Here is a 57,671-nt window from a genome sequence, read left to right as displayed (position 1 = left end):
AATGAAGGGCAGCATCAGAAGCCCCGCTCCCACGAACCGGATCGCCAGCAGCACGAATGGGGAACCGAAGGACAGCGCAATTTTGCCGATCGGGAAATTTAGTCCCGCGACCAGCATCGTAAATATCGTCAGAAACAGCATACGCGGTTTGCTCATGCCAATGATTTCCCCTCTCCTTAACCAAGTGTATCCTCAGTTTATTCCGACCTTCGTATCATGTAAAATAATTAAATAAGATTCGAACCATCACTGTGAATGATGGATATAAGGAGGCTGCTAAGGTGGAGAGTGGGGATCTGAAGATATTCCAGGCCGTTGCCCGTGAAGGAAACATAACCAAGGCTGCCGCAAGCCTGGGTTACGTGCAATCGAACGTGACCGCTAGAATCCGGCAGCTTGAAGCCGAGCTGAACACGCCCCTTTTCTATCGGCTCAGTCGCGGCGTTGCCTTAACCTCGGCCGGCTGTAATCTGCTCAAGTATGCCGATCAGATTACGCGTTTGCTTGACGAGGCCGTGAAATCGACGCAATTTTCGGAAGAACCGTCGGGGCCGCTGCGGATTGGCTCATCGGAAACCACAGCGGCGGTACATCTTCCCGGTATCATGCTGGATTATCATAGACGGTACCCTAATGTGAAACTGTCATTGATTACAGGCCACAGGGCCGACTTGATCCGAGCCCTGAACGAATATGAACTGGACGGGGCGTTTATCAGCGGACCTCTGGATTACCCGGACTTTAACGAAATCCGGGCCTTTGACGAGGAGCTTGTCCTCATCTCGGAACCCACGGAGGCTGCGCTTCGCGATTTGCTCACCAAACCGCTGCTGTTCTTTGGCAAGGGCTGCTACCACCGTAAACGGTTGGAGCAATGGCTCCATGAGGAGAATGTGGGGCCCATGAACATTATGGAGTTTGGCACGCTGGAAGCCATCATGGGCGGTGTGGCCGCCGGGCTGGGTATCTCGCTGTTAACGCGTTCTTCCGTCCAGGACTGGGTGGATGCCGGGAAATTGCAGGCCTTCCAAATTCCCAAGCGTTACCGCAGCTCCAAAGTCCATTTTGTATTCCGGCGCGACCTGTTTCGCACCAGCGCCTTTAATCATTTTATTGAGCCGTTTGAGAAGACCGAATAAATACTTCGACCGGAACAGGAAACAAAGAAACCGTGGCCCTAAGGGTCACGGTTTCTTGATGAGCCAAGCACGCTTATCCCGGAATTCGATTTGCCGAAGGCAACAGAAAATCCGACACCTCGGGAGCCAGCACTTCCGGCGCCATCACGACGGCAGAATGGTCCTGACCAGGCAGCATTCGGTGCTCGCACTGAGGGAGCAAGTCGACCAATGCGCTCGCGGCCCCATGGAACATGGCTCCGCTGTTCTCGCCCGTCATCACCATGACCGGGACATCGACATCCCAGCGATCCGTCGGCAGCGGTTGACCGGATTGCGTGCTCCCCATAATCATGCCGTCATAGGCCAATGTATGCGCCATGCCCTCCATGACCTGCCAAGAAGGATCTGCCTTCATGAATTCTACATATTCCGCTGGGATCCCCAGCGCGGCTGTCATGAAATATTCTACGGCTTCGCTGCGCCGATTTCCGGCCATCAGCGCATTCAAACGCTGCACGTATTCCGCCGGTACGGGTGCACGGCTGTCGTCAATGATAAGCGGCGGCTCATATAGAAACAGTTTACTAACTTTACTGCCGCCAAGTCTGCTCGCCGCATCCAGGGCCAGAACAGCGCCCGAGGAACTTCCGAATACATACGCGCTGCCGCCCGCCTCCTGAATAAGGGCATCGATATCTTCGATCTCACGTTCAACGGCATACGGAGCCGCATCCGTACTGCTGCCCCGTCCTCGCCGATCATAATTGTAGACGGTGAAATGTTCAGACAGAAACTCTCCAAGACGCGTTGTGTCGTTGTGATCCGAAGCTGCGGCAGCTACAAGAATGACAGCCGGACCAGTCCCTTTCTTTTCATAAAAAATACGGGTACCGTCATTAGACATCACGTAATTCATGATCATCTCTCCTTTTATTGTCCTTTATGTACAAACTTATTTCGTTCTCAAACCGTTCCAGCGTATCCGCGTATCCTTCCACCATTCCCATGCCTTCAGCAGCCTCAAGCTGCTCTTCGCTCGCAAAATGGGTGATGATGCTTAATCGGGTCCCATCCTTGACTGCTTCGAATGTAACCGAGGTCAACATGTCGCTGCCTGCAACGGGGTTCCAGTCCTGATCGGTAAATGTATCCGTATAGACGAGCTTCGATAACTCCGCCACTTCGGAGTAAGTCGCCTTGCAGAAGGCTTCTTTCCCTTCTCCCGTCGCATCGGGAGCCAGTCTGTAGCGCCATACGCCGCCCGGTCTGACATCCATCTCATATACCGTGGCATTCCAGTTTTTTGGTCCCCACCAGCGTTCGATGTGTTCCGGCTGAGTCCATCCCCGCCAGGACAGCTTCAGAGGTATCGATACGACACGCTCCACGGTCAGCTTCCGCTGCTCCCGGTCTTTCGTGATGATGGTCTTCCTGCCCATGTGAATTCCTCCTATCTGTGAAATCGGCTCTGCGTGCAGAGCCGCATCTTCCTGTGGAGCTAGTAAAAGAATTGGCTTAACTCTCCTCTCCGTTAAAGTCGCTCATATAGTCCTCGAACTTGTCGAGTCGCTCCTCCCACAATCGGCTGAAGGAATCGAGCCAGACGTCCAGCTCCTGGAACGGCTGGGCTTCGAGACTATAAATGCGCTGCTGTGCGTTCTTGCGGACTTTCACGAGCCCGGCCTCGTTCAGTATCCGCAGATGGCGGGATACTTGAGGCTGGCCGATACCCAAAGCCTCTACGATGTCGCTGACCGATCTCGACCCTTGCTTTAAGAGTTCAACAATGTTGAAGCGGTTCGGCTCCGAGATCGTGAAGAGGGTTAATTGCATAGCTGAAGTATTCATGGCCATAATATACACTAATACGTATATACGTGTCAACGTATATAATATTTTTTCAACATGCTTTTGACATCAAAAAACAAGACAGCACATCAACTCCCTTCGCTCGCAAGCTGCATGATCTATCGGATGCCCGACGAGGATGATCATGAACCATTGGCTGGTTAACCCTATCTCCTGTCCCAACACCGAACAACATCAAAAAAGAGGCCCCCGGATAGGAGCCTCTTGCTGTAAATCCTCTTTATATCATGACGATTCAAAGCTATAAAGCTTTCAGGACATCCTTATGGCTGAATGGACACTTGGTGCAGCTGCATGATGCCGTTCGGATGCCGCCAGAAGCCTTCCACCTTGCTGCTGACTCCGTTTAAATACTCCTGATGATGGATATACAGCATCGGCGCTAACTCAACCAGCTTCTCCTGCGCCTGTTTATAGATGAGCTTGCGTTGCTCCGGATCGTTCTCTTTACGCCCGGCATCCAGCAGTTTATCCAGTTCCGGATCCTTCGTGAAGGTACGGTTGCCCGGCTCCCCTACATTCTTGGAATGGAATAACTCATACATGCCATAATCGGCATCGGCCGTTACCGTGGACCAGCCGAGAACAAACATGTCGTGCTTGCCTTCTGCGGTTTGGGCCAAATACGCACCCCACTCGACCACTTCGATTTTGACTTCGACGTTCAATTCCTTCAACTTGGATTGTACGTACTCGGCGATCTTAATTCGTTCCGGGTTGTCATTGGTCCAGATGGTCGTTGAGAAGCCACCCTCGTATCCGGCCTCTTTCAACAGTTCTTTCGCTTTGTCGATGTTATGTTCGATCGGCTTAACGGTAGCATCATAGCCGTTCACGTCCGGTGCCAGCGGACCGACGGCAGGAATGCCCGTGCCTTCGTAGATGCCCGAGATGATCTCATCCTTATTGATGGCCATCGACAAGGCTTGCCGCACCCGCACATCGTTAAACGGCTCCTTGTTGTTATTAAATCCGATATAAGACAAGCTGAGCGAAGCCTGGCGGTTCAAGGACATGCCGTCCGTGCTCTCGATACGGCTGATGCTGCTCGGCGACACCGGGTCGATAATATGCGCATAACCGGTTTCCAGCTCCGCGATCCGCGTTCCCTCTTCGCTCACCACTTTGAACGTGACCCGTTCAACCTTCGCTTTATCTCCCCAATAATCAGCGTTCGCTACCAGCTTCACTTCCTGTCCCGGGTTCCAGCTCTCTAGTTTGAATACGCCCGTGCCAACAGGGTTCTGCGCCAGATAAGCGCCTGCCTTCTCGCCTGCCTTCAGCTTCTCGTAATCCAGCTTGATGGCTTCCGCACTAACCATGCTGACCGCAGAGTGGGCCAGATGGGCAAGCAGCGGCGAGAAAGCATACTCGGTCACGAGCTGTACCGTATATTCGTCAACGACTTTAACCTCTTTAATCATGCCCACAAGCGAAGCGCGCGGAGATGCTACCTCCGGATCCTGCATACGGTCGATGTTGGCTTTGACCACCTCTGCATTGAATGGAGAGCCGTCCGTAAACTTCACGCCTTGTCTCAGCTTGAACTCCCAGGTCAATTCATCGATTGCCTTCCAGCTCTCGGCGAGCCCCGGTTGAATGTTCAGATCCTTATCATGAATCACCAACGTGTTATAAATATGCGTTGTCATTACACTCGTTTGCTGGTCCGTCGACATATGAGGGTCCATGGATGGCGGATCAGAAAGCCAGGCAATCACAAGCTCATTCGCACCGGTGTCGGTTGTTCCTTCGGGAGGATCTTTAGCCCCCGGTTCAGGTGCCGGCGTATTGGTGCCGCTTGGCGGCGTTTCCGGGTTACTGCTCTTGCTTGGACTGCCGCACGCCGACAGCAGTACGGTAAGCATGACCAGAATGCAGACAAGCCATTTGAATCTTCTATTACCTGTCATGTGAAACAAACTCCCCCTTCTCAATCAAAATAGGAAAATATTTTATACACAGTTAACATATATTTTACTATTTGATATTTATACCAGAAGAAGCCAGATTTACCTCACGTTTATACGACACCAATTCTGACATCCATACTTGGAGAAAGGATGATTTCACGTGCCTAACATGACCGCTGATGCCAGAACACCAGAATCGCTCCCTAGTGGAACCCGCCTTGTACAATGGAAATCTTTCTACCACCGTCTGAAGAAGAACAAAGCGGCCTTATTCGGGGGCTATTTTCTCCTGCTGATGATCCTTATCGCGATTTTCGGCCCCCTGCTCACCCAGTATGATCCGACCAAAGTGGATTATTCTACGAAACTGCTGAAGCCGTCCGCCGACCATTGGTTTGGTACGGACCACAACGGTCGAGATATTTTCACGCGGATTATTCATGGCATGCGTCTCACGCTCTCGGTCGGTTTTATCTCGGTGATCATCGGTGCAGCCTTTGGTGTCGTGCTCGGAATCATCTCGGGCTATTACGGAGGTAAATGGGATGCGCTCATTATGAGAGTGACCGATGTCATGCTGGCGTTTCCCGGCATTCTGCTGGCATTGGCGGTTGTCAGCGTCCTTGGAAAAAACCTGTTCAACGTGATCATTGCCGTCAGTATTTTTTCGATCCCTACCTTTGCCAGAGTCGTTCGGGGCTCCACGCTGGCCGTCCGTAAGCTCGAATATGTTGATGCCATGCGTTCGCTGGGCGCCAGCGACGGCCGAATCATCTTCGGGCATATTTTGCCGAATATCACATCCCCTATCATCGTGCAGGCGACGCTGCGGATTGCGGTAGCGATCCTGACCGCCAGCGGCCTGTCCTTCCTCGGTCTTGGCGCGCAGCCGCCCACGCCGGAGTGGGGAGCCATGCTGAATGATGGGCGCAACTATATCATGGACCACCCTCATGTGGCCCTGTTTCCCGGCTTGTCGATCGTGTTCGTTGTCATCGCATTTAATCTGCTGGGTGACGGCTTGCGGGATGTCCTTGACCCGAAAATGAAAAAATAATGAAGGGAGCTGCCGGGCCATGCTCATCTATTCCATTCGAAGGCTGATTCAAACGATACCTGTCGTCATTGGCGTGACCATCGTTGTCTTCCTGCTGATGCACCTCATTCCGGGAGATGCGGCGCAGGTCATTATCGGGGAAGGGGCGCCTAAGGAGCAGGTCGAGAAGATCCGCGAGAACCTCGGATTGAACGATCCGCTGCCGCTTCAGTATTGGAACTACGTCAGCGGCTTGCTTCAGGGGGATTTGGGAGATTCGATCCGCAGCAGCCGCCCCATCGCCGATGAAATTTTCAAAAGCCGGTTCTGGATCACCGTTGAGCTTGCCGTGTACTCAACGATCCTGGCCGTATTTCTCGGCATTCTGGCCGGCATCATCTCCGCCGTCAAAAAAAGCTCCCCCGCCGATATCGGCGTCATGTTCATCGCCCTGTTCGGGCTGTCGATGCCGAATTTCTGGCTGGGGCTCATGCTGATCCAATATTTTGCCGTGGATCTGGGTTGGTTCCGTCCCTCCGGCTGGGGCACGTGGTCGCAAACCGTCCTGCCCGTGATCACGCTCGGGACCGGGGGCGCCGCGATTATTGCCCGAATGACCCGGTCCAGCATGCTGGAGGTCATCGGCCAGGACTACATCCGTACCGCCCAGGCGAAGGGCGTCCGGGAGCGCGTCATCATCTACCGGCATGCCTTGAAAAATGCCATGATTCCCGTCATTACCGTCATCGGCCTGGAATTCGGAGGCCTGCTGGGCGGGGCGGTGCTGACCGAGTCCGTATTTGCCGTGAACGGCATGGGACGGTACGTCATCGACTCGATCCGGGCACGGGATTTCCCGGTCGTACAGGCAACCGTGCTTGTGCTCTCGATCATGTTTGTACTCGTGAATCTGCTCGTGGACATCTCCTACCGGTACTTCAACAAGCGCATTGATTTCGATTGATTGGCGATTTTTCGTCGATCGCGGGTTGAGTGTAGGCGGACACGGCGGGATTCACTGTCTGCCGAACATCGAGCTGTTTGGGGCCCATTGCGGACTTATATTATAAACCCCTGATTACTGTAATTGAGCCGTTTGGGGAGCCCGTCCGGACACACGATCCGCTATTTGCCGATAATCGACCTATTTTCGAGTCCATGCGGACACACGATCCGTTAATGCGCCCGAAGTCCCGGATTAATCATGAAATATCTCGCATTAGCGGATCTGGTGTCCTCAACCTGCTGCTAAAAGGCAGAAAATCAAGTAATAGCGGAACCAGAGTCCTCAACTACGCTAATGCGGCCAACTGAGCTCATTTTAAGTCCATGTACAACCGAGATTTACTGAAGTTGTTATGGGCCACTGCGGACATATAACCCACTAATTACTGTAATTGAGCCGTTGGGTAGCCCGTGCGCACTTACGATCTGCTAATCGAGCCATTTGGGGAGCCCGTCCGGACACACGATCCGCTATTTGCCGATAATCGACCTATTTTCGAGTCCATGCGGACACACGATCCGTTAATGCGCCCGAAGTCACCGACTAATCCTGAAATATCTCGCAATAACGGATCTGGTGTCCTCAGCCTGCTGCTAAAAGGCGGAATTTAATGAAATAGCGGAACCAGAGTCCTCAACTACGCTAATGTGGCCAACTGAGCTCATTTTAAGTCCATGCACACCCGAGATTACAGAAGCTACGGGCCACTGCGGAACATTCAACCCACTAATTACTGTAATTGAGCCGTTGGGTAGCCCATCCGGACACACGATCCGTTAATGCGCCCGAAATCACCGATTAATCCCGGAATATCTCGCAATAGCGGATCTGGTGTCCTCAACCTGCTGCTAAAAGGCGGAATTTAATAAAATAGCGGAACCAGAGTCCTCAACTAGCTAATGCGGCCAACTGAGCCGTTTTAAGTCCATGCACACCCGAGATTTACTGAAGTTGTTACGGGCCACTGCGGACATTCAACCCACTAAATTACTGTAATCGAGCCGTTTGGGGAGCCCATCCGGACACACGATCCGCTATTTGCTGATAACCGACCTATTTTTCGAATCCATGCGGACATTCAACCCACTAATTACTGTAATTGAGCCGTTGGGTAGCCCGTGCGCACTTACGATCTGCTAATCGAGCCGTTTGGGGAGCCCGTCCGGACACACGATCCGCTATTTGCCGATAATCGACCTATTTTCGAATCCACGCGGACACACGATCCGTTAATGTACCCGAAACCACGGATTCATCCCGGAATATCTCGCAATAGCGGATCTGGTGTCCTCAACCTGCTGCTAAAAGGCAGAAAATCAAGTAATAGCGGAACCAGAGTCCTCAACTACGCTAAAGCGGCCAACTGAGCCGTTTTCAGTCCATGCACACAAAAGCGGAAAATTAAAAATAGCGGAACCAGAGTCCTCATAATCGCAAATACAGTCAGACCAATTGAAAGCGAAGGGAGCTACGACAGATGGAAGAGCACGCATCAAATCTGCTGACGATCAAGAACCTGCGCACCTCTTTTTTTACCGAACTGGGCGAAGTGAAAGCCGTGGATGATATCAGCCTAACCGTACGCAAGGGGAGGACGCTCGGGATCGTGGGCGAATCCGGTTCTGGAAAAAGCATACTGTCCCTGTCCATCCTGCGGCTGATCTTTGATCCGGGGCGAATCGTCGGAGGCGAAATCCTGTATAACGGCGAGAATCTGCTCAAACAATCGGACCGGCAGATGCGGAAAATCCGGGGCAATCAAATCTCGATGATCTTCCAGGAGCCGATGACTTCGCTCAATCCGGTCTTCACCGTCGGCGACCAGATCGCGGAGGCCTATCAAATCCATGAAAATCTGAGTAAAAAACAAGCCATGGACAAAGCCGTCGAGATGTTGAGGCTGGTCGGCATCCCCTCCCCGGAAAAAAGAGTCCGGCAGTACCCTTTTCAGCTGTCCGGGGGTATGCGCCAACGTGTCATGATTGCCATGGCGCTGGCATGCAATCCGGATCTGCTCATTGCAGACGAGCCGACCACGGCGCTCGATGTGACCATTCAGGCTCAAATTTTGGAGCTGATGAAGGAGCTGCAGCGGAAGCTGCAGATGTCGATTATTTTTATCACCCATGACCTGGGCATCGTCGCGGAAACCTGCGATGACGTGGCGGTCATGTACTGCGGAAAGGTGGTGGAATATTCCGATGTGCGGACCCTGTTCAAGCATCCGAAGCACCCCTACACCATCGGCCTAATGAACTCGCTGCCGCGGCATGATATCGATAAAGAAACGCTCGAGCCGATTAAGGGCTCGGTTCCGAGCCCCTATGATCCGCAGGAAGGCTGCCGCTTCGCCCCACGCTGCCCCCATGCAGCCAAGCTGTGTTACGACAAACTGCCGGAGCTTCAGGTACTGGATGATAACCAACAAGTCAGGTGCTGGAAATACACCGATCAGTGGGAACCGGAAAGCGAGGTGAACGTTCTGTCATGAGCAAAGAGCTGTTAACCGTCAAAAACCTCAAGCAGTATTTTCCGATCAAAGGCGGCATCCTGGGCCGTACCGTCAACGTCGTCAAAGCCGTGGATGACATTTCGTTCTCTGTGCACGAGGGGGAAACCGTCAGTATCGTGGGCGAATCCGGCTGCGGTAAATCAACTACGGGCCGGGCTATTCTGAGACTGGACGAACCGACCTCCGGCGAGGTGCTGTTCGAGGGAACCGATCTGCTCACCCTGAACAAAGCGCAGATGACCCGAAGGCGTAAAGACCTGCAGATGATTTTTCAGGACCCCTACGCTTCGCTTAATCCTAGAAAAACAGCCCTCCAAGTACTCGAAGAAGCGATGGACATCCAAAATGTCGTGCCAAAGAAGGATCGTCGGTCCCGTGCCATTGAGCTTTTGGAAACGGTCGGCCTGGCCGCCTATCAAGCCAATCGGTACCCTCATGAATTCAGTGGCGGACAAAGGCAGCGAATCGGGATCGCCCGTGCCTTGTCCGTGAACCCCAAGCTGATCATCAGTGATGAAGCGGTCTCCGCGCTCGACGTGTCCATCCAGGCACAGGTACTCAATCTGATGAAATCGCTGCAAACCGAATTCAAGCTGACCTATCTGTTCATCTCTCATGATCTTGGGGTCGTCCGACATATTTCGGACCGAATTATCGTGATGTATCTGGGGACGATCGTGGAAATCGCGGATAAACACTCCCTCTTCCGGCGCCCGCAGCATCCCTACACCCGTGCTCTGTTATCGGCCATCCCCACAATGGATCCCGACCGCAAGAAGGAACGCATCATTCTCAAGGGGGATGTTCCGTCCCCGATCAACCCACCTTCCGGCTGCCGGTTTCATACCCGCTGCATGTATGCCACGGATCGCTGCCGATCCGAGGCGCCGTTACTTCGGGAAATCGATGAGCACAGAGGCCATCAGGCGGCCTGCCACTATATTGAAGAGATTTCGGCCGGTACGTTGGAGAAGGTGTAGCTTATACGCCACCGAACTGATTATGAAGCTCAATATATACGAAAAAAAGCGAGATCCCTGATCTCGCTTTTTTCATTTTGTAAAACCGTATCCTTCGTTTCCGAATCGAAAAATGATACTCAGCCCCACTTATTATCCGGCCCTCACCGCGCCTGTCACGTGCAGCGCAAAATCCTCAGCATGACGCCGCAGCTCTTCATCTGTCAGCTGCATGGCATTATGCACGGTAAATACCGGCAAGTAGACCGCCCCTACCAGACTGGCCGTCACTTCAAAAGGCCGGGTGAGCTCTTCCACCGTGTATCGGTTATATCCTGCGTTGCCATAGGCTTCCGCTGCTCCGCCGGTCGTCACGGCCACGCCCCACTCTTTCCCCCGGAGCTTGTCGCCGCCCGGGCCATAAGCCCATCCGAAGGTCAGCACCTCGTCGAACCAATGCTTCAGAAGAGGCGGCGAGCTGTACCACCAGAAAGGGAATTGAAACACGATGCGGTCATGCCGAAGCAGCAATTGCTGTTCGGCCGCGATGTCGATGATGCCATCCGGATACCGCTGATACAGGTCATGCACCGTCACCTCAGGATGATGTCCCACCGTTTCGGTTAGCTCGCGATTGATCCGTGATCCCTCATGCAGACCCGGATGTGCAACGATCACTAGTGTTTTCATGTATGATCCCCACCCTTTTCTCGCCTAGCGTTATGTATACAAAAAGTATCAAGCCTCGGCAACGCCCGAATATGAGAAATGTCACAGGTAGCCTTATCTGTCTGTGATACTGTAGCAAGGAACATAGCGGGCGGAAAAAGTACGCCAAGGGAGGAGAATGAGAACGTGGCCCTTGTTATTCAAAATGTCAGACTGGCCCATCGCATCTATCGACTTACCGTTCAAGGCAGCTATTCGGCACGAATGGGACAGTTCTTCATGCTTCGCTGCTGGGATGCCTATCCCGTGCTGTCACGGCCGATCAGCGTTCATAACCTGACGGAGGATTCCGTTTCCTTCTTATATCGCGTGCAGGGAACCGGTACGTGGCTGCTGTCGGCGCTTCAAGCGGGTGACAAAATACAGCTGGAAGGGCCTTTCGGGCAAGGGTTTCCTAAACCCCAAGGACGGACGGCATTGGTGGGAGGCGGTATCGGAGTGGCTCCGCTGCTGCTCGCAGCTAAGGAAATTCCCGAAGCCAGCGTGTATCTGGGATACGCCGGCGTTCCCTTCGGAGTCAACGGATTCCACGAAATCAGCCGGGATGTCACGGTGAAGTCCGGCGGCACCATCGTCGATGCAGTGGACCCGAGCCGCTATGACACGATATTTGCCTGCGGCCCGGTTGGGATGATGCACAGCTTGGCGCAAAAAGCCGAAGGTACAAACGCCAAGCTCCACGTTTCCATCGAGAAGCGAATGGGCTGCGGCATCGGGGCATGCAACAGCTGCACGTTAACTGCCGCGGGTTCGAACCGCAAGGCGTGCACCGACGGCCCCGTATTTCTGGCGAAGGAGGTGAACTGGAATGATCTCCATCGATTGTGAACTGGCGGGAGTGCCGCTGTCGAATCCGATATTAGCAGCCTCGGGCACGTTCGGTTTCGGCAAACCGTATGCGGATCTGTATCCGCTTCGCAAGCTCGGTGGCATTGTCTCCAAGGGATTGACCCTGACCCCGCGGCTTGGCAATACGGGTACGCGGATCTATGAAACGCCATCGGGCATCATGAACAGCATCGGCTTGGAGAATCCGGGAATCCGGGCTTTTCTGGAGCACGAATTATCCGACATGACTTCGCACGGGACAGCGGTCATCGTCAATCTCGGCGGCGGCACTGTACGCGAATATGCGGAGGGCGCCGAGCTGCTTACCGAAGCCAGCCGCAAGCTGCGCTCAGCCGGCAAACGGGCCGTCGACATGATCGAGCTTAACATCTCCTGTCCCAACATCAAGGAAGGCGGGCTTGCCTTCGGCATCGAGAATGAGCAGGCTCGAGAGGTGGTTCGCGCAGTCCGCAATGCCACCACGCTGCCTCTGCTCGTCAAGCTCTCTCCCGGGGCGAAGGATTTGAGGGAAATGGCACGGATGTGTGAAGCCGAAGGGGCCGACGGCCTCTCGCTAATCAATACGATTCAAGCGATGGCAATTGATATTCGGGAACGTCGCAGCGTTTTTGACAGAGCCTACGCCGGATTATCCGGGCCGGCGATTAAGCCGATTGCCCTGCGGATGGTCCATCAGGTGGCCCGGTCGGTGTCCATCCCGGTGGTGGGAATCGGCGGCATCTGCAGTGCCGAGGATATCCTCGAATTCATCATGGCAGGCGCCGCAGCCGTACAAATCGGTACGTACAACTTCATCAACCTCCGTGCGGGAGATACCCTGGCTGAAGAACTGATTCAACTGATGGAGAACGAGGGCATTCAATCCCTGGATGACATTCGAGGCATTATTTGATGGATGCTCAACTTCCTGAAATTCAGCATGCTCGCCTGAACATGAAGCACCGCGTCAGTTTGTGATTTTTTTCACCGATAACTATTCTTTTTCAGAATACAATGAACTCAAGAACAATATTTGTGAAGTAATTCACAAAATTATAGGAGGAAACCAGAATGAAAAGGACACTCTCTCTATCCCTCTCCGTCATGTTGATGTTCGCGCTGCTCGTAGGCTGCGGAGGCAACGGAGACAAAGAGCCTGTCACCACGGACAAACCGGCAGAGAGCCAAAACACGGATAATGCCGGAAACGCGGAGCAACCGGCCCAAGAAGGAACGGCCCTGCAGGACGGCTTATATTACGCCGAAGGCGAATTTGCCGAGGATTCCGGCTGGAAGGAACTCGTCGCGATTAAAGTCGAAGGCGGTAAAATCGTCAGCGCCAATTGGAACGGTCTTCATAAGGACGGCGGGTTGGACAAAAAGACATTTTCCGAAAAAGGCTTCTACGGCATGAAGGAAAAAGGCGGCGCTCAAGCGGAATGGCATGAGCAGGCAGCCAAGATGGAGGAATACCTGGTGGCTCAGCAGTCGGTTGAAGGCCTCGCCTTGAACGACGAGGGCCGTACGGATGCCGTATCCGGGGTATCGATCCATGTCAACGGATTTACGGAACTGGCAGCAAAAGCACTGGCCGCGGGACCTGTTGAAGCAGGACCATACAAAGACGGCAGCTACCACGCGGAAGCGGCTGACTTCGATGCCAAATCCGGCTGGAAGGAAACCGTCGACGTGACCGTAATTAACGGTAAAATCGCCGCAGTCAGCTGGAACGGCGTTCATAAAGACGGAGGCACCGACAAAGTCACCCGTTCCAAATCAGGCGAGTACGGCATGAAGAACGGCGGGGCTCAATCCGAATGGCACGAGCAGGCTTATCAAGCCGAGCAGTATTTGATCGAAAAGCAAGATCCGCAGGCCATCGTAACGGGTGAAGACGGCAAAACCGATGCCATCTCCGGTGTATCCATCCACGTCAACGGATTCGTAGAACTGGCAGCGAAGGCGCTCGAAGGCGCCAAATAAGCCACAAGTACGATAGAAAGAAGACAACTATTCCTTGAGGGGAGATTCGCATGAAACAGATTATCGTGCTGGGCGGCGGATACGGCGGTATACTTACCGCCAAGAAGCTGGCTAAACGACTGCGCAAACAGAAGGATTTGCGGATAACGCTCATCGACCGCAAGCCGTATCATACGCTGCTGACCGAGCTTCATGAAGTGGCCGCCAACCGGGTCGAGGAGGATTCCATCAAAATCGACCTGAAAAAAGTATTTTCCGGGTTCCGGAACGTGGACGTGGTGCTGGATGAAATCGGCGGCATCGACTTTGACGGCCAAACGCTCCAGGGAGAGAAACAGACCTACGACTACGACTATTTAGTCATCGGTACAGGCAGCAAGCCGACCTTCTTCGGCATACCGGGTGCGGATCAACACGCCTTTACCCTGTGGTCTTACGATGATGCGGTCCGCCTGAAAGAACATACCCTGAATATGTTCCGCAAAGCGGTTCTCGAGCGCAACCCGCAGGTCCGCAAGGAAATGCTGACCTTCGTCGTTGTCGGCGGCGGATTCACCGGCGTGGAAATGATCGGCGAGTTGGCCGAGTTCACGCAGCAGTTATGCAAGGAATTCTACGTGGATCCAAGCGAGGTTACGCTTCACGTTGCCGACATGGTCGACAAGATCCTTCCAATCCTGCCGGAGCCGTTAATACGCAAAGCCGAGAAGCGGCTGCGCAAAATGAACGTCAACATCATCACCGGCTCCAAGATTACGGAGGTTAAGCCGGACGGCGTTACCGTCGGCGGCAGCGATATCAAATCCCGCACCGTTATTTGGACCGCGGGGGTGGAAGGTTCCGATGTGGTCGGCAGCATGGATGTCGAGCAAAAAGGCCGCAAGCGGATTTTGACCAACGACAAGCTTCAAGTTCCTGCTCATCCGAACGTATACGTCGTCGGGGACAATATTTTCTACATTCCTGAGGGCGCGGCTGCACCCGTACCTCAAATGGTGGAAAACGCGGAACTCGCGGCCCCGGTCATTGCGCATAACATCGTCGCTGAAATATCGAACAAACCGATGAAATCCTACAAGCCGACGTTCCACGGTACGATGGTCTGTATCGGCAGCCGCTACGGGGTAGCCAACGTCGGCGTGCCGGGCCATATGTTCAGGCTCAGCGGCTTCCCGGCCATGCTGGTCAAACATCTGATCAACATGCTCTATCTGTTCCAGGTTTGCGGCTTCAACAAGGTATACCATTATATGCTGCATGAATTCTTCCATGTCCGGAACAACCGCAGCTTCGTGGGCGGGCATTTTGCCAAACGCTCGCCGAATTTCTGGCTCGTTCCGCTGCGGATTTTTGCCGGATGGATGTGGCTGTCCCAAGGGTGGGATAAGATTCATAAGATCATTGACGATCCGAATAAAATGTTCCTCATTCCTGCCAAAGCTGCCGACGGCGTAAGCGCAGCTTCCGCTGCAGGCGCCGATGCAGCCGGAGCCGGAGCGGCAGACGCGGTATCCGCCGCCTCCGCTTATACCGCAGAAGCGGTCACCGCCCTTCCGGTGCCGGATTTCTTGAAATCCATCGTCGACTGGTCGATGGACCTGATGTTCTATACCGGAGACGGCGGCTATACTTCGCTTGCCTATGTGTTTCAGACCTCGATGGTATTGGCTGAGCTGATCGTCGGCATCCTGCTGATCGTCGGATTGTTCACGGCACCTGCAGCCGTAGCCAGCGTCGCCATGGGCGCCATGGTTTGGGTATCGGGTATGGCGCCTAACGAGATGCTGTGGTACCTGGCAGCGGGAATCGCCTTGATCGGCGGATCGGGCAGCACGTTCGGACTTGACTACTATGTGTATCCTTGGCTGAAAAAGGTGTGGAAGCGAATACCGATCGTAAGGCGCTGGTACGTGTATACGGACTAATTCTTCTCTATTCAATAGAACGGCTGATCGTATCGCGCTTTGCCGAATCAAGCTCAAGCCCTAACCGTTCTGCCGGCATTCACACTCTGATCAACACGAGCCTTCCGGAAGGAGTCAATAACGATGGATATGAAGCTATTACAGGATACGATCGACCTGCTTCGGTCGCATATCGATTCCGGAACGGATATCGATTGGATGGAGATGGATAACAGACCGGTGAGGGACATCGCCGATATGCTCAACGCTTATGAACTCGCCTATTCACGCAAAATGACGGTGCTGGCTTGCTGCATCCTGATTCATACTGCGCTAAACAAGCATGGCAAGCTGCAAGCGAAGGATAACGAGAGACTGACGCGTTTGCTGCTGGACGGCGATTATTTGACCGGACTCATGTACCGGATTGCCGTCAAGCGAAAGGAATGGAAGCTGCTGTCCCGGCTTCTCCCCTTTCATAAGCGCATGCAGCTCAGCCTGCTCAAGAACGTTTCACCCGAAAGGATATTCAACGAGCTTAAGCGCGAAATCCGCAGCTATCTGGAGCAGCGGAGCGCGTAAGGAGCCATCCATGGAAAGGGGCGCGGATACAGATGAACCTTCATAACCGAATCGGAGTGGATCTCGCTTCCTTCGATAGCCTGCTCCGGGAGGTCGTCAGCTCAGACCGCGACCTCCCCCCTTCCTCCGTGGTGCTGAGCAGCGTCATGGATCTCATTAATGCCGGCGGCAAGCGGCTGCGCCCGCTTATGGTCGTGCTCGGCAGCCGTTTCGGGGAAAGCGGCCACGAGCCGGCCGTCATGAAAACCGCCGTACTGCTTGAATATCTGCACATGGCCTCGCTGGTGCACGATGACATTATCGATCAATCCGATATGCGGCGCGGCATGCCGACCCTGCACGAGACGACCGATGTCCAGACGGCGGTGCACATCGGCAACTACATGATTGCCCGTGCCATCGAATGGGCCGCCGGTCATCCGGGCGGCGACCCGGACGGGAACAGCGAAGACGTCTCCGAAGACGAGGCCTACCGATTAGCCGAGCTTGCGGCGCTGGTCACCGAGCTCTGCATGGGAGAATACGATCAGCTTCAACACCGCTTCGACTTCGGACTGACGATGGAGCAGTATTTGGAGAAAACGCGCTGCAAAACGGCCCTGTTGATGGCCCACTGCCTGAAAGCGGGCGCGGAAGCAGCCCATGCGGATGCCGGAACCGCTGAACGGCTCTTTCAATTCGGGGAGTCGCTCGGCATGGCCTTTCAAATCCGGGATGACCTGCTCGATTTCACGAAGCCCAGGGAGGCCATCGGCAAGCCGGCTGGCGCAGACCTGCGAAACGGCAACATTACGCTGCCGGTGCTTTACGCCCTAAACGATCCTGCCCTTGCACCTAGAATCAGGCAGCTCGGCCCTCATTCCGCCGCGGCAGACATGGATGACGTCATCCACCGCATCGCCGCAAGCAGCGCGATCGAGCAGAGCGAAGAGCTTGCCCGTTCCTATGCGGAACTTGCCCAGCGCATGATCGGCGACTTCGCGGATCACCCGGCTCAGCATGATCTGCAGGCATTGCTCCATTATTTCCTGCCCTAAAGACAGACATGAAGCCATATACTCCAAACGAACAGGGATACGTCCATCATGGATGCATCCCTGTTCGATATGAAAGGATGTTTAATAGACATGCATCGCACACGAATCTGGCGGTGGCGAATTGCGCTGACGGCCTTCCTGCTCCTGCTTGCTGCCGGGGGCTTCATGCTATTCAGGACATCTCCTCTTGCGGAACAGGAGACCGTTGACACGCAAGTGAGCTCCATCGCCATTTTTGCGCTCAAGGGCTGCGGCGGCTGTTCCAAGGCGCTGGGCGTCATGGAGCAGATGGAAGCAACCTCGCCGGACTACCGTTACCAGTATTTCAGCATTTCGGAGGATACGGAAGCCGTTAACCGGTACGGTATTACGGAGCACCCGACCATCCTGTTCCTGAACGCTCAGGAGGAAGAACTCGGAAGACTGACCGAAGATATATCAAGCGACGGGATCCTGCGGGAGCTGGAAGATATCGCTGCGAACGGTACACGTCCGCCCAAGGGAACGATTCTCTCGGCCATCCCCAGCACGATGCCCAGCGTAACCCTCCATGCCTATGACCCGCATACCGGTTTATTCACGCCGGTATCCCAGTACGTGCAGACGGATACCTCCGTCAACTATCCCAAAGTCAGTGCCATGACGATGCTGACCCAGCTTTCGGATCTGCTGCCGCCTGAACTTGAAAGTGCCATCCCGGCCGGCGTAAACTTCGTAGAAATCCGAACCGAACACGGGGTGACCGTGGTGGAGCTGTCCCCATCGTTTCGTGCCTTTACCGGCTCCGAGGAGGGAGAACGGGCGGTAGAAGCCATTGCGCTTACGCTGCAAACCTTTGAAGGCGTGAACGGCGTTCAAGTAGTAAGCGGCGCGTATCGCAGCGACATCCTCTATGCGGAAGCCCTTGCTGGCCGTTCCGACGGCAAAACCGACTACCTGCTGCATCCCGATACGCCTCTACCACATATGTCCAGCGTGAAGGAATACAATGCAGCCATCCTCCATGCCAGCCACTTGGCCTTCATGCCCTGCTTCTGCGGATGCGGCGATGCCGGCCATAGCAGCAACCTCAATTGCTACTATGCTCAAGAGGAAGACGGCAGGCTCACGCCAACCACGCACGCGAAATTCTGCCAAACCTGCTTGGACGTTACGAACATGTACCTGGACGGCAGGCAGCAGGGGCTGAGCCTGAAGGAAATCCGGTTGTCCGTGGACCGGGCCTACGAGGGGATCGAGCCGACGGATACACCGATGCCGATGAATGAATAGGTATGACAAAAACACCGTTCCGTAAAGGATCGGTGTTTTTTATCTATATTTTCTATGAGATGCATTGTAAAACTCACAAAAAAGATCGGTCAAATCCCAGTTCACTGATATAATTCCCATATTATAACTTTACGGCAGACATGCATCTCATCTATGATTTGACTGGGTAAATCATCCACCTTATGGGATACGCCAAAATTAAAAATCAGCAGATTAGAGGAGACGTATTACAACGTGATCAGAACATACCTACGCTTTTTTACACTGGCATTGCTGTTTCTTATGTTTACCCATGAAGAGACGGAAGCCTCCAGCCAACAAGTTAGTTTGACCCTCCCTAACGGGGCCACCTACTATGGTGAAGTGAAGAACAACAAACCTCACGGAAAAGGTACGATGCGATGGGGACCATCCAAAGTATACAGCGGCGAGTGGTACAATGGACAAAGATCCGGTACAGGCAAATACATATCGGACAAGCTTCCCGAGGATATGAAAATCGTCTACGAAGGGGAATGGCGAAACGATCGTCCTAACGGAACGGGAATGCGGAGCGAAAGCAACCCTGATTTTGATTTTCATGTAATCTCGAAGGGCATTTTCAAGGATCATGACTTGCTGTCAGGTTATACGGTGATGCAATCCCTGGACATCCTTGGGTTTGAATACCGGAATGGGAACACTCTCTTGGAGTTTTCCGTATCGGACCAGGAGCAGGCAAATGAATTGATGCAATCCAAATTGGCCCGCGGCCGCATTCAACTGCTGAATTATTATAAAAGGGATAAGTCCACGCCTGACTACAAAGGGTTCGCATATGCAAACGTTATGGAGGACTACGGGAGTTCCATCAGCGAAGGCGTATATCGAACGGGTGACTATGGGATGATGGAGCTCCATACTGGACTGAATCAACGCTTCGAGGACGAAGAGTACTTTAGAGTAGAGAATTACAAGAACGGGAGACTCGTCTCTGCAAGAGAAGTACCGGAGAACGGACGGTTTGCCGAGATCGTTCAAGGGAAAATCAATAACAAGAAGCATGTCCTGCAGCCTTATCTAGGCGAATTCACAAAGCTATTAAAAGACATTGAAAACGAATCAGAGCCAGAAGGCTGCAGCAACTCGTCCACCAGCGTTTGCGGGACCTTCCCTATCCAATTCGAGTAACAATAAACCACAAACCGCAGTCCTTAAGGACTGCGGTTTTCATGCTCTTCAGACCGCCGTTACAGCAGCGCGGCTGCGGCCACGGGCAGCAGAAATGCCGCCACGAATAACGTGTCCGCCCGCTTCCATACAAACGTCCTGAACCTGCTTCGCCGCGCACCCAGGCGATAGCCCCGGGCCTCCATGGAATCGGCCAGCCCGATCGCGCGCCGGAAAGCGCCTGTCGTTACCGGGACCAGCAGGGCAATGATCAGCCGCGCCTTCTCCCTCAGCGGGCGGGATGACAGGTCCAGTCCCCGGGACTGCTGGGCCTTCCACAGCCGCTCGGCTTCCTCGAAGATGGTCGGTATGAACCGGAGGGCAATGCCGAGCATCAGCACCAGCCGATCCGTCGGCACTCCGATGCAGGTCAGCGGCCGCAGGAGGCTGCCGAGCCCCTGGGCCAGCTGCTCCGGCTGGGTCGTGAAGGTCAGCACCGCCGCCAGCATGATGAAGAGTCCCATCCGCGAAGCGGACACGATCCCTTTTTCCAATCCGCCGGCATATACCTTGAACGCGCCCACATCCAGCAGTTTCCCGCCTCCCGCATCATAAAGGATGTGAAATACCAGGATGAACAACAGCAGGAACATCAGCGGTTTCATGGCTCTGATGTAATAGCGGTACGGGATGCGCGTGGTCCGGATCACCACCGCAGTGAACAGCAGCAGCGCGAGTACCCCCATATATCCGTCCACCAGGAACACCGCCACCATAAAGAGCGGCATGGCCGCCGTCTTGGCGCGGGGATCCAGACGGTGAACCCATGAATCGCCTTCCATATATCGGCCCAGGATGATTTTTCGTTTCATGTCGGCTCCCTCCTATCTCCTCTGCCTAGCCCTGCCGGCCCTGTCCTATGATCCCAGCAGTTCCGCATACCATTCCGCCAATGCTGCCGCATCCGGAAGCATTTCCGCGGGTTCGATTCCAAGCTGTGCGGCCAGCATACCCGCCATCCGCATGGAGGAAGGAGCCATCAGACCTCCCTGCTCCAGCACCTCCTGCCGTTGTACGAGCTCCCCGGCCGTTCCTTGAAACAGGACCTTGCCGTCTTTGATTACCACGAATTCGTCGGCAAAGGCCACGATTTCCTCCAATCGGTGAGTGACGACGAGGACGGTTTTGCCTTGCGACCTCGTTAACCCATGCAGCCGCTGCATCAGATCCTCCCGGCTGGCAGGATCGAGGGAGGCCGTTGGCTCATCCAAAGCCAAAATGTCGGGATCGGCCGCCAATACGGCCGCGACCGCCGCTTTCCGCATTTGGCCCGAGCTTAGCTTGAAGGGACTCTGCCCCAGCAGCTCCTCATCCAATCCGACGAAGGATGCCGCTCTGCGGACCGCCTCTGCGGCTTCAGCTGGACTCCGTCCGAAATTAAGGGGTCCGAACAAGAGATCCTTCTCCACCGTTTCTTCAAACAGCTGCTGCTCCGGATATTGAAACACCAGGCCGACCCGCTGCCGCAGCCCGGCGGGAATTTTCTTGCCGTCGCCCGATTCAAGGCGGAAATCCAAAATGCGAATCAGGCCGTCATCCGCCCGAATCAAACCGTTCATATGCTGGAGAAGCGTTGATTTCCCCGAGCCCGGCGCACCGAGGACGGCAATCATTCGGCCTTCCTCCAGCTCCAGATTCAGGCCGTCAAGCCCAAGAATAGGACTCATCCCCCGGTCCCGGTAGCGGTAAGAAACCTCTTCGAATGATATGACCATAATGCCTCCAGCACCTCCTTCTCCCTGACCAGCTCGCCGATATCGATTCCTCTCGCTTTCAGCTCCCTGCACAGCTGGAGGGCAAAAGGCGCCTTCAGCCTGCACTGCCGCAGCAAGTCGTCCTGCAGAAGCAGCTCCTTTGGACTGCCGTCCGCTGCCACCATGCCGCCGTCCAGCACGACCATCCGGTCGGCTTCGGCCATCTCCTCCACATCATGGGTGATGGAGATGAGCGTGTACCTGCCTTCGGCGTGCATGGCCCGCATCAGGCCCAGCAGCTCATGCTTGGCCTTCTCATCCAGCATGGAGGCCGCCTCGTCCATGACAACGATGGAAGGCTCCATCGCCAGCACGGCAGCGATGGCCGCCCGCTGCTTCTGTCCGCCGGACAGAGTGGCCGGATGCCGTTGGAGCAGATGGACGATATCCAGCCGCTCCGCATAGGTTCGAATCCGCTGCTGCATTTCTTCCCGGCTCAGGCACAGATTTTCCAGGCCAAACGCGATATCATCCTCTACGGTGAGGCCGACAAACTGATCGTCCGGGTTGGCAAACACCATGCCGATATGACGGCGAATGTCGCCCAGCGTGCGGCCGTTCAGCTCCAGCCCATCGATCAGAATGCGTCCCCGGCTCATGAGGAGCAGGCCGTTCAACAGCCGAATGAGCGTGGACTTGCCTGCCCCGTTTCTTCCGGCGATGCATACCCACTGTCCATGGGGGATCGCCAGCGAGACATCTTTGAGCACGTTCGTACAGCCCTGCCCGTAATATACATGCTTAAGATTTACCGCATGCTCTGACTTATCGGTTATGCCCGCCATGCCTAACGCCTCCCCCTTAGCTTTCTGTGTGAAACATGCCGAACAGATCAATACGCCGCAGGGATTCGATCAGATATTTTGCGGCCCATCCGACGAAGATCCCGGTCACCACGCCCGCCCCGAGCAGAAAGGGCAGGTAATAATAAATTTTTGCCGTTCCCAATACCAGCGAGGCTGCCGTCAATTGCCCGATATTATGAGCGATGCCGCCAGCGATGCTCACGCCGGTTAAGCTGAAATTGCTCCCCCCGAGCCTCAGCATGACATACATCACCAGATAACTCGCCAGAGCGCCGAACATGCTGAACAGAAAGGTCGAGAAGCTGCCGAGTATAAAGGCGGTCAACAATGTTTTTAAGACAATGAGCCACAGGGCATCCCTGCCCCCAAGGCAGACCAGACAGGTCAGAACCATAATATTGCCGAGCCCCAGCTTGGCGCCGGGTATCGTGACCGCGAACGGAATCAGGGCTTCCACAATGCCCAGCACCACCGATAATGATGCGCAGATGGCGATCACGACCAGCTTGCGGAGCGCATGCGGATCAGGAGACAACGGCATCCGGCTCACTTCCTTTAATTTGTTCTCCGGTCACTTCCACGAACACGCGATTAGGCAAACATACGATGGTGCCATGGATGTCGTGAACGTGGCCGAACCCGATGCAGAGCTGATCCGGACAATCCGACTCCACCATCTCGATCCCTTCGCGCGAGATCCTCAAGAGGTTGTATCCCCGCTCCGTCCGGATTTCTATGTCTCGGGGCTCTTCCGTCAGCGCCACCGTATCATAATGCTTTCCGTTCACCTCGATCATGGCATAGGTTCCCTTTGCCGTTCCGTCTTCCCCCATAAACTTGGATATTCCAAACCAGGCGACAGCCGCTATCAGCACAAGCGCTATTCCAATATCTCCGCGTTTCATCAGCATCTCTCCACTTCGCTTTGCTTATCTTCATTATCAGGGCTGCTCCAAGTGCCAGAAATGATTTTTCTCACATTCAGCGGGATAAGGGTCTGATACGCTGAGATCATCGGAACTCGATGCAAAAACAGCATCAGAATTCGAAGAGGAGGCACTATCATGTATAGGAAGTTTCTTTCCTGCGGCAGCCTGTTGATCATGCTCGCCCTGCTGATGACGGGAGCGATCGGCTGCACAACCAAAGCGGATCAGAAGACAGCCGCCAGCACCGAACCGGCAGCCGAACGTTACTTTATATTCGATACCATTGTAAGTCTCCGCGTTTACGATGAACGGATGACACCCCGGCATTTCGACGAGGTTAGGGCTCTGCTGGAACGGATCGACCAGCGTATGAACCGGCAGCTGGCCGGCAGCGAGATCGATCAGGTCAATCAAGCGGCGGGCAAATCCGAGGTCAGCGTTTCGGAAGAGACCTTCAAGGTGGTCCAGACCGCCATCGATTACGCAGCGGCTTCCGGCGGACATTTCGAACCGACCGTAGGCCCGCTGGTGGATCTCTGGGGCATCGGGGGCGAACACCCCGCAGTGCCGAAAGAAGATGAGCTCGCCGCCGCCATTCAGCGAATGAACTACAAGGATGTGATTTTAAATCCGGCATCGAATGCCATCCGGCTGGAGAAGGAGGGAATGTCGCTGGATCTAGGCGCCATCGCCAAAGGATATGCCGCAGATGTCATCGCAGACTATTTGCAGCAGCAGGATTTCCGCTCCGCCATCATTGACCTCGGGGGCAACATCCTGGCCATGGGTTCAAAGCCGGACGGCTCACCATGGAATATCGGCATCCAGGACCCTGAGAAGGATCGCGGGCAATCCCTGGGTACCCTTCAAGCCGTCAACAAGACCATCGTGACCTCCGGCGTGTATGAGCGCTTCTTCGAAGCAGAAGGAACCGTGTATCACCATATTCTGAGCCCCTTCACCGGTTATCCGGTCGATAACGACCTGCTCAGCGTGACGATCGTGACCGACACGTCCATGGACGCCGATGCCATGTCGACATCCGTCTTTTCGCTTGGGCTTACGGAAGGTCGGCAGTTCGTCGAGAGCCGGGATGACGCCGATGCCATTTTCGTCACCACCGACCATCAAATTTATCTCACCTCAGGTCTGACCGATACATTCAAACTAACGAATGACAATTATCAGCTTGCCGAATAAGTTACGAAAAGGAGAAGATCGTATGAAACAGAATCGAGCTGCAAGGTCCGATGCGAAGGATGGAGGGCTGTTTCCTGCGGGCACTTCCTTCGTCTTTTCGCCGCCGCATCTCGCTTTAATCCGGGAAATGGCCGAGCCAATCGGTTTGTTTGCCGGCGATTGTCTGTATCAGGAGAACGATCCTGCCGACCGGCTGTACTTCGTAAACCGGGGAAGCCTGAAGGTATCCAAGCTGCTGGAAGGCGGATTGTCGGCAACCTTGTCGCTCCACATCCCGGGCGATCTGTTCGGTGAGCCCGATCCGTTCGGACGAGCCGTGCATCATTTCGAAGCCAGGGCCATGGAGGATAGCGAGGTCGGCGTCGTGCCCCAGACCGAGCTGGATAAAATCATCCGCATCAACGGTGACTTTGCCATGGAATATATGGGCTGGATGGCGCTCATGCAGCGTACCACGCAGAGCAAACTGCGCGATCTGCTGCTGCATGGCAAATCCGGCGCCCTATGCTCTCTGCTGCTGCGGCTGTACAATATGTACGGCACCGGCGGGACCGCCAAGGATCACAGGGCTATCATCGGCAAGCGGATCACGAATCTGGAGATGGCGGAGATGATCGGCTCTACTCGCGAAAGCGTCAACCGTATCTTGAACGAGCTTAAGGATCTTGGCGTGATTTCTACCGAGCGGGGGCGCATCGTTCTGAATGACCCCGCCTATTTGCGGAATATTTGCCACTGCGAGGACTGCCCCAAAGAGATTTGCCGAATGTAACGGACATCAAACAAAAAAACCTCTGAATGGAACACGGAGTCAACAGCAGTACTCTAACCCGTATCTAAACAGAGGTTTCTTATTCTCATGGCCCCTTTCATGAATTTCATTTACACGCCAGCACCCAAGGATTTTCGTGATCACCACATGATTCCATTACCATTACCCGCTCTAGAAAGCGAATTCTCTCCTGAAATGATACTGCCGTCTGATTAACGACCTCCCTTCAAGCATGCAGAGGTTCGGCAAACATTCGAAATTTCCACATGAAAACTGCGCTAATTCTCGGTGTATCATGACTCCGCCTTGCGCGCTATGATGGAGTTGATTTAACGGTTTAAGGGAAACGCACACTTTTTGCATGTATATCTGAGAGCGTTTCCATTCCAACTCTGCTTAGAAATGAGGTTTTGCTCATGAAATATCCGTTCCAGGATCCGGATCTACCGCTGGAAGAGCGGGTTCACGATCTGATAACCCGATTGACCTTGGACGAAAAAATCGAATTAATGTGCCAATACCAGACGGAAATCCCCCGTCTCGGCGTGCAAAAATATAAGCATGGCACCGAAGGCGCCCACGGCGTGGCATGGCTTGGCGAAGCGACCGTCTTTCCGCAAAACACCGGACTTGCGTGCACGTGGAATCCCGAGCTGATGCATGAAATCGGCTCGGTCATCGCAGAGGAAGCCCGGGTCTATTACCAGCGCGACCGGGCCATCAACGGACTGACCATCTGGGCGCCGACAGTGGATCTGGAACGCGACCCCCGGTGGGGACGAACGGAAGAAGCCTACGGGGAAGACCCGCACCTGACCGGGGAGCTATCCACCGGGCTGGTGAAGGGCATGCAGGGAGACCATCCCTTCTACTACAAAACGGTAGCTACCCTGAAGCACTTCTACGGCAATAACAATGAAGCCGACCGCGGCAGCGCCTCGGTAAGCATCGATCCGAGGAACAAACGCGAATATTATCTGAAAGCTTTCGAGGCTCCGTTCCGGGAAGGGAAAGCCGGTTCCATGATGACCGCGTATAACGGCATCAACGGTACGCCGTGCAACCTGAACCATGAAGTGAACGATATCGTCAAGCAGGAATGGGGCATGGACGGATTCGTCGTAGGGGACGCGGGTGACGTGCTGGGTACCGTCATGGACCATCATTATGTCGCTTCCTACGCAGAGGCCGTTGCGGGTTCCGTCAAAGCCGGAATCGACAGCATCACCGACGATCAGGACATCTCCTTCCGCGCTCTCCGCGATGCTTTGGAGCAAGGATTGCTTGAGGAGCAGCATCTGGACCATGCCCTCCGCAATACCTTCCGCGTCCGCTTCCGCCTTGGCGAATTCGACCCGGAGGAGCGGAATCCCTACAGCCGCGTACCGGAGACGAAGCTCTGCGCGCCGGAGCATGCCGAATTATCTCTTCGAGCCGCCCGTGAGTCGATTGTGCTGCTGAAGAATGACGGTTTGCTGCCCCTTCCGCGTGATCCGTTCAAATCCGCGGCCGTGATCGGACTGCTCGCCAACGAAGCGTTCACGGATTGGTACAGCGGCACGCCTCCCTACCGGATTACGCCGCTTCAGGGCGTGCAGGCCAAAGCGGGAGACCGCAACGTTCAATTCCATACGGGATTGGATCAGGTGCGCCTTCGTTCTGCCGTCAGCGGCACGTATGTCGCCCTGTCTTCCGAGGAGCAGGGCATCCTGTTTGCAGGCACGTCAGCATCCGCCGATGCCGCCGTATTCGAGCGAAACGACTGGGGCTGGGGCTCTGTCACGCTCCGCCTGGTCGGCAGCGGCAAATTCGTAACCGAAACGGAGACGGGACTGCAAGCAGCGGCCGACGAAGCTCGCGGCTGGTTCGTGAAGGAGGCTTTCGGCTTCGAAGCGTTGCCGGATGGAAGCTTCCTGATGAAAAACTGGGAAGGCAAACCGATCCTGCTCGATGAGCATGGCCGGCTTGTTGTTGGCGGCATCGAGGAAACGGGAACGCCGTTTACCATCGAAACGGTAAAGGACGGCATCGCTGAAGCCGCTGCAGCGGCAGCATCGGCTGAAACCGCCATCGTCTTCGTGGGAAACAGCCCGTTCATTAACGGCAAGGAAACGATCGACCGACCCGACATCACCCTTCCGCCTGCACAGCAGGCCTTGATACAGGCGGTGTTCGAAGCTAATCCCCATACGGTGGTGGTCATCGTAGGCGGGTATCCGTTCGCGGTGAACTGGGAACAGGAGCATGTGCCGGCCATCCTCTTTACGTCTCACGCCGGGCAGGAGCTGGGCCACGCGGTGGCCGACGTTCTGTACGGAGATTATAATCCGGGCGGCCGCTTAAACATGACGTGGTATAAGTCAACCGAACAGCTTCCGGACATCATGGATTACGACATTATCAAAGGGAAGCGGACCTATCAATATTTCGAGGGGGATGTACTGTACCCGTTCGGTCACGGCCTCAGCTATTCCCGCTTCCAATACAGCGGTCTATCGCTTAGCCGTCCGCAGATCACGGCCGAAGGCAGCGTAACCGTCACCGTTGCGGTTAGGAACGAGAGCCAGCTGGCCGGGGATGAGGTGGTTCAGCTGTATGTGAAGGCTGACTCCTCCCGCGTCATCCGTCCTCTCAAAACGTTGAAGGGCTTCCGCCGCGTTCATCTGGCTCCAGGCGCTTCGGAAACGGTAACCTTTCAGCTCAAAGCCGAGGATCTGGCCTTCTGGGATGTCACCCGGGAGCGCTACTGCGTGGAAAGCGGGACCTATACGCTCATGGCTGGACCATCCTCCGGCCGGCTGCCGGTCACCGCAGTCCTTCAAGTCGAAGGAGAAACGATCCCGCCACGCACGCTGCGGGAGCCTGTTCGAGCAGTGAATTATGACGACTACCAGGGTGTCTTCCTCGATGAATGCCGCGAAGGCGGCGAAAGCATCCGTTTAATCGGCGACTCGGGATGGATCGCCTTCCATGACGCCGATCTCGGCGATTCTCCGGCCACGTTCGAGGCCAGGGTGAGCGGACATATCAAGGGCGGCGACATCGTCGTTACGACCGGCAGCCCGGATGGCCCCGCAGCCGGAAGCTGCAGGGTCCTGCCGACCGGAGGGCGCCAGGCCTGGACGACGGTTCAGGCCGATCTGACGGGGTTAGCAGGACGGTCCGACGTCTTCCTGATCATGAAAGGCGAGGTACAGATCAGCTGGTTCCGCATAGCTTAAGCCGCCAGCGATCTAGTGATAACCCTCTGTAATATGCTTAATCTACGGTTCTAACGAGCCTGTCAGCGGCACCCTATCTTACAAATATCCATAGAACATCTGCCCTACGTTTTATACGATGGGCAGATGTTCTTTTTTGTTAGAATGAAGTCAATCCGAAAATATAAGAAAATGTCTCCGCCTTCGTTATAAGGCCACCTCCGCAAAAAAATATGAACCCTTTCCAAGGGTCATTTGTTTATTAGACATAACGCAAAGAAAGGAGTGCCTTGGATTGACGGAACGCGAGTTATTCGATTCATACAACAAGGACGTGTACCGTACCTGCTACTACATGCTGCGGAACGCCCAAGATGCGGAAGATCTCTGCCACGACGTATTCGTCACCGTATTTCGCCAGGATTGGAGAAGCGTAGAGCATACACGCGCCTGGATCATGCGCATCACGATGAATCACTGCCTGAACCTGCTTAGAAGGAATCAGACCCAGCGGGAAAAGCAAAGCCAGGTCGCTTGGCTCCACGAGCAGACCGCGGCATCGGTTAAATCCGTGGACACCATCGTATTGGAAAAAGCAGCGGCGGCGGAATGGGAGAGCCTGCTGCGGCAGCTCCCGGACAAGCTGATGGCCGTGGTCACGCTCCGCTATATTGGCGAGCTGTCGATGGCGGAAATTGCCGAAACGTTGAAGATCCCTGTAGGAACGGTTAAATCAAGGCTTCACAAAGCATTGAAAATCATGCGCAAAAAGCTCGAGCATCATAACGGCTTTTGGCTGAAGGGGGAGAAACAATTTGGAACGTTTTGAGAATAATCTTAAAAATCAGATGAACACAGCGAATAACGTGTCTTATCCTGATTTTGACCGGATGTGGAGCAGCATACAGCAGGACGAATTGAAGGTGGCCGGAGGGGAATCGACTCCGCTTCGTCCGCGTAAGCGAAAGCGAATTGCGATCATTACCGGGATATCCGTCGCCCTGATGGCTACGCCGGTCTATGCAGCCTTGAATTATGACTGGTCCCATCTTCTGTCTTACAAGGCCGGGATCCAGACTGCGCTAGAACAAGGGCTTGGCCAGGCAATTGAGAAATCCGTTACGAAGGATGGCATCACGCTAACGGTGCACACGGCGTTTATCGATGAGAACCGCACGTTCCTGCTCTACAGCCTGGATCCTGGCTCGAAGCGGGCCGGCGAACAAATCGCTTTTGATCGAATCGGGCTTAAAGATAAGGAAGGCCATTCCGTCGAGGGTCATTATTCGCATCAGTGGAACGAGGAGTTAGGCGTATTCCAGGGGTATTTCGAGACCGATTGGGTTGCTGAGGGCCAGATCGCGGATATCGAGTTTGCGATGGAGAATATTCGTTTTACCGGCGATGGAAAACAGTCCATCCCTTACAACCCTCAAAACCCGAATACGCAGGTATTCCCCATTCAAAAGGATGGCATTGACAGCGTGACCCTGCAGTCCTTCGAGCAGGCTGAAGGCAATATCCTGCTTCAATCGGCCATTAGATTTACGGACCCTGAAATGAACAGCAGAAGCTGGGTGCGAATTCAAGTTGCCGATGACAAGAATGAGATGATTAAGGAGGTTAAACCTTCTACTTTCGGAACTCCGGCAGCCACCGGAGAATACCTGAGCCAGCAAATATTCAAGTCCGATTCCCTGCGTGCGGAAGGTACGACATTCCAGTTGGCTTATGATCGCACGCTGCAAAGCGTCGATGAAACCTGGAGCTTGAATATGGCTCTATCCAAGAAACAAATGGCCAACGGCACATGGAAGGACGTGCTGAATATCCCTGTGGATCAGGTGCCTGGCGAATCGAAGATCCATGAAATGATCGTAACGCCAACCCAAGTCCGGCTGATCCTGACCCATAAGGAAAAGCATACCCGTTTTCCATTCATGGACTATCAGCTGGACGTAGGCGGAACGCTGTTAAGCGGAAGCATGTGGCATGTGCCCGGCCAGTCCAAGAAAACGGAGCTGCGCTTTGAAATGACCGGACTGGATGCAGCCTCTCTGGCGAACCGCCCCGTGTCTCTGGTCGCCAAGCACCGCGTCGACGAATTCGCCGGAGATAAGAATCCGATCCGCTTGACCGATATTTCGGCTGAGCATCAGACCTTAACGTCCAGCATCGCCGGCTATCCGATCATGTGGACCTATTACATGAAGGACCACAACCTCTATGTGGAATCCTTGAGCTCCGACCCGGCGTTCGGCGGCGTCAACCAGACTTATTATCTGGACGGCGAAGATCGGAACTATGGCATGCCGGCCATGATCGGCCTGCTCGGCGATGACAGCAATAAACATATGGACGTGTATAAGAATTTCGACAAGACCGAGCTTGAGGTTTATATTTGGAACTATACCACCCATAAGCGGGACGACGTCCTGCGCATTCCGCTCAAAACCGGAAAATAAACCTATCTTAGCGTTATAAACGATAAAGAAACCCCATGCAGAGGACGAAAACGTTACCCGGGGCAGCATTTCTGCCAAGAAATGCTGCCCCTTTCGTATCTTTCGTACCCCATCAATGAAGGGTTTCTTCTTTTTTTTCGTTCACACGTCACAATTCTGCGCGGCAGACTGTCATATAGGTGAACATCAACCTTCAAACGAAAAGGGGAACTGAACATGGAACTGCGAATGAATTACCGGTCGGCCAATCCCGAAGCCTTCAAAACCCTGCTTGCCCTGGAGCAAGCGGCCCAAAAAAGCGGACTGGATCACAAGCTGTACGAGATCATTAAGCTCCGGGCGTCCCAGATCAACGGCTGCTCCTTCTGCGTGGATATGCATTCGAAGGATCTGCTCTCCATGGGCGAGAGCGTGGACCGCCTCCTTCTTCTGCCAATGTGGCGCGAAGTGCCGATCTATTCCGATGAGGAACGGGCCGTCATCGAATTGACGGAGTGCGTGACCAAGCTGTCCGAAGCCGGCGTTCCCGCCGAGGTATACGAACGCGTGCGCAAGCATTTTGACGAGAAGCAATTCGTCGATCTGGTCATGGCGATTACGACCATCAATGCCTGGAACCGGATCGGCGTTGCTACAGGGCTGTTCCCGGGCTGTTTTGATTAAACAGCTGCAATTTATCCGGATTGACCACAAGAAAGATCCGGCTGATGCGGGACAAGTCGGGTTCCCACTCTGCCGTAAGCACCATGGAGACCCTGCCTTCCCGCTTCAGCAATACACCGGGCTCCCCATTGATGGAGACTGGTTCAAACCCTTCCCGAAACGAGCCTTTGGCAGACAATCCCTCGAAGAAAGCCCGTACCCGCTCCACGCCCAGTATCGGATTGATGGCTGCTTTCGCTTTGCCGCCGCCATCCGACAGCAGCGTAACCTCTTCCTTCAGGAAAGAGAGCAGCGGTTTAAAATTACCCATATCGGACGCCCGCAGGAAGGCTTCAACGAAGCGTTCCTGCTTTTCCGTACGGGTCCCTTCTCCCACCGGCCTCTCCGTATGTCGGCCCATTTTTTGCTGGGCACGGCTGAAGGTCTTGCGGCAGCTGATCTCCGTCTTTCCAAGCATCTCCGAGATTTCATGATATTCGAGACCCAGCGTATCCTTGGCGATATAGATGGCACGCTCCAGCGGCGTCAGGCGTTGGAGCAGCACCAGATAGGCATAGCCGATATTCTCGCGGCGTTCCGCAGGATCGGACCGCTTTATCATGTCATAATCCGGCATCGGCTCCGGCAGCCAGGGACCGGTATACGTTTCGCGCTGGCGCCTGGACGATTTCAGCAGGTTGATGCAGCGGTTCGTTGTCATTTTGGCCAAATATGCCTTCTCGTTTATCACCTCTCCCCGATCCATCTGCACGAATTGGGAAAAAACATCCTGCACGATGTCCTCGGCATCCGCCGCACTCCCCAGCATCCGGTAGGCCAGACCGAACATCATCGGCTTGTATTCGATATAGATTTGATCCCATAACATCAGGCACACCTTCTTACTCTGTATATTGTCGGCAGTAAGCTACACCACATATAAGACAGATGAACACTACCGTCTGTGACATCAAGACGCCCTAATCCTACTCTATCCTATAGATCCCGATCTCTAAAAGGGGCAGTTTATCGGAGAGTTTGAGGGTCAACGAACGCTGCGTTCGCGATCCAATATGAACATTGTGGACAAGGTACGATAAATCTATCGACATTTGGGTAATTTTTAAATAACATATGGGATGACCTCACCACAAACGTAAAAGGTTTAAGAGCTTAGAAAGTAGGGAAACACATGAAAAAATCCACCCCTTTACGTCGCGTCGAATTCGGTTATTTTCTGCTGATTGCTCTTGCCATCGTCCAGCAGGCGTTATTATTTTGGCACATCCATGTAAACCAAAGTTTTACTTTCATGGAATTTATGTTTAGCGCCGGATCGCTGGCCGCTTTACTTATCGGGTTCTTTCTGCCGGTCGGCGTTTCGACGGTTGCCGTTTTTGTGTATTTGGTTACGTATTTCGTCTGGTTGTCCACGCTGGCTCCAATCCACGCGCTTACGCTGTCCTGGATTTTGCTGCTGCCCGCCAATACCGCCATTGCCGTCTTCATTAAGCTGGCCCTCGTGCGAAGCCGAAGATTTATCCGCCGTCTCGAGCAACTGAGGAAAACCAACCCGGACATCGACATCGATACCTCGCTCGGCAGCAAGGAGGCTTTTGAAAGCACGCTGGTGAAACAAGCAAATCTGGCAAACCGGTATTCCGATCAATACGGCTTCTGCATTATGATGTTCAAGCTCGATTTCCTCCCCCTGACCAGAGAAAACGTCGGCTCCCACCGCTTTGCCAGGCTGATTGTGGAATTGTCCAATACGATTCAGAAGCAGATCCGTTACGAGGACTATAAGTTCTCCATCGGCGAAGGGCGGTTTATCATTCTATGTCCGCTCACCAAGCCGGAATACCTCAAAAACCTCATGGACCGCATCAAAGTCGCCATGATGAACGTCCCCTTCCGGGATAAAAAAGGCATGTCCCTCAAGCTAGTGGTCCGAGCCGGCGGCCTCGTATTCCAGAAAGAGCAGTTCAGCCGATACGAACATATCGATGATGTCATCTCCGCTTTAGAACGTAATACCGAGACCGACCTCATCGGTGAATATATTTAACGAAGTTATCATCCTTGAAAAAGGAGGCTTGCAGCCGATGTCGTATACCCATTGGTTTATCCCTCTATGCATCGGGGTCAGCATCGTGTTCTCCATCGCCATCATGATCCTGACGATCGCAACCTTAAGCTTCCGTTCGAAAATCAAACGAAAGTACGATCGGGGGAAGTTCAGTGACTGACTTTTTCCTTGTTATCTCCATCATCAGCATATGGATTGCCGTACTGGAGTCGATTATTATCATGGCCGGCGCCATCGTGTTCATTCATAAACAAAGCCGGCAGAAGCTGGTGAATCCCGGCAATTTGGAGGATTATCCCACCGTGACGGTCATGGTGCCCGCGCACAATGAGGAAATGGTCATCCAGGCAACTGTCGAGCACATTTTGCAGATGAATTACCCTCACCACAAAATGCAGCTGATTGTCATCGCCGACAATTGCAAGGATCATACGGCCGAGCGGTTACAAGCGCTGAAAGCGAATGAGCGTTACCGGGACCGCGACTTTCTGATCCTGGAGAGAACGGGAACCGGCGGCAAATCGGGCGCTTTGAATGACGCGCTCAAGCAGGCAACCGGCGAATGGATCTGTGTCTACGACGCCGACGCCGCTCCCGAGAAAAATGCGCTGTTGTTCCTCACGCAGAAGGCGATGGAGCAGCCCGAACGCTACGGGGCCGTCTTCGGACGCAACAAGGCCCGAAACCGCGGGCAGAATTTCCTGTCCCGCTGCATCAATCTGGAGCTGGTGACCATTCAGCGCGTGCATCATACCGGGTTATGGCAGCTGTTTAAGCTGGGCACCATTCCCGGCACGAACTTTATCGTGAAAACCGCGCTCATTCAGGACATCGGCGGATGGGACGAGCATGCGATTACCGAAGATACCGCGATTTCGTTCGAGATCCTGACGAGAGGGCAGTTGATTGCCCTGGCCCCCCAAGCCGAAGCTTATCAGCAGGAGCCCGAGGATCTGAAGGTGTACATGAAGCAGCGCGAACGCTGGGCCAAAGGCAACTACAGCGTCGTCGCGGATAATATTCAGCATCTGTTCGACCGGAGCAGCTGGCGGATTAAGCTGCATGTGCTGTATTACGCGGCCAGTTACTTCTGGTTTATGATTGCCATCATCATCTCGGATATTATATTTGTCGCCAATATCGTGTATCAGATCATCGCGCTGTTTAATCCGGCCGTCGTCTCCCCTTTCCGGTTTGAAGGGGATGTCTACATGTATCTCGTCATTGCCTGGGCCTTAATGTATTACATCTACGTCCTGCAGATTAACCTGGCGCTCGCAACGGACATCGGCCAAAGCACCACGCGCAACTTCATTCTATCCTGCGTGTCGTACTTCACCTACGCTCAGCTGTTCCTCGTCATCTCCATCAAGGCGTTCTACTCCATGATCGTGGACAAGATTACGGGCAGGGAATCCAAGTGGTATAAGACGGAGCGGTTTGGATAGAGGGAGTCATTCGTATTTGGTGTTAGAAAAATAAAAGAAGAAGGATCGCCATGTCATGGCGATCCTTCTTCTTGTTCCACTATGTTCACCATGCTGTGTAAAAGCATTTACATCGTCATGGCTATTCGATTTTCCAGTTCTTTTGCTCATTGCGAAGTTTCTCAGGCGTCACGTCATTACCGGCGGGATCCACGATGCTTAATCCCGAAAAGGTGCTCAGCACCTGTCCGCGAATTTCGCGCAGGTATTCCGTGCGCAAAACTTGCTGTTCGGCTCTTTCCGCAGCAGTGAGCACTCCTTCCCGCTGTTTTTGTGCCAATTCGTTAATCCGGGTTAAGCTTTGGATCATGATATCCCTCTTTTCCGTTATTTGTTTGTTTATTTATCTTAATATAAAGATATATTATTTTAAGGTATTTGTCAACCCCTGCCAACCTTCATTTCCGTCAGACGCATTTGTGATTATTTTCCTATCGAAAGTCCCTTCCTTTCCTTAAACTTGGTGTTTAAGGTTTAATTATTTACAAATCGTGGTTAATGTTAGTATTGAAAACTTGGTGTTCGCAGCATAATACAAATGCAGGTCTTCATCCCTTAGGAAAAATTGCTTATGCCTTTCTGGCAGAACATGAAATATAATAGAGGAACTTAACTTTAAACAACTGGGGGAACATCTATGAAATCTCAGCTTAACAACCCAGCTTCACCGGGAAAAAACGATCGTTTTTCCTCTGCTGGATTCATCCTGGCCGCGATCGGGAGCTCTGTCGGCCTCGGAAACATGTGGAAGTTCCCGTACATTACGGGAGAACACGGCGGCGCGGCTTTCTTTCTGCTCTTCATCATCTGCCTTATCATAATCGGTTTGCCTGTTCTGCTGGCGGAGCTTGCCATCGGACGAGCCGGCCGCGGGAGTGCCGCGACCTCCTTCGTTAAAGCGGGCGGACCGAAAGTCTTTGGACAGCTTGGATTGCTCCAGGTTATCGCGCCGTTTCTCATCCTGACCTTCTATGTCATTGTGGCAGGCTGGACGCTTCATTATGCCGTCATGTCGTTTAGCGGCAATCTGTACAGCAACACCGATTTCGGCGGTCAATTCACCGCGTTTACGGAAGGCTACATGCCGATCATTTGGCAAATTGTCGCTATTGCGATCACAGGTTGGGTAGTGGCTAAAGGCATCTCCGGCGGAATCGAAAAATTTAACAAGGTCCTGATCCCGGGACTGATCATTCTGTTAATTGTGTTAATGATCCGTGCTGTAACCTTGCCAGGGGCCGGAGCAGGGGTATCGTTCTTCTTGAATCCTGACTTCTCGAAGCTGAGCCCGGAAGCGGCACTCGTCGCGCTAGGACATGCCTTCTTCTCCCTCTCGCTTGGGATGGGGATTCTGTTGACCTACGGGGCTTATGTCGATAAGCGGCAATCCCTTGGTCCGGCTACCCTCGCCATCGGCGCAGGCGACCTGATCTATGCATTTATTGCCGGGCTTATCATATTCCCGACAACCGCTTCGTTCGGGATCGAGCCGAATGCAGGCCCTTCCCTTGTCTTCATTGCCTTGCCGGCTGCCTTCTCGGCCATGCCGCTGGGTGCTTTTTTCGGAGGATTGTTCTTCGTCCTTCTAGCCATCGCCGCTTTAACCTCCGCGGTCTCCTTGCTGGAGGTTCCGACCTCGTATGTCATGGACCGCTGGCATTGGGGACGCACCAAAGCCGTTGTGGTTATCAGCGCACTGGTTCTGCTGGTCGGCTTACCCTCCGCGTTGTCATTCGGCATCGTGCCAGGACTTACCGATATCGGCGGCAAAAATTTCTTTGATTGGCTGGATTTCATCACATCCAACATCCTGCTTCCGATCGGGGGCCTGATCACCACCCTCTTTGCGGGATACTTCTGGAAGAAGGCTGCTGATGCCGCTGGTCTGAAAGCAGGCTGGTTCCGGGTATGGCTGTTCATGCTCCGTTATATTGCGCCGGTTCTCGTATTTCTGGTGCTGCTTCATACCACGGGCGTTATCACATTCGAATAATCATGCTTTCGGCAGCCCCTTGGCCCTTCCCGGCCCAGGAGGCTGCCTTTTCTATGGACTTGGCCACCGGACGGCCGGAGATGGACCGGACACTTACAGATTGGCACACCTTCCATGAAGCGGATCATATACTATCATAAAAGGAGGTGTTTTCTCTCCATGCCGATTCAATTGTTGGACATGCGTCTATCCGTCCATATGCCGATGCGGGCCAGCGACAGTGAACCCATCGATATTTCCGAGCCGCTCCTTATCGGAGATATCGGACTTCAAACCATCCCGGCGCTTGGAACGGTCAACGTCACGGACGTGCGCGTATGGCTGTCCGGCACGGTATCCTTGTTACGTCCGGCCACAACCGAGGCAGCGCCTTCCTCCATGACTCTATTGATTGAACGCGACGGTAGCGGAACGCCAGGTTCCGGAACGATCATTTACGAGCAGGTCGTCGATCCCGGGAACCTCTCGTTCAATATGTTTCCCATCTCCCTGACGACCGGTGATTTCCCTCCCGCCGCGGTCGTTAACCAAGGATTGATCCGTTATACTCTCTATATAGTCTCAGCCGGCGAAAATTCACTGCTGCTCAGCGGACCGGTCTCCTTCAGCGGCATTGCGGTCGCCGGATCCGGTTGAGGCGAAGTTTAAAAGGCAAGAAGGTCTTCCCCGGTTCGCTTTGGGAAAGACCTTTTTTTATTGAACCTAATGGCCGGTACCGACGACAGCAATGCTATCGATCGAACCGTTTACGGCTGTACACCGCGGCAGCTGCAACAATGGAGATGACCGTCCATCCTGCACAGATCAGCAGATCCTGGGTCATTTCGCTGATAGCGGCACCTTGGCTGACGCTGCCCATCACATCGATAAATTTCTGCGTAGGCAGATAATTCACGATGCTCATGATCCATTCATTGCCTAACATGGGAGCGAACATCGGGCCCATAACGAAGACAATCAGTACCGGCAAACCGATAATGGAGGACTCCTGTACGGTACGTGACATCAAGCCGATGATTAAACCAAGCGCAATGAACATGACGAGCGAGACGAGAATCAGCAGGGACGGAATGCCCCAGTTGACCTCCGGCACCTCCGAAACGGCCACCGAAGCGACCACCGCGATCAGGGTCAATACGAAGGTGAGGAAGCTTTTGCCCATCAGAATCTCGGTTGTGCTCGCAGGCGAGAGCATCAATACGCGCAGGGTATGCTTTTCCTTCTCTTCCGCCACCATCATCGCCAGCACGAATGCGCCTGTCATCGATAAGGCCAGCAAAATCGGGAAGCTCAGGATCATCATGTCATCGCCCTTTGTCCCGCCGCTCCCCATCTTGCTGAACAGGAAGGCAAACATGATCGGCATTCCCATCATCAACAGGATTTGCGGGTTGCGGATACTATCTTTCCACTCTTTGTTTATGATGGCTTGCAGTCTCTTCATGGAAAATGTCATTGCAATTCCCTCCCAGTCATTTTTACGAAAATATCGCCTAACGTCGGTTCATTGGAATGGATCGATAACAGCCTGCCTTCCAGCATCCATTGTCCGATGCGCTGCGCGCTCTCTTCATTCTGCTGCAGCACCCGCTTGCCCTCGCCCTTCACCAGAACCGTCATCGATTGATCGGCATGCGCCAGCCGCAGCTGCTGCGGGGTATCAATCGCTTTGATCACGCCATCATGGATAAAGGCCACGCGATCACACAGGCTCTCCGCTTCCATCATATTGTGGGTCGTCAGAAAAATGGTGGTTCCTTCCCGATTCAATTTCCGCAGGCCCTCATGAATATGAAGGGTGTTAACCGGGTCCAACGCTGACGTCGGCTCGTCCAGGAATAGCAGATCCGGCTTGTGAAGAATAGCACGTGCCAGCATCACTCGCTGTTTCATCCCTTTGGAGAGCTTTTTCACCATCGTCTGACGATCATTGGCCAGATTAACCTCTTCCAGCACCTCGGCAATCCGTTTCGATTCCACGTCATACAGCCTGCAGAACAGTTCCAGATTGTCTTGAATGGTGAGTCTCTCATATAATGCGCTGTTATCGGTCAGTATGCCGATCCGGCGCTTATGGCTGGAATCGTTCATTTTATTTATAGGTTGACCGAACACCTTCACGGTGCCGGAGGTTGGCAGCAATTGGGAAGTCAGGATCTTCACCGTCGTTGTTTTGCCCGATCCGCTTGGACCCAGGAATCCGAATATTTCGCCTTGATGAACATTAAATTGTATATGCTGTAACGCACTCTTGTTTCCGAACGCTTTCAGCAGCTGATCGACTTCAATGATTGGTTGCACGTTTGATCCATCCCTTCAGGTTGTCGTTGTCGCCTTACACCCTTCATGTTAAGGTAACGTCGAAAACGCCGCATTATAATAGGGATGAAAGGAGTATATCCGCTATCGAAACCTGCGATATCAGCCTTGAACGGAGCAAACATCCGGATGAATGCAACGCAAATCAAATGCCAATGATCTTTTTTAGCTCATCGTATTTGCCTTTGGATAACGGGATGGAGCTCTTGGAATGGTCGTCCAGAATTAAACTGTAGCTGTTTCGTGTCCATGTGATGACTTCACGGACCTTCTGCAGATTCACCAGGTACGAGCGGTGACAGCGATAGAAGCCGAACCCCTTGAGCCTCCCTTCCAGATCGCTTAACGACATGGAGCAGGCATAGATCCCTTGGAGAACATGGAGATTCGCGACGCCTTCATGGCTCTCGATATAATCAATTTCTGTCGGATCAAACAGAATCAGCTTGTCCCCCACCTTGGCCGGAATCTTCTCGAAGCGTACGGGCTGGACGAAGGCCGGCACTTGAGCTCCCGCGGGGACCGGTTGTCCTCCTGCCCCGGCTTCGTCAAAGGTTTCGGAAGATTGCGATTGATCAGGGAAAGCGCTTAGCTTGGCGGATTTCGGCTTAGCCTCGGCGGATTCCGTTTCTGTTGCGGTCTTAGGCGCAGTCAACGGAGCCTGTGCTTCTGTTTCTTGAGTTACAGTCTCCGCAGCAGCCTCAGCGGGCATTATATTTTCAATCCTGGAATCAGCTGCTGTATATAGTCTTCCCTGATCCTCTACCTCAATTGAATGGAATGGCTCTCTATCTCCATCTCCATCTCTATCGCTAATGGGGTCCAACTCTTCTTCCGCCGTTTCCAGCTTTTTAAACCCGGCATGGCTATATAAATACACATCATTGGTCATCGATATGGCCTGTTCCAGCACCATGGTCGTGATGACGATCGCTTTGCCTTCCTCTATCAGAGCCGGTATCAGATTACGAATGATATAACTTGTCTCAAGATCGACATTTTGCTCCGGGTCTTCCATGAGCAAAACCGGCGGATTATGTACGAGTGCACGTGCGATGGACAATCGGCGCAATTCCGAAGTTGTCAACTGCAACACCCGGCTGTTTTGCTTCTCTGCTAGTCCTAAGCGCTGCATTAACAGCTCCATGTCCGGCTTCGTCTCATAGAGACGAGCATAAAAATGGAGAAATTCACGAACCTTCAGACGCTCGTATGCCGCATCCGATAACAGCTGAATCCCTATTTTTTCTCTAATATTCCGTGTATGTTCCGGTGTCAGCGCCTCTCCCAGAATCCAGATGGAGCCCTCCGATATCGGCGTCTGCCCGATCATGGCTAGCAGCAATTGATGTCCGAATTCGTGATTGCATTGAATGGCAACGCATTGACCTGCGCTCACCTCAAGGTTGATGTGTGGAATTAATACGGTACTGCCGGATGTCTTCTGCACGTGTCGTAGCTGTACTGCGCTCATCTGATTTTGTATCCCCCTAGATTGTTGATTCAACAGTCCTATTTTAATGGAATGATTTGGATGAAACTACTATTTATTTCGGATCATTCGCTAGCAGATGCTATTTCCCGAGAAATAATGACAAGGGATAACCATAAATGAAACAAAAAAAGGACTTCTAATTAAAGAAGTCCGAATTACTTATTTTTACATACTAAGTTAATAAATACAATTAAATTAAATGCAAATCGACGATCAACTTGTCTTCATAATCACTCCGGTTTCTGCAGGAATATCTTTTCTTTTGATCCGTAACTTTAATTGACCTGTTAGCCATTGCTCTATAAATTGATAGGATAGATGCGAAACAACAATGGATAAGAAAAGGGATAAGACTGCATATATCGCAAAAGACAACGATGAACTGCCAATCATACTACTAAGTTTAGGAACAAAGATTTTTAACGGAAACATAACCATCGTATGCCACATGTACAAGCTATAGCTAATCCTGCCTAAATAATTCATAAAACCAGTACGAAGAACGCGAGATAATAACCCATATTCCTTAATGATTGGAATAAACAACAGGAAGCTTAACAGGAGAGCGACAGCGATTGGCACAGTAAATTTATGATAAGCGACATACATGAGTATGAAACATATCAATCCATTGAAATAAAAGATCTTATTAGGCTTCCACCTATTTCGCAGCTTATTTTGACATATAAAGAGCAGAACACCTACTGCAAAAAACAGGAAATCACTGTGATAAACCACAATGACTATGCTCAACCCGATGACAAAAGCATACAGAACCCATTTAGAAACCATAGAAAGTCTCTCATTACGATAACCAAACCAAGCCAAGCCCGCAATGATATAAAAAAACAACTCATAACTTAATGACCATGCAACAATCTGAGCGATAGGCAAAGGAAAAATGCCGGGAAGTAACAGTGCGTTCGTTATGAAGTTAGTAATATAATCTACGAATCCAATGCCATCCATCCATTTGTATCCGATAAAGGGACCTACAGCGAAAATAATGATGTGGATCGTAATAAACACGGGATAGATACGCCAAATACGATTAAGAGCAAATTGCCCCAATGTTCGCTTGTTCAACAGACTTTGCGTAATTAATAATCCACTGATCACGAAAAATAAGTTAACTGAGATAGGTCCGGCATAGTTGATCCAATACAGAGGGGATTCCTTTGCAACATCCGGCAGATATCCTTCTAGTATGGCTGAACCGAATATATGATAGATAACGACAGATAATGCAAGCAGACCTCTAAGCCCTGTCAAAGATTGGTTTGTACCTTTCATTTCTAATTCCTTTTCAAAAAATGGAAGTATGACTCCGTCCGAAAGATTCGTGTTCAACGGTATCGCCTTAATTATTACTTCTATTGATTAGTTTAGCAAGAATAAAAACAATGGTCACAAGTAAAAGCTCAACTGGTGAATTCTCGTGTACCAATGTTCACAACATCGCCTGAAGCCGGACGATAGCCTGTGCCCGATCGACAACCTCCAATTTACTATAGAGATTACTAATGTAATTACGGGCTGTGCCTTCCGCAATATGCAGCATATCCGCGATTTCCCGGTTGTTCAACCCTTGGACCATCAGTCTTGCCAGTTCTTCTTCCCTTTCGGTCAACCGGATTCGATCCAACCGATTTCTTAGCATACCAGAATGCCCCTCTGACATTCTGCTCATTCTTGCCGCCAATTTAGCAGCAACCGGAGCAGGAAGAATGAACTGTCCCGCAATCGTATCCCGAATCGATGCAATCATTTTATCCGCATCCATATCCTTTAACATGTATCCGTTCGCTCCGTGCGCCATTCCTTCTACGATGTAATCCGTCTCAATGAACGTAGTTAAAATAAGAATAAAGATATCCGGATGGCTCTGTTTTATATGCTTCAGCGCTTGGATTCCATCCATGACGGGCATTTGAATATCTAGCAGTACAAGTCTGGGTTGGAGGGCATCCGCCAATTCACAAGCTTCTTCCCCGTTCTTGGCTACCCCTACAACCTCCATGTCGTCTTCCAGATCCAGTATCGTCCGTAGCCCTTCGCGTGTTAACAGCTGGTCGTCAGCCACTACAATCGTGATTTTTTCCATTCCTTTTCCCCAATCCATTGCTTTTGGTAAGGCAAATTAATCCGAAGCAGACAACCTTGACCGGGTCTGGAATCCACCGTCAAGCTGCCTCCCAATTGTTCAACGCGTTCTCTCATTGTTTTCAGTCCAAAACCATTAACGATTGTGCGAGCCCCGATACCTTGGTCTTGAAGCCTGAACTCAAGCTCCGACCCCACGAGCATCAGATTAAAATGGAACACCATGCTTCCACCATGGCGTATTCCGTTAGTTAATCCCTCCTGCAGCGCATGATAGATCGTCTTCTTACATGCTGTAGACAACCATTCGGGCAGATCATGGATAGACGCATGGATAGTAACTCCAGCGTTTCGCTCCGTATCCCGGATTAACTCCTGAAGCATATTGGGAAGATGGGCATATTTGTCCTCCCTTAACATGTGTACCGAGCCCCGGATTTCATTGAGGCTGTGGCGCACCAAATCTTGTGCCTCGTTCAGCCGCTGAACTCCGGCCTGCATATCCTTATGAAGCAGCCTTTTGCCTGCTTCAATCTGCAGAATCGTCGAAGTAAGCGTATGCCCAACAATATCATGAATCTCTTGCGCGATACGATTCCGTTCCTCATAGACAGAGGCCTCAGCCTGCGCGGCCGATGTTTCCCTCATCGATCGCTCCAGACTTCGCGTTCGCTCTTCCACTTGAAGCTCCAGATTTTCCTTCAAATATTGAATCCCGGTATACAGCTTGGCATTTTTGATCGAAATTGCGCATTGAGAGCCTAGCAATTTCAATATATCGAGCCGCTGGGGCGTAAATATGCTGCGCGATAATTTATTCTCCATATATAGAACGCAAGTCAGTTGATTCTGATGGATAATCGGTAGACACAGCACCGATTTTAACCCTTTGTTCCTGACATACGTATTGCGTACAAACATTCCTTCATTAGACGCGTCATGGAGAACAATGACCTCTTGCGTTCTGGCTGCATAACCGACAATGGGGGCAGGTACGATTTCGGATTCCTCCCCCAACAGCACGGACTCGATCCGGATATCCGCTGATGTGCCCCAAGCCTCAATTGTCCATTTACCTTCATCATCGAAAATAACCGCCCCATACTCCGCGCCAGCATTGTGCAGCATAATCCGCATCAGCGAATCCAACAGCCGGCTCATCTCCATTTCACCCGATAAAGCCTGTGCGGACATCATGACCGAGAGCGTATCCACGCGTTCCAATCCAGACTCGGGCCTCAATTGCAGCAGATGAGGGTGCTCCTGCTTAAGGACCGCAGCCTTCGCCAAAGCCCCCCACTGCACGTAAGCTTCATAAGCCTCCGTCATATATATTCTGGCCAGACGCGGCTTGCCTTGACGCAAGCCATATTTGCCGTAATACTCCGCCGCCATCGCCATATCGTGAATATGTCCATATTGGCGGGCAGCCTCTATCGATTGCTCGTATAACTCCTCGGCTTGACGGTTCCTCCGCATCAACCGAAATATCTCCGCTTTCATCAACAAATATTTATGCTGATAATTTTCTGGGCAGCGAATGGCGTATTCTTTCATTTTGCTTAGCCGCTTGCGCAATTTCCCCATATAATCGTTCTGCACTTGCATCGGCGCTTCTTCGTAAAGCTTTGCCCATACCAGCGACTCGTAATAGTATTGAAGTATCGGATCACCGGCCGTTTTCCGCTTTTCCAAGATAACGGCTGACCTCGCTAACGCTTCATTCGCTTCCCGATACTCGCCAAACAGATACCCCGGCAAATATCGATAAATGCATACTAACTCTTCAATCACATGGAATGAATCCCCATGAACCGACTCGGCAAACTCCGCATCCGTAATCTGCCCGGTATCGAAGGGATCGTCAGGTGATCGAACGCCCGTCAACCGAATGAGAAGCGCAATAAATACTTTAAGCTGCTTGGAATGAAGATGATTATGATGTCTTAAGATATTCCCTGAGCTTGCGATTAGCCGGTCATATATCTCACCTAACGGATGACCAAACTGTAAGAGGGAACCACAATTGATCAGCACGCTTTGATTCCCTTGCCACAAGTCGCCGGATTCTAACCCGATCTTGCCTGCCTTCTCGGTAAATACCCCGAGCAGAGCCGGGTCGTATCGCCGCCAACTATCGGAACACAAAGTAAATGCGGTCAGCGTTCTCACATGCAGCTGCGGATATGGTTTCGATAAGCGATATGCGAGCATTCCCCATTTAAATGCCTCTTCATGACGGAAGCGATAATACATGAACAGGGCGTAGCCCATAAACCCGATGGAGGCCTCCGGGGTCATGCCGTAACGCAGCGTCATATCGACGATCGTTAGAGTATAAGAAAGCCATCCCTTCCGATTGACATAGAACGAGGCATTGCTCATATGGACCAACGCGGATATGGCCAGCTGCCGGGACGCATCCGTCATGGGAGGCAATTGATCCAGTTCTTTCATCGAATACTTGCCTAATTTCCGCTTTAGCCGTAACCACTGGAGAGTCAATCCGAATGAACCGAAATCAGACGGAAAATCAACTTGCAGCAGCCTTAAGGCATCTTGACCTAACGAGATCACTTCCCCATAATGGTCCTGACTTGCCTTCAGATGCATCTTCAGTACACAAACCGATGCTTTGTCCAAAGGGGTAACCGCCTTCTCCATCAAAGATTGGAACAAGTCGTGGGCGAGCTGGAAATGGGCACATAAATATTCCAATTCCGCTCGTTCCCGGTTGGCCTGAAAAGCGAGCCCATAATTTGTCCCCCAGTTATCCCCGTCCGCCTCCAAATAAGCCGTTGCAAGGCGCATATATCGCAGAGCAGTCTCGTAGGCGGTCGATTCTTTCGCCTTCAAGCCTGCCCTAAGGTTCAGCTCCGCCATCCTTGTTCTCTGTTCAGGTTGACGGTTCCCCTCCACGGCAAGGTTCATATGATTAACAGCTTCAAATAAAGCCTCCGTACCATCTCCCTGACCGAGATTCATTCGGTCAAGGAAGAGCAAGCCGATGCTCCAATGCAATTCCGAGCGTTTTTCTTCCGGAACAAGCGTGTAAGCCACCTGCTGGATGCGGTCGTGTTGAAATTTATAGGAGCTTCGGCTACCGTCGTTGATGAGCTGCACCAATGACATCCTTTCTGCCATCTCCAGTTCCTTCGCCAGTTTCGTTATGTGGAGCCCGGATATAATGGAGAGGGTTTCCAGATCAAATCGGCTTCCGAGGAATGAAGCATAGCCGACTACAATCTTTGTGGATGGTGGCATTACCTGCAATCGATCCGTCAGATAGGAGACCGCATTATCGGGAATGTTCATCTCGGCAATAAACGGCAAATCCCATGACCAGCTTTTGCTCGATGCATCAAAGAACACATGGCCATGGGCAATTAAATCTCCAAGAAACTGCTTGAGAAAGAAGGGGTTGCCGTCTGTCTTCCTAAGCAAGGCAACAGCCAGCTCCTCTACATCGCCATCTTTATGACGCATGACATCCTTTAACAGCTGGTTTATATCCTCCAAGGCAAGCGGCTGCAGGTCGATACGATTCCGTATTATACGATCATGAGTCAAACGGTTTTCTAATCGACGGATCGGGTCTGCATCTTGATCACGGTAAGCCAATGCAACCAGCAGATGCTTGGTTGCTCTGTCGTCCAGAAGAAATTCCAGATATCGAAGAGATGCTTCGTCCGCCCATTGAAGATCGTCAAGAAATAGAACCAGGGGACAGTTCGGACGAAGGAACAACTGGATAAATCGGTTCATGATCAGATGAAACCGTTCCTGGGCTTCCACGGGCGGCAGCGGTTGAACAGGCGGCTGTTGGCCTATCAGCAATTCCAGCTCGGGAACCCGTTCAATCAGAATTTTCCCGTAATCCTCAACCGCTTGAAGAATCCGCAGCTTCCATACTTCGGCCTGCAGTGTGCCCTCGGTCAGCAGTTGACGAATCAGTTTACGGATCACCTGAATCCAAATATCGTAAGGCTGAGCCGTCTGATGGGTGCCGAACTTGCCCCTGATGAAGAAATAGTCCATAGATGCAGCCTGTTCCAGAGCTTCCATGAGAAAAGAAGTTTTTCCTATCCCCTCCGTTCCGCTAACGCCAACCAGCACAACAGACCCGCTAGCCGCCCTCCGCACTGCATCCTGCAGCATCTGCAGCTCGGCTTGCCGTCCGTAGAATTGGGCCGATTCCACCCATCGTTCCGGTATATCCCGGCTTCCAAGTCGGAATGGTTCCACCTCGCCTGTAACCTGAAGCCGATTGAAACACTCCTCAAGGTCCGTTTGAATACCGAATGCGCTGATATACCTATCGTCGGGCATCTTCTCCATGCATTTCTGTATAATATCGGACACTATTTTGGGGATGAATGGGAATTTGCGGTGCAGAGGCTCAGGGGTGCCGGCAAGATGGCGGTATACCGTATTTACAGGGTCGATATGTTCAAAGGGTAAAGTACCGGACAACCACTCGTATAATATGATCCCGAGAGAATAAAAATCGGATCGGTAATCCGGCGTCATTCCCGTTCTGCGTGTCTGTTCAGGCGATATATAAGGAAGAAACGCATCCGGCCGGCTTAAGGAAGACAACGGGCTTTTGCCCGCTTCGGTTGAACACATACGGATATCGATCAGCTTCACTTCATAGGTGCGGGGATTGACCATCAGATGAGAGGGCGTGATTTCGTTCAGCGTCATATTCTCTCGATGAATCCGAATAAGACAATCGGTTATGGCAACAGCCATGCGCAGGAGATCCGGAAGTTCCGGAACGTCAGAATATGCCCGCAGCAGCTGTTCCAATGTAACCCCGGCCATTTCTTTCAGGAGAAGAACCGGCCGATCTGCGATCATCTCCAAACTGTACGCTTCCAAGGCTCCACGGCCATCCAGCTTCTTCAATACGTCATACTCGTATCGAAAAGCAGCCACCATGGCCGATTCCGGACCTGCATCGCGTGTTGTCTTGGCTAAGACGCGCAAACCGTCGATAGAACGCGAAAGTCTAAAGAGTTGAATGTCTCCATTAGTATGGATTACGTCCAATGTTTGATATCCTGGCATTTCAAACATAAAGTTCCACTCCCTGATTATATGTAACAGCGTGTTTAATGATCGCAGGCTAATTAATTAAGGCTATTATAGCATTCGTCATTGCCGCGCTATATCAATCGCAAAAAGCTCGCGGTTTTTCTTTTCTTCAGATATGCAGTAGGCTCGGTTCCGCAATCTTCGACAGAACGAATGGGGAAAACAGACCTTCCCCTTTGGCGGTCTGTTCTCATGGCTTGCCGTACGTATCGACGTTGTGAAACATCTGCAACAAGCACTGCCTATTCATGACGATCGTCGTTGTTGTACCGAACATATTTAATATAATAGAAGGGCAGCTCGACAAATAGTGAGTGGTGTCATTAAATTGTCATATGACATCGATCAGATTTTAGGTAATGACAGGGGTTTGCCAAATCGCGGTGACGGTTGATGAGGGTAACCTGGGTAGGGGACTTCGGGTTCGGTCTTGATTTCAGGGTTCTCCAAGTTGAATTTATGAATGTCAATTCCTAGCTGAATACAAACGTCTTCTATTTTCAGATTAATGGACATACATCACCTCATGAACGGATATGACCTTACTTCACAGAGCATCTGAAATCATGTTTCGTATCCAAGCCAGGATGTGATTTACCTCATAAATATAACGCATGGCCCGTGCGACCAACAGTGTGTGTTGTCATGAATATTGTCATATGACAATCATCTCGAATTGGTGGAATAGGAAATAAAATGAAAAAGAGCACGCCGATTTGCGTGCTCTTCTCCAATCATTCACAAGACGCCAGCATCGCTGACAGCAAATCAAAGCTATTTGTTGTTCAACACGGCCGCAGCCTCCGTCAGCATCATTCCGCTCAGCTGCACGCTCAGTTGAACGGGAAGAGTCGGCAGAGCGTCCCAGGCAGGGCCGCATAAACCAGCATCCTCAAGCATTCCCTTCTCCCACAGCGTTTCCGCGTTACGCTGGATCATTCGGCGTACGGCGTCCTCTTCGGGCGCCTCTTCAAGCAGCACCAGCAGATAACGGATGAGGATGCCCTTAAACAGACCCGTGTCGTCAATGCCCTCATCGGGCAGAAGCAGGGTTTTTGGATCGCACAGCTCCAGCATGCACGCGTCAGCGGTCCGTTTAGCGTCTTCGAGATAGGACTTATCCCCCGTACAACGGTATAATTCCACTCCGGCACCGAGGAACACGCCCTGGCAATACGTGAACTTCCAATCGTAATCGATCTCACCGTCGCCGAGCCGGTTCATGCCATCCCATACAAACCCGGTCGATGGATCGACAAGCCGGCTCTTGTTCCATTCATAGATGCGCTTTGCCCAGATCAAATCCTCCTCGTTTCGCTCCAAAAGATACAGCCTCGCCGCCAAAATGGCGGCAGGCGCGTTAGCCGGCGTGTTTTTGTAATCCAGCTGATCCTTCTTCCACGCCATGCCGCCCCCGCAGTGATCATTCCATGCGGTCTTGATGTCTTCCCACAGCGTAAGCGCCTGCTCCTTATACCACTCGCTTCCGGTAGCCTGATGCGCACGCAGCAGCGCGAGTGCCGTCCACTCCATGTCATCGTAATAATTGTGGGTGAACGTATGGCCGTTGTACTTGTACAGGCTTCGGCTGAATGCTTCCATTCGGTCGGCATACATCGGTTTTCCCGTGCGCTTATAAGCGTCCACCAGCACATCCAGCACATGCGCCTGCCACCAATAATAGAAATTCTCGCCTGCCCCGGCATGTTCCCGCGGAAACCATTGATCCATAATGCCGCTGTCCGGGTTTCCGTAATTTCGGTACATGGCCTCCTGCAGCAGGTCCGCTCTCTCATCCCAGTTCGCCGCAGAATGCCGACCATCGCTCCCCCCAGCCTGCCCCGCGGATTCCAGCACGGCCGCACATTCAAGCAGCATCACGCCGCTCAGCTGCGAGCTGAGCTGAACGATAGCGTCAGACAGTGGACGGCTCTTCCAATCGGTCCCGAACAGCGCGCCATCTGCAGTCTTTCCCTGTTCCCAGAGCACATTGGCGTTCCGGCTCAGCCACCCTGCAGCTTCTGCTGCTTCAGGCCACACCTTGATGGCTTCCGTTACATAACGGATCAGGATGCCTTTGAACAATCCGGCGTCGCCTCCGCCTTCGTCCGGGAGGATGCCTTCCGCCGAATCCGCCAGCTCTACGCGCATCGCTTGAAAGGTCCGCTTGGAGTCTTCAAGGTACGCCGAATCACCCGTAACCCGAAACAGCTCGACCGCTGCTCCGATAAATACGCCTTGGCAATACGTGAATTTCCAATCTTTATCGATGGCCCCGTCTCCGGTCCGGTTCATCCCGTCCCAGACAAAACCCGTGGCAGGATCCACGAGGGCATTCTTCTGCCAAGCGTAGATTTTCCGAGCCCATTCCAGGTCCGCCGGGTTGCCGAAAGCCCGATGCAGCCGTGCCGCCAAAATAACCGCAGGCGCGTTAGCCGGAGTATTCTTATAACCGAGCTGCTCCTTGTGCCAAGCAATTCCCCCGCCTTGAATGTCGTTCCAGCCGGTTTGAATATCCTCCCAGAGCGTCAGCGCCGCTTGCTTGTACTTCTCCAGCCCCGTCGCCTCATAGGCGCGCAGCCATACCAGCGCCATCCATTCCATGTCATCGTACAGTTCATTCGGCCATTCGCCGTTATTTCGGCAGAGCACTCCCTCATACAGCTGCTCCAGCCGCTCCGCATACAACGGATCCGCCGTGCGAACATAACCGTCCACCAGCACATCCGCCGCATGCGCCATCCACCAATAATGGAAAATCGTGTTGCACGCCCCGTCCGGGCACGGCGTTTCTATATTGTACATACGGATCGAATCATTCCAGAAATGACGTTCCAGCGCGCGCTGCGCCTCATCTGCCCTTTTGGTCCATATACCGGACACCGTTATCATTGTCGAAATCACTCCTGACATCTCAATATGCAAGTTTTTTTGTCCATTCGTCACGCATATCCAGCTTCCAGCCCGCTAGCCTTTGATCCCGCTAAATGCGATGCCCTGAATGAAGTACCGCTGCAGAGCCAGGAACAGGACAAGGATCGGCAAAATAGCCACCAGCGCCCCGGCCATCATCGGGCCGTAATCCGTCTGGAAATTGAACGAGAACGCCTGGAGCCCCATCTGGATCGTCGCCTTGTTCGGATCGTTCAGCACGATCATCGGCCACAGGAAGCTGTTCCAGCCAGCCTGAAACGTGAAGATGCTCAGGGTTGCCAGCGCCGGCTTGGTCAGAGGCAAATAGATGCGCCAAAAAATTTTGAATTCGCCGCAGCCTTCAATCCGCGCCATCTCCATCATGTCGGAGGGGAGCGTCAGGAAGAACTGCCGCATGAAGAACACCGCAAACGTGCCGGAAGCCCCCGGAAGAATGATCCCCCAGAAGGAATTCATCAGCCCCATGCCCCCGCTTCCGAACAGGTCGTTGCCTCCCATCAGCGGTATATGGCGCAGCACATACACGCTCGGAATCATCGTAACGATCCCCGGGACCATCATCGCGGCCAGCAGCACGCGAAAGAGTCCCGAGTTGCCTTTGAACTTCAGCTTGGCAAAAGCGTAGCCGCTGAGCGAACCGAAGAACAGGTTGAGCAGCACGCCGGTAATGGCCAGAAAGAATGAATTCCAGAAATAAAGGCCGAAGGGTACGGTTGTGAACGCCTTTTTATAGTGCTCCAGCGTGATGTCCGTAGGGAACCATTTGATCGGCATCGAGAACATATCCTCATCCGGCTTAAAAGAGGTCATCACGCTCCAGTAGAACGGGAGAAACATGACGATGGCGATCAGAATGGCACCGATATAGAAGACGCTCGCGGTAAGGATTCGCTGCCGCTTGGCCTGACTCTCAATTGCTCTCATCTCTTGTCTTCCTCCTCTAAGCCCCGATTACACAATCGATTCTTCCGATTTATTGATCTTCATGCTGATCAGCGAGAAAACCAGAATCGCCATCGCCAGCACGAAGGCCTGTGACGATGCATACCCCATCTGCAGCTGGTTAAAGCCCTGCTGATAAATGAGATAAACCGGCGTTTTCGTTGCATTGGCGGGTCCGCCCTGCGTGAGCACGAATGCCTGATCAAACAGCTGCAGCGCGCCGATAATCGACATCGTGCTGACAAGGAACGTGGTCGGCCGCAGCTGCGGCCAGGTAATGTAACGCAGGCAATCGAATTTGCTGGCACCGTCCAGACGAGCGGACTCGTACAGATAATCCGGCACGCCCTGAAGCCCGGCCAGGTAAATGATCATATTGGAGCCTACGCTCTGCCACAGCGTCATCATAATAATCGACAGCATGGCGGTATCGGTCTGGGACACCCAGGCCGGGCCCGTGATGCCGAACAGCGACAGGATCCCGTTAACGAGCCCGTATTCGGGATGCAGCATCCAGATCCAGACAGTGGCCGCCGCGACCGCCGACGTCAAAGTCGGAAGATAGTAGAACGTCCGCAGTGCCTTGACTCCCCTCGCCGCCCGGTTCAGCAGAATCGCCAGCAAAAGGGAGATCAGTACGTTGAGCGGTACGAACACCACCGCATAGATCATCACGTTAACGAAGGTTTTCCAATACAAATCATCGCCGAACAGTCGCCTGTAATTGTCCATGCCGACCCAGTCGTTCGAGCTGAGCACGTCATAATTGGTAAAACTCAGGTACAGCGCCATTCCAACCGGGATCACCATGAATACCGCAAATAACAGCATTGTCGGCATAATGAACAGGTAGCCCATCCTGGCCTGGTGTTTGCCAAGCCTCGTGACGGAAGCAGGCTTGGCGCTGACTGGCTTCGTGGCGGAAGTCATCCTCATGCTCCTTTCTGTAGCTCCTAGAATCCCCGAATGCGTTAACGGGCAACGGCATTTTCCTTCAGCTGCTTATCACCCTGCTCCTGGCTGAGCCGGAGGGTCTCTTCGGCGCTCTGCTTGTTCTGCATGAACAGCTCCAGATTCGGAATGACGGCGTTCTCCTCCATGACGGAGTAACCCGGATGCGTCGGCCGTGTTTTGGCAAATTCAAGCGTTTCCATAAACGGTATCCATTTCGGATCGTCCGCGAAGAACGGATCTTCAAAGGCAGGCTTGAAGCCCGGCATATTCAGGCTCGTTTTGGCCCATAACACGGCATTGTCCTTGTTGGCCGTCCACCATTTGATAAACTCCCAAGCCTCCTCCGGATGCTTGGAGCCTTGCGGAATGACAAGCCCAAAGCCGCCCATAACGCTCCCCTTGTCGCCGTTCGGTCCGGCCGGTGGCGGCACGATGCCATACTCCAGGTCTTTGCCGTATTTATCATAGGTGCTCAGCATCCACGGGCCGGTGTACAGCATGGCGACCTTTCCGGTTACAAACGCATCCGTTCCTTCGCCCAAGCCGTCCTCGAAACCGATCTTGTACACCTTGTCCTCATTCAGCAAACGTCCCCAGAAGTCCAATACCGCTTTGCCCTTTTCGTTGTTCACGTTCATCGTGTTGTCCGGGGTCAGCATCGTTCCGCCCGCCTGCTGCAAATACATGTTGAACAGTCCGGGATCCCCCATCGACAATCCTGCCGTTTCGAGCTTGGTCCCGTTCCACTTGGTCGTGGCTTTGGCTGCCGCCTCAAGCTCGTCCCAGTTCGTTGGCGGCTCAAGCCCGGCTTCCTCCAGCATTTTCTTGTTATAGAACAGGGCCCGCGCGTCCACCGTCAACGGCAATCCGTACAGCTTGTCATCATAGGTAAGCTCCTTCAGAGCCTCCTCGTAAAAATCCTCCTTGTTGACGCCGTCGCGCTCCAGGTATTCGTCCACGGGATGAAGCACGTTCTTAGGTGCATAGAGCGCGGTCCGCCACCGGTCCCAGAACACGACATCCGGCGTCCCCCCGTTCGTGGCCGCGGTCAGAAACTTCGTCACCACGTCCTGCTGGAGAGCATACTTCACCTCAATTTTATCTTGGGATTTATTAAAAGCATCCACCATCGTTTGGATCTGTTCCTGCCCTTCTCCGCCCCAGTCTCCCCAGAAGGTCAGCACCGTTTTGCCGCCGCTGGCTTCTCCGCCGGAGGAGTCGCCGCTGCCTCCTGAGCATCCCGCCAGAAGCCCAATCACAACTATCATCGACCATACGATCTTCCACTGCTTTTTCATTCGTTAACCCTCCCTTATGAATTCCAAGCTTGGTTCGCCGCTTCATCCCGCTGCTAGCTTTACCGTTTAACCGCGATACCGGAACACAACAGCACCAGTTCGCAAAACATCATATTGGCCCATGAAAACCAAGGCCGGGTATATTCCTGCGGCCGATCCACATGGAACCCTTCATGCATGAGCCCGGTTCCTCCGTCCGTTGCCAGCAGCAGTTCAAGGAGGCGCTGCCGCTCGGCTTCATCCTGTTCGGTCATCCCTTGCATCGCAAGCGCAATATGCCATATGTATTGATCGGGCGTATGCGGACTGCCGATGCCGGATGCAGCGGTCCCGGAGAAGTAGTACGGGTTCCGCTCACTCAAGATAAACCTCCGCGTATTCGCGTATATCGGATCTTCCGCATTTCGGTATCCCAAGTACGGAATGGACAGCAGGCTGGGCACATTCGCGTCGTCCATCAGGTTAACCGAACCCAATCCATCCACCTCGTATGCATAGATAGGGCCGCATTCCAGATGCTCCACAATGCCGTACCGCTGTATGCCGGCTTCGATCTGTGCCGCTAGCCCCTCCGCCGCCGCTGCCAGCTCCCGATCCTTCAGAATCTCCTCGGCAATCTCCGTCACATACCCCAGCACAACGACCGCAAACATGTTCGACGGAACCAGGTAACCGTAGGCGCAAGCATCGTCGCTCGGCCTGAAGCCGGACCAGGTCATGCCGGTATATGCCGTCTCCGCTCCTTTTCCGCCACGGACCAGCGTATCCGACGGAGGGCAGTTGCTCCGCTCGAAGGTGTAAGCCGATTTCTGTTCATGGTGCTGCTCTGTCGTCCACAACTCGATAATCTGCCGCACGCCTGCCCGAAAGGTCTCGTCAAAATGGCCGGTTCTTCCGGAGTTTTTCCACAGCAGGTAGCTGAGCTGGATCGGATAACACAGCGAATCGATCTCGTATTTCCGTTCCCAAATCCACGGACTCATCTCGGTTGCATCATCCTGATGTCCCATCCCGTTTGCAGACTCATTGAACGCATTGGCATACGGATCCCGCAGAATATAGTCAAACTGGCGTCTGACCACGCCTTGGATCATGTCGCCGATCTCGCGGTCCTCTCCAAGCACCAGGAAGGGCCTGACCTGCGCAGCCGAATCGCGCAGCCACATGGCAGGAATATCCCCGGTTATGACAAACGTCGTGCCGTCCTCCATTCGCTTCAAGGTGGTATTCCAGGTATTGGCTAGGCATCTCTCGAACATGTCAGCCGTTCGTTTCGGCTGCTTCGCCCGAACCATGTCCGATATCCGCCTAATGGCCTCCGGCAGTTCAGTTATGGATTGCACGTGATGTTCCCCTTTCGCTTGATGGAATTATGAAACCGTTATCACGAATCAGTATATTGTTATCTAGTTAATATGTCAATATATAAAATAAATTAAATGTTATATTAGGCGTTGGGTAAACGTCGACACAAAACCAACGCTGCTCCTCACCGGATTAAGAACAAAAAAACCATGCGCTCACAGGTTCGTGAGCGCATGGTTTGCATGCGTGCAAGGGTAAGTGAAAACATTACAAACATTCCGTATTCACGTTTCCTGTTTGTAAGGTTCAACCTCCAAGGTTTTCGTTATCGAATTCGAATTTCCATTTGGTCGGTCAGGGAATTACCAATGCGCCGGTCACTTTCCAGCACACCATGCATCGAAGGCTGCGCCAGCTGCGCAGACGTTTGAACAAGTTTCTGCTATTCCTTGACGGGACCGGTAGATGCGCCAACCACCAATTCCGCAGGCAATCTCTTCTCGACCGCAACCGCGTCGTGGTTCATGATGCCCAGCACCGTCTCGATCGCCAGCCTTCCCATCTCTTCCTCGTTCTGTCGCATATGGGTAAACAAGTACCCCTCACCGATATTTAATTGCGGACTGTCGAAGCATATGATCGATACATCCTCCGGGACCCGCAAACCGAGACGTTCAGCTGCAACCTTAGCAAGCAATGCAATATTGTACTCAATCGCAAAAAAAGCGGTAATCGACGGATGATCCTGCAAATGCTGCATGATCCGCTGTATTTCCCGTTCAATATTGCTTTCGTAGAAAGCATTGGGCAGCGTGGCCGTTACGTCACTGATCCAGATTTCCTTGTCAAACGCGATGCCCCGGGCGGCATGAGCCTGAACGAATCCTTCAATCCGCTCTTCGACCGCCGTCGTATCCCTCGGCGGAGGAGACAGCAGGCAAATATGGCGGTGACCCAAATCGAATAAATGCTCCACCGCCTGCACGGCTGCCCCAAGATTATCCGTGCTGATGGAAGCCGCAGCGACCCCCTTCAGCTTGCGGTCAATCAGGACGAGCGGGAAGCGGGCAATGACCATTTTCAATATTTCGGCATTAAAATATTCACCCTGCGCGGGAAATACGATAAGACCGTTCACGCCGAGATTGCGCAGCTTCTGGATGGACAATTCCTCATTATCCTGGTCCCCGAACGTTCTGCGCAGGACCAGAAAGCAGTCATTCTCCCTGGAATACTGCTCCATGCTGTAGATCAGCCGCGTTCCGTAGCTTGAAGAAAAATCCGTGATGACCAGGCCGATCATTTTCTCCCGGCCGGCCGTTCCCGTTTCTGCGCTCTCTGAGGAGATGGATTCCCTGTGTACCACAGGCTCATCCGGATCGGCTACGAACGATCCCTTGCCCGGCTTGCGCACGATCACGCCTTCTGCCGCCAGCAGATCCAAAGCTTTCTTGCTCGTGATTCGGCTAACTCCGTACTCATCCGCAAGTTCCTTCTCTGATGGAACTTTATCTCCAATCCGAAACATATGGGTTGAGATCTTTCGCTTCATCTCGTTAAAAATCTGTTCATACATCGGCTTCGTGGAAGCTGCATCTTTCAAATTGATATCCCTCCAACGGTACTCCAAAACCTGCTAATTTATATAACAATATAACATGATATATTTAAATTGTCCATGTTGAACGATGATCGCTCACAGATTCATCACATCCCCTATTTGCTTGAAACAGCACCATACAAACTCATAACTTGAACAATGCATGATCAACCAGACCATTGCCCATTCTATAATCCATATACTTAAATTTTTGCGGGGGAGGAAGATTCGTTGGAGCGTTTTGACCCGGAACTCGTCTTTTTTGAGCCGGATGCGTTGGAGTATCCGCTTGGAAAGAAGCTGCAAGCATGGTTTGAGGAATTA

At 52.8% G+C, this 57,671-nt stretch carries 49 protein-coding genes and 2 pseudogenes (2 of these 51 running past the window's edge); 25 read left to right on the top strand and 26 right to left on the bottom strand.

The genetic code is table 11. The features are described from left to right. On the bottom strand, positions 1-156 hold the 5' end (the start) of the coding sequence (locus AC3RCL_RS02135) for a DMT family transporter (RefSeq protein ID WP_486049325.1). 756 nt of this gene lie to the left of the window's left edge; only the first 156 of its 912 coding nucleotides appear in the window; it begins with the start codon at positions 154-156; the stop codon falls past the left edge of the window. A gap of 125 nt (positions 157-281) precedes the next feature. On the opposite strand from AC3RCL_RS02135, the gene AC3RCL_RS02130 reads away from it, so the two are divergent. Next, complete coding sequence (locus AC3RCL_RS02130; protein WP_096774794.1) at positions 282-1,139, top strand: LysR family transcriptional regulator; 858 nt, start codon at positions 282-284, stop codon at positions 1,137-1,139. Between the two features lie 73 nt (positions 1,140-1,212). Here the strand turns inward: AC3RCL_RS02130 and AC3RCL_RS02125 are convergent, their stop codons facing one another. The 4 genes from AC3RCL_RS02125 to AC3RCL_RS02110 form a co-directional block, all read right to left on the bottom strand. Then, positions 1,213-2,037 carry an alpha/beta fold hydrolase gene (locus AC3RCL_RS02125; RefSeq protein ID WP_492534428.1) on the bottom strand — a complete coding sequence of 275 codons (825 nt, stop codon included), beginning with the start codon at positions 2,035-2,037 and terminating at the stop codon, positions 1,213-1,215. Continuing rightward, on the bottom strand, positions 2,018-2,560 hold the full coding sequence (locus tag AC3RCL_RS02120) for an SRPBCC family protein (RefSeq protein WP_492534426.1): 543 nt from the start codon (positions 2,558-2,560) through the stop codon (positions 2,018-2,020). The genes AC3RCL_RS02125 and AC3RCL_RS02120 overlap by 20 nt, the downstream gene beginning before the upstream one ends. Before the next feature lie 76 nt (positions 2,561-2,636). Further along, positions 2,637-2,969 (bottom strand): ArsR/SmtB family transcription factor, encoded by a 333-nt coding sequence (locus tag AC3RCL_RS02115; protein WP_249732835.1) that lies wholly within the window; start codon positions 2,967-2,969, stop codon positions 2,637-2,639. A 284-nt stretch (positions 2,970-3,253) separates the two neighbouring features. Beyond that, positions 3,254-4,903 (bottom strand): glutathione ABC transporter substrate-binding protein, encoded by a 1,650-nt coding sequence (locus AC3RCL_RS02110; RefSeq protein ID WP_096774798.1) that lies wholly within the window; start codon positions 4,901-4,903, stop codon positions 3,254-3,256. 160 nt (positions 4,904-5,063) lie between these two features. Here AC3RCL_RS02110 and nikC point away from each other — a divergent pair, with 160 nt between their 5' ends. The 4 genes from nikC to AC3RCL_RS02090 all read left to right on the top strand — a co-directional run bounded on the left by nikC (position 5,064) and on the right by AC3RCL_RS02090 (position 10,437). Then, positions 5,064-5,960, top strand: a complete 897-nt coding sequence (nikC, locus tag AC3RCL_RS02105) for a nickel transporter permease (RefSeq protein WP_096774799.1) — start codon at positions 5,064-5,066, stop codon at positions 5,958-5,960. A gap of 19 nt (positions 5,961-5,979) precedes the next feature. Beyond that, positions 5,980-6,903 carry an ABC transporter permease gene (locus AC3RCL_RS02100; protein ID WP_012818632.1) on the top strand — a complete coding sequence of 308 codons (924 nt, stop codon included), beginning with the start codon at positions 5,980-5,982 and terminating at the stop codon, positions 6,901-6,903. Between the two features lie 1,519 nt (positions 6,904-8,422). Continuing rightward, positions 8,423-9,436, top strand: coding sequence for an ABC transporter ATP-binding protein (locus AC3RCL_RS02095; RefSeq protein WP_213580022.1), 1,014 nt, complete (start codon positions 8,423-8,425; stop codon positions 9,434-9,436). Next, on the top strand, positions 9,433-10,437 hold the full coding sequence (locus tag AC3RCL_RS02090) for an ABC transporter ATP-binding protein (RefSeq protein ID WP_492534422.1): 1,005 nt from the start codon (positions 9,433-9,435) through the stop codon (positions 10,435-10,437). The genes AC3RCL_RS02095 and AC3RCL_RS02090 overlap by 4 nt, the downstream gene beginning before the upstream one ends. A gap of 132 nt (positions 10,438-10,569) precedes the next feature. On the opposite strand, the gene AC3RCL_RS02085 is transcribed toward AC3RCL_RS02090, so the two are convergent. Continuing rightward, complete coding sequence (locus tag AC3RCL_RS02085; RefSeq protein ID WP_090910206.1) at positions 10,570-11,106, bottom strand: NAD(P)H-dependent oxidoreductase; 537 nt, start codon at positions 11,104-11,106, stop codon at positions 10,570-10,572. A 165-nt stretch (positions 11,107-11,271) separates the two neighbouring features. Between AC3RCL_RS02085 and AC3RCL_RS02080 the strand changes: the two genes are divergently transcribed. The 8 genes from AC3RCL_RS02080 (at position 11,272) to AC3RCL_RS02045 (ending at position 19,921) form a co-directional block, all read left to right on the top strand. After that, positions 11,272-11,973: a dihydroorotate dehydrogenase electron transfer subunit gene (locus AC3RCL_RS02080; protein WP_192569965.1), complete on the top strand. Its 702-nt coding sequence runs from the start codon at positions 11,272-11,274 to the stop codon at positions 11,971-11,973. Next, positions 11,954-12,886 carry a dihydroorotate dehydrogenase gene (locus tag AC3RCL_RS02075; RefSeq protein ID WP_213580018.1) on the top strand — a complete coding sequence of 311 codons (933 nt, stop codon included), beginning with the start codon at positions 11,954-11,956 and terminating at the stop codon, positions 12,884-12,886. Before AC3RCL_RS02080 ends, AC3RCL_RS02075 begins: the two co-directional genes overlap by 20 nt. A 158-nt stretch (positions 12,887-13,044) precedes the next feature. Next, positions 13,045-13,956, top strand: a complete 912-nt coding sequence (locus AC3RCL_RS02070) for an FMN-binding protein (protein ID WP_012818625.1) — start codon at positions 13,045-13,047, stop codon at positions 13,954-13,956. A 50-nt stretch (positions 13,957-14,006) separates the two neighbouring features. Then, a complete protein-coding gene (locus AC3RCL_RS02065; protein ID WP_492534419.1) occupies positions 14,007-15,881 on the top strand; it encodes an FAD-dependent oxidoreductase in 1,875 nt (624 codons plus the stop codon). 123 nt (positions 15,882-16,004) lie between these two features. Next, positions 16,005-16,442: a hypothetical protein gene (locus AC3RCL_RS02060; protein WP_009593826.1), complete on the top strand. Its 438-nt coding sequence runs from the start codon at positions 16,005-16,007 to the stop codon at positions 16,440-16,442. A gap of 32 nt (positions 16,443-16,474) precedes the next feature. Beyond that, on the top strand, positions 16,475-17,479 hold the full coding sequence (locus AC3RCL_RS02055; protein ID WP_492534417.1) for a polyprenyl synthetase family protein: 1,005 nt from the start codon (positions 16,475-16,477) through the stop codon (positions 17,477-17,479). 90 nt (positions 17,480-17,569) lie between these two features. After that, positions 17,570-18,751 carry a PCYCGC motif-containing (lipo)protein gene (locus tag AC3RCL_RS02050; RefSeq protein ID WP_492534415.1) on the top strand — a complete coding sequence of 394 codons (1,182 nt, stop codon included), beginning with the start codon at positions 17,570-17,572 and terminating at the stop codon, positions 18,749-18,751. Positions 18,752-18,985: 234 nt separating this feature from the next. Next, the gene (locus AC3RCL_RS02045) at positions 18,986-19,921 is read left to right on the top strand and encodes an MORN repeat-containing protein (protein ID WP_492534413.1); all 936 of its coding nucleotides are present in this window, start codon (positions 18,986-18,988) and stop codon (positions 19,919-19,921) included. 59 nt (positions 19,922-19,980) lie between these two features. Here AC3RCL_RS02045 and AC3RCL_RS02040 read toward each other — a convergent pair whose 3' ends face one another. Genes AC3RCL_RS02040 through AC3RCL_RS02020 form a run of 5 tightly spaced genes read right to left on the bottom strand, consistent with a single transcriptional unit; the run spans position 19,981 to position 23,425 of the window. Continuing rightward, the gene (locus AC3RCL_RS02040) at positions 19,981-20,772 is read right to left on the bottom strand and encodes an energy-coupling factor transporter transmembrane component T family protein (RefSeq protein WP_192569971.1); all 792 of its coding nucleotides are present in this window, start codon (positions 20,770-20,772) and stop codon (positions 19,981-19,983) included. Positions 20,773-20,817: 45 nt separating this feature from the next. Beyond that, entirely contained in the window at positions 20,818-21,675 is an 858-nt protein-coding gene (locus AC3RCL_RS02035) for an ATP-binding cassette domain-containing protein (RefSeq protein ID WP_277747625.1), read from the bottom strand. After that, positions 21,624-22,499, bottom strand: a complete 876-nt coding sequence (locus AC3RCL_RS02030) for an energy-coupling factor transporter ATPase (RefSeq protein WP_492534410.1) — start codon at positions 22,497-22,499, stop codon at positions 21,624-21,626. The genes AC3RCL_RS02035 and AC3RCL_RS02030 overlap by 52 nt, the downstream gene beginning before the upstream one ends. Positions 22,500-22,515: 16 nt before the next feature. Beyond that, positions 22,516-23,061, bottom strand: coding sequence for a Gx transporter family protein (locus AC3RCL_RS02025; RefSeq protein WP_492534408.1), 546 nt, complete (start codon positions 23,059-23,061; stop codon positions 22,516-22,518). Continuing rightward, on the bottom strand, positions 23,045-23,425 hold the full coding sequence (locus AC3RCL_RS02020; RefSeq protein WP_009593819.1) for a NusG domain II-containing protein: 381 nt from the start codon (positions 23,423-23,425) through the stop codon (positions 23,045-23,047). Before AC3RCL_RS02020 ends, AC3RCL_RS02025 begins: the two co-directional genes overlap by 17 nt. Before the next feature lie 159 nt (positions 23,426-23,584). Between AC3RCL_RS02020 and AC3RCL_RS02015 the strand changes: the two genes are divergently transcribed. From AC3RCL_RS02015 to AC3RCL_RS01990, 6 genes are all read left to right on the top strand, one after another. Then, on the top strand, positions 23,585-24,649 hold the full coding sequence (locus AC3RCL_RS02015; RefSeq protein ID WP_492534406.1) for an FAD:protein FMN transferase: 1,065 nt from the start codon (positions 23,585-23,587) through the stop codon (positions 24,647-24,649). Between the two features lie 22 nt (positions 24,650-24,671). Then, entirely contained in the window at positions 24,672-25,421 is a 750-nt protein-coding gene (locus AC3RCL_RS02010; RefSeq protein ID WP_492534404.1) for a Crp/Fnr family transcriptional regulator, read from the top strand. 416 nt (positions 25,422-25,837) lie between these two features. Next, on the top strand, positions 25,838-28,642 hold the full coding sequence (locus AC3RCL_RS02005) for a glycoside hydrolase family 3 protein (protein WP_492534402.1): 2,805 nt from the start codon (positions 25,838-25,840) through the stop codon (positions 28,640-28,642). Positions 28,643-28,916: 274 nt separating this feature from the next. Further along, a complete protein-coding gene (locus AC3RCL_RS02000) occupies positions 28,917-29,450 on the top strand; it encodes an RNA polymerase sigma factor (RefSeq protein ID WP_492534400.1) in 534 nt (177 codons plus the stop codon). Then, entirely contained in the window at positions 29,437-31,086 is a 1,650-nt protein-coding gene (locus AC3RCL_RS01995; RefSeq protein WP_492534398.1) for a DUF4179 domain-containing protein, read from the top strand. The genes AC3RCL_RS02000 and AC3RCL_RS01995 overlap by 14 nt, the downstream gene beginning before the upstream one ends. Before the next feature lie 216 nt (positions 31,087-31,302). Beyond that, entirely contained in the window at positions 31,303-31,749 is a 447-nt protein-coding gene (locus AC3RCL_RS01990) for a carboxymuconolactone decarboxylase family protein (RefSeq protein ID WP_009593821.1), read from the top strand. On the opposite strand, the gene AC3RCL_RS01985 is transcribed toward AC3RCL_RS01990, so the two are convergent. Continuing rightward, positions 31,718-32,617 carry a sigma-70 family RNA polymerase sigma factor gene (locus AC3RCL_RS01985; protein ID WP_251500490.1) on the bottom strand — a complete coding sequence of 300 codons (900 nt, stop codon included), beginning with the start codon at positions 32,615-32,617 and terminating at the stop codon, positions 31,718-31,720. The genes AC3RCL_RS01990 and AC3RCL_RS01985 overlap by 32 nt on opposite strands. A 303-nt stretch (positions 32,618-32,920) precedes the next feature. Between AC3RCL_RS01985 and AC3RCL_RS01980 the strand changes: the two genes are divergently transcribed. The 3 genes from AC3RCL_RS01980 to AC3RCL_RS01970 are packed head-to-tail and all read left to right on the top strand — an operon-like array spanning position 32,921 to position 35,265. Beyond that, a complete protein-coding gene (locus AC3RCL_RS01980; RefSeq protein ID WP_251500486.1) occupies positions 32,921-33,796 on the top strand; it encodes a GGDEF domain-containing protein in 876 nt (291 codons plus the stop codon). 37 nt (positions 33,797-33,833) lie between these two features. Beyond that, a complete protein-coding gene (locus tag AC3RCL_RS01975; protein ID WP_012818609.1) occupies positions 33,834-33,977 on the top strand; it encodes a hypothetical protein in 144 nt (47 codons plus the stop codon). Continuing rightward, a complete protein-coding gene (locus AC3RCL_RS01970; RefSeq protein ID WP_012818608.1) occupies positions 33,970-35,265 on the top strand; it encodes a glycosyltransferase family 2 protein in 1,296 nt (431 codons plus the stop codon). The genes AC3RCL_RS01975 and AC3RCL_RS01970 overlap by 8 nt, the downstream gene beginning before the upstream one ends. Before the next feature lie 121 nt (positions 35,266-35,386). Here AC3RCL_RS01970 and AC3RCL_RS01965 read toward each other — a convergent pair whose 3' ends face one another. Beyond that, the gene (locus AC3RCL_RS01965; protein WP_012818607.1) at positions 35,387-35,614 is read right to left on the bottom strand and encodes a DUF896 domain-containing protein; all 228 of its coding nucleotides are present in this window, start codon (positions 35,612-35,614) and stop codon (positions 35,387-35,389) included. A 327-nt stretch (positions 35,615-35,941) separates the two neighbouring features. On the opposite strand from AC3RCL_RS01965, the gene AC3RCL_RS01960 reads away from it, so the two are divergent. Further along, positions 35,942-37,297 carry a sodium-dependent transporter gene (locus AC3RCL_RS01960; RefSeq protein ID WP_492534394.1) on the top strand — a complete coding sequence of 452 codons (1,356 nt, stop codon included), beginning with the start codon at positions 35,942-35,944 and terminating at the stop codon, positions 37,295-37,297. Positions 37,298-37,456: 159 nt separating this feature from the next. Next, positions 37,457-37,933, top strand: coding sequence for a hypothetical protein (locus AC3RCL_RS01955; RefSeq protein ID WP_492534392.1), 477 nt, complete (start codon positions 37,457-37,459; stop codon positions 37,931-37,933). A gap of 94 nt (positions 37,934-38,027) precedes the next feature. On the opposite strand, the gene AC3RCL_RS01950 is transcribed toward AC3RCL_RS01955, so the two are convergent. The 13 genes and pseudogenes from AC3RCL_RS01950 to AC3RCL_RS01890 all read right to left on the bottom strand — a co-directional run bounded on the left by AC3RCL_RS01950 (position 38,028) and on the right by AC3RCL_RS01890 (position 57,350). Next, a complete protein-coding gene (locus AC3RCL_RS01950) occupies positions 38,028-38,753 on the bottom strand; it encodes an ABC transporter permease (protein ID WP_492534390.1) in 726 nt (241 codons plus the stop codon). Further along, entirely contained in the window at positions 38,750-39,598 is an 849-nt protein-coding gene (locus tag AC3RCL_RS01945; protein ID WP_012818603.1) for an ABC transporter ATP-binding protein, read from the bottom strand. The genes AC3RCL_RS01950 and AC3RCL_RS01945 overlap by 4 nt, the downstream gene beginning before the upstream one ends. Before the next feature lie 163 nt (positions 39,599-39,761). Continuing rightward, positions 39,762-40,124: pseudogene (locus AC3RCL_RS01940) on the bottom strand (LytTR family DNA-binding domain-containing protein); the annotation flags it as partial. Positions 40,125-40,682: 558 nt separating this feature from the next. Continuing rightward, positions 40,683-41,090, bottom strand: a pseudogene (locus tag AC3RCL_RS01935) (ATP-binding cassette domain-containing protein); the annotation flags it as partial. A gap of 234 nt (positions 41,091-41,324) precedes the next feature. Further along, a complete protein-coding gene (locus tag AC3RCL_RS01930) occupies positions 41,325-42,461 on the bottom strand; it encodes an acyltransferase family protein (protein WP_340962813.1) in 1,137 nt (378 codons plus the stop codon). Positions 42,462-42,561: 100 nt separating this feature from the next. Continuing rightward, a complete protein-coding gene (locus tag AC3RCL_RS01925) occupies positions 42,562-43,215 on the bottom strand; it encodes a response regulator (RefSeq protein ID WP_036664790.1) in 654 nt (217 codons plus the stop codon). Further along, positions 43,194-48,296, bottom strand: coding sequence for an AAA family ATPase (locus AC3RCL_RS01920; protein WP_492534387.1), 5,103 nt, complete (start codon positions 48,294-48,296; stop codon positions 43,194-43,196). The genes AC3RCL_RS01925 and AC3RCL_RS01920 overlap by 22 nt, the downstream gene beginning before the upstream one ends. Before the next feature lie 792 nt (positions 48,297-49,088). Next, positions 49,089-51,206: a glycoside hydrolase family 76 protein gene (locus AC3RCL_RS01915; protein WP_492534385.1), complete on the bottom strand. Its 2,118-nt coding sequence runs from the start codon at positions 51,204-51,206 to the stop codon at positions 49,089-49,091. Between the two features lie 75 nt (positions 51,207-51,281). Then, positions 51,282-52,172: a carbohydrate ABC transporter permease gene (locus AC3RCL_RS01910; RefSeq protein ID WP_009593907.1), complete on the bottom strand. Its 891-nt coding sequence runs from the start codon at positions 52,170-52,172 to the stop codon at positions 51,282-51,284. Between the two features lie 27 nt (positions 52,173-52,199). Further along, complete coding sequence (locus AC3RCL_RS01905) at positions 52,200-53,120, bottom strand: carbohydrate ABC transporter permease (RefSeq protein ID WP_009593927.1); 921 nt, start codon at positions 53,118-53,120, stop codon at positions 52,200-52,202. 41 nt (positions 53,121-53,161) lie between these two features. Next, positions 53,162-54,442, bottom strand: a complete 1,281-nt coding sequence (locus tag AC3RCL_RS01900; RefSeq protein WP_492534383.1) for an ABC transporter substrate-binding protein — start codon at positions 54,440-54,442, stop codon at positions 53,162-53,164. Between the two features lie 59 nt (positions 54,443-54,501). Then, a complete protein-coding gene (locus AC3RCL_RS01895; protein WP_277748981.1) occupies positions 54,502-55,737 on the bottom strand; it encodes a glycoside hydrolase family 125 protein in 1,236 nt (411 codons plus the stop codon). Between the two features lie 452 nt (positions 55,738-56,189). Further along, the gene (locus tag AC3RCL_RS01890) at positions 56,190-57,350 is read right to left on the bottom strand and encodes a GntR family transcriptional regulator (protein WP_096774834.1); all 1,161 of its coding nucleotides are present in this window, start codon (positions 57,348-57,350) and stop codon (positions 56,190-56,192) included. A gap of 228 nt (positions 57,351-57,578) precedes the next feature. On the opposite strand from AC3RCL_RS01890, the gene splB reads away from it, so the two are divergent. Further along, a protein-coding gene (gene splB, locus AC3RCL_RS01885; protein WP_492534381.1) for a spore photoproduct lyase crosses the window boundary here: on the top strand, positions 57,579-57,671 show its 5' end (the start). 885 nt of this gene lie beyond the right edge of the window; the window shows 93 of its 978 coding nt (coding positions 1-93); it begins with the start codon at positions 57,579-57,581; the stop codon falls past the right edge of the window.

The organism is Paenibacillus sp. MT86, from assembly GCF_058792535.1.
The sequence above is the reverse complement of the archived record's forward strand: the minus strand, read 5'-3'. Positions and strand labels throughout refer to the sequence as shown.

Excerpts from the sequence above, each read along its gene's own strand:
- AC3RCL_RS02120 (WP_492534426.1), bottom strand. The coding sequence starts at position 2,560 with ATGGGCAGGAAGACCATCATCACGAAAGACCGGGAGCAGCGGAAGCTG.
- AC3RCL_RS01985 (WP_251500490.1), bottom strand. The coding sequence starts at position 32,617 with ATGTTATGGGATCAAATCTATATCGAATACAAGCCGATGATGTTCGGT.
- AC3RCL_RS01975 (WP_012818609.1), top strand. The coding sequence starts at position 33,834 with ATGTCGTATACCCATTGGTTTATCCCTCTATGCATCGGGGTCAGCATC.
- AC3RCL_RS02030 (WP_492534410.1), bottom strand. The coding sequence starts at position 22,499 with ATGGCGGGCATAACCGATAAGTCAGAGCATGCGGTAAATCTTAAGCAT.
- AC3RCL_RS02020 (WP_009593819.1), bottom strand. The coding sequence starts at position 23,425 with ATGAAACGCGGAGATATTGGAATAGCGCTTGTGCTGATAGCGGCTGTC.
- AC3RCL_RS02050 (WP_492534415.1), top strand. The coding sequence starts at position 17,570 with ATGCATCGCACACGAATCTGGCGGTGGCGAATTGCGCTGACGGCCTTC.
- AC3RCL_RS01900 (WP_492534383.1), bottom strand. The coding sequence starts at position 54,442 with ATGAAAAAGCAGTGGAAGATCGTATGGTCGATGATAGTTGTGATTGGG.
- AC3RCL_RS02110 (WP_096774798.1), bottom strand. The coding sequence starts at position 4,903 with ATGACAGGTAATAGAAGATTCAAATGGCTTGTCTGCATTCTGGTCATG.
- AC3RCL_RS01925 (WP_036664790.1), bottom strand. The coding sequence starts at position 43,215 with ATGGAAAAAATCACGATTGTAGTGGCTGACGACCAGCTGTTAACACGC.
- AC3RCL_RS02010 (WP_492534404.1), top strand. The coding sequence starts at position 24,672 with ATGAAACAGAATCGAGCTGCAAGGTCCGATGCGAAGGATGGAGGGCTG.
- AC3RCL_RS02025 (WP_492534408.1), bottom strand. The coding sequence starts at position 23,061 with ATGCCGTTGTCTCCTGATCCGCATGCGCTCCGCAAGCTGGTCGTGATC.
- AC3RCL_RS01920 (WP_492534387.1), bottom strand. The coding sequence starts at position 48,296 with ATGTTTGAAATGCCAGGATATCAAACATTGGACGTAATCCATACTAAT.
- AC3RCL_RS02065 (WP_492534419.1), top strand. The coding sequence starts at position 14,007 with ATGAAACAGATTATCGTGCTGGGCGGCGGATACGGCGGTATACTTACC.
- AC3RCL_RS02035 (WP_277747625.1), bottom strand. The coding sequence starts at position 21,675 with ATGGTCATATCATTCGAAGAGGTTTCTTACCGCTACCGGGACCGGGGG.
- AC3RCL_RS02100 (WP_012818632.1), top strand. The coding sequence starts at position 5,980 with ATGCTCATCTATTCCATTCGAAGGCTGATTCAAACGATACCTGTCGTC.
- AC3RCL_RS02095 (WP_213580022.1), top strand. The coding sequence starts at position 8,423 with ATGGAAGAGCACGCATCAAATCTGCTGACGATCAAGAACCTGCGCACC.
- AC3RCL_RS02125 (WP_492534428.1), bottom strand. The coding sequence starts at position 2,037 with ATGAATTACGTGATGTCTAATGACGGTACCCGTATTTTTTATGAAAAG.
- AC3RCL_RS02015 (WP_492534406.1), top strand. The coding sequence starts at position 23,585 with ATGTATAGGAAGTTTCTTTCCTGCGGCAGCCTGTTGATCATGCTCGCC.
- AC3RCL_RS01965 (WP_012818607.1), bottom strand. The coding sequence starts at position 35,614 with ATGATCCAAAGCTTAACCCGGATTAACGAATTGGCACAAAAACAGCGG.
- AC3RCL_RS01955 (WP_492534392.1), top strand. The coding sequence starts at position 37,457 with ATGCCGATTCAATTGTTGGACATGCGTCTATCCGTCCATATGCCGATG.
- AC3RCL_RS02075 (WP_213580018.1), top strand. The coding sequence starts at position 11,954 with ATGATCTCCATCGATTGTGAACTGGCGGGAGTGCCGCTGTCGAATCCG.
- AC3RCL_RS01980 (WP_251500486.1), top strand. The coding sequence starts at position 32,921 with ATGAAAAAATCCACCCCTTTACGTCGCGTCGAATTCGGTTATTTTCTG.
- AC3RCL_RS01950 (WP_492534390.1), bottom strand. The coding sequence starts at position 38,753 with ATGACATTTTCCATGAAGAGACTGCAAGCCATCATAAACAAAGAGTGG.
- AC3RCL_RS01905 (WP_009593927.1), bottom strand. The coding sequence starts at position 53,120 with ATGACTTCCGCCACGAAGCCAGTCAGCGCCAAGCCTGCTTCCGTCACG.
- AC3RCL_RS01895 (WP_277748981.1), bottom strand. The coding sequence starts at position 55,737 with ATGGTTCGGGCGAAGCAGCCGAAACGAACGGCTGACATGTTCGAGAGA.
- AC3RCL_RS02040 (WP_192569971.1), bottom strand. The coding sequence starts at position 20,772 with ATGAAACGAAAAATCATCCTGGGCCGATATATGGAAGGCGATTCATGG.
- AC3RCL_RS02005 (WP_492534402.1), top strand. The coding sequence starts at position 25,838 with ATGAAATATCCGTTCCAGGATCCGGATCTACCGCTGGAAGAGCGGGTT.
- AC3RCL_RS02085 (WP_090910206.1), bottom strand. The coding sequence starts at position 11,106 with ATGAAAACACTAGTGATCGTTGCACATCCGGGTCTGCATGAGGGATCA.
- AC3RCL_RS02070 (WP_012818625.1), top strand. The coding sequence starts at position 13,045 with ATGAAAAGGACACTCTCTCTATCCCTCTCCGTCATGTTGATGTTCGCG.
- AC3RCL_RS01915 (WP_492534385.1), bottom strand. The coding sequence starts at position 51,206 with ATGATAACGGTGTCCGGTATATGGACCAAAAGGGCAGATGAGGCGCAG.
- AC3RCL_RS02060 (WP_009593826.1), top strand. The coding sequence starts at position 16,005 with ATGGATATGAAGCTATTACAGGATACGATCGACCTGCTTCGGTCGCAT.
- AC3RCL_RS02090 (WP_492534422.1), top strand. The coding sequence starts at position 9,433 with ATGAGCAAAGAGCTGTTAACCGTCAAAAACCTCAAGCAGTATTTTCCG.
- AC3RCL_RS01990 (WP_009593821.1), top strand. The coding sequence starts at position 31,303 with ATGGAACTGCGAATGAATTACCGGTCGGCCAATCCCGAAGCCTTCAAA.
- AC3RCL_RS01960 (WP_492534394.1), top strand. The coding sequence starts at position 35,942 with ATGAAATCTCAGCTTAACAACCCAGCTTCACCGGGAAAAAACGATCGT.
- AC3RCL_RS02055 (WP_492534417.1), top strand. The coding sequence starts at position 16,475 with ATGAACCTTCATAACCGAATCGGAGTGGATCTCGCTTCCTTCGATAGC.
- AC3RCL_RS02115 (WP_249732835.1), bottom strand. The coding sequence starts at position 2,969 with ATGAATACTTCAGCTATGCAATTAACCCTCTTCACGATCTCGGAGCCG.
- AC3RCL_RS01910 (WP_009593907.1), bottom strand. The coding sequence starts at position 52,172 with ATGAGAGCAATTGAGAGTCAGGCCAAGCGGCAGCGAATCCTTACCGCG.